This is a genomic window from Peptoniphilus rachelemmaiella, from assembly GCF_943169845.1.
In the GTDB taxonomy this organism is placed as follows: Bacteria; Bacillota; Clostridia; order Tissierellales; family Peptoniphilaceae; genus Aedoeadaptatus; species Aedoeadaptatus rachelemmaiella.
Genome location: NZ_CALPBW010000008.1, coordinates 1 through 55,970, shown reverse-complemented (window position 1 = coordinate 55,970; position 55,970 = coordinate 1). Strand labels below are relative to the sequence as shown.

Below are 55,970 nucleotides of genomic sequence, written 5' to 3'. Positions count from 1 at the left end.
ATTTAAGATTTCGGATAAAAATACCGTCGCGCACCGGGATGTTAAGAACGATAATAAGTACAACGATCCGATCCAAGTTGACAAAGTATTTTATGCGGTGACGGACGCCAAGTTTGACGAGTTGTTAGCGGATAAAGCGCTAAACATTAGCGCTACTTCCAATACTAATGCCGGAGAGATTGAGCTTTTTATTGATCAAGAAGGCATTCAGGAGGCCTTGGCACATGTTGACTTTGCAAGCAACCAGCTAGTGGGTAGCCCCGCTGATAAGTTAATGGACGCGGAAGGTCAAAAGACAGCACAGCTCGTGGAAAAGAGTAACGCAGAAGATTTCATCCAATTGCCGCCGTCTCCTAAGGGAAAAGAAACTATTGATGTCAATTCTCTGCACGGTGGCAAACTGCAATTAAAAGGAAAAGGTTTTGAACACGAGAAAAAACTGAATGACACCAAAGTTAGCTACTGGGGATCGATCCATGGTGGAATGGCCAATTCGGTAAAATTAAAAGAATTGCCAAAGGAATACTGGGAATGGGCACAAAAAGCATTCAATTGGGTGATGGGAAAAGACGTCAGCCATGAGGCTTATTCCGAGGTGGCGCTGAATGTAGCCGGCGGCACAAACATCAACAACGCGATGGACGGAGACTCAGCCCAAACGACTTTAAATGGGGAGATCTTTTATAACTATTTGGCGCAAACACTTGCCGATGTAAAAATTCAGCATTCGAGGGAAGGACTAAAATTACTTCATGCCGGTTTGGCGGAACGGCAACAAATGGACATGAAGTTGAATCTAAAGTTCAATGAAAAGGTTAATTTTACGCGCTTTCTCAGGAGTTTGGGTCAAGAAAAATCAAATGACTTTATAACGAAGAAATTAAAACAAACGAATAATTTTTCTAAGGATAAATACTTTTTAGGTTATGCTAAAATTCCCTTGTACCCCGGAGGGCAGGTGGCAATTGAGCAATCTACAAAAGGTTCTATTGGCGAAGTTAGCGATATGCTGGCATTATTGGCAGCAGTTTATATCAATGTTTACGGAGAATTAGAAGTGGAACTGATTAGTGAAAGTCAGTTAACGGACAGTTCATCTGTAAATGTCAATGTTTTCGATAAAAAGTTTGAGAACGAGACAGTCTATCTAATCCAACAGGTTCAACAAGAAAAAGATGTGCATATAAGCAATCGAGATGTCGGTAAGCGATTTAAAATGATCGCTATTACAAAAAAGGATTTAGAGGAAAAGAAGCACAAAAGATTAGAGGGTCAATTAGAAACAAATGCTGATCTCGGTGCGGAATTCTCCCTATTATTGCTAGGAACACGTCCGGTATGGCTTGATGGAGGCTTACGCCATAAAGCCATCTATCGTGGACACATCGATATAAAACAAAGCTACCAAAATGGAAAAGAAAAATTGAATGATCTTGATATGTATGGAATGATGAGCCACGGGGCTTGGGTTTACATGTATGCGGATTTCGATCTTGCAGGACTTTATCAGGGTCACCACACATTGTTGGAAGAACAAATCTATGAGCTAAAAAGAGAAACGGCGTTAACGGCCGATAAGGCAGAACAACTGGACAAGAAGATCAAGGCGATAGAAGAGTACTTGGCTAAAATCGAAGCGATTGAAGAGAGAGCGGATTTTAAACAGACACAAAAGTCTCCGTCGATCAAGCAAATCGATACGTTAAAAGCCAGAGCAAAAGACACAGTGCTTTATGCAAAAAATAAGGCAAACAGAACGCCGAGCAAATACCAAGCGACCATGAAAAAACTGGACGTTTCTCTGGATCAAGTAAAGGGTTTATACAATCAATTAACTTCAAAACTAAATGAACTTGTTCGGCTGTTAGAGCAAGCAAAGGCGCTGAGACGGACGGCCGCATACCAAAAGATTGATCAGACGGATAAGGATGCTTTAAAAGAAATAGAAACGCAGTCCCGCGTGTATGCCATAGGAAACAATTATGGGGATTGGTCAAACGACGAAAAGGCGGCAGCATCAAATAAAAAGGTCAATACATGGATTGAAAGCTTGGAAAGTATTATTCAAAAAATTCAAGACAAACAAGAAGATGAACCCACGCCGCCGAACCCACCGACACCGCCCGTACCTGATCCGGGCGAACCTAAACCGCCGAATCCGCCCGCACCTAATCCGGATGAACCTAAAGAGCCGGACGTGGTCACTGTAGGCGATTATAGATTTGATCGTTCAACGGGAACCATCGTTCAATATATAGGCGAAAAGACAAGGGTGAACATCCCGAGTCAAATAGCAGGTGTAGAGGTCAGGATCATCGGCGACAGTGCATTTTCTCCGTGGAACACGGAGAGACCTGTGTTGACATCAGTGACCATCCCTGAAACAGTTGAAGAAATACAAAAGGATGCATTTAGGCAGAATAAGTTGCAATCGATTGGATTGCCTAATGGCCTTCATACCATTGGAGAGGATGCCTTTGCAGGAAATCAATTGATACGGGTTAATATCCCCGAATCGGTTATTGAGATTGGAGACGGTGCATTCCGACAAAATAAACTGGCGCAGGCGATTCTTCCTGATTCCGTTGAAAGAGTGGGCGATAGCGCCTTCAGTTATAACCCGTTAAGAAAGGTAAAAATTTCAAATCGGATGACGGTAATTGAAAAATACACCTTTAAGGGAGATGATTATTCTGACACGACAATAGGAGAACTGACCATCCCTGATTCCGTTGAAAGAATCGAGTCGGAGGCATTCTATCAGAGCGGAATAACGAAGTTAACACTGCCTGACTACGATGCGGAGATGGAAGGGAAAGAGCTCGCGATCGGTGCCTACGCATTTGAGTTGAATGATCTAACAGAGTTGTATATTCCCAGATCAATCGTAACGATTGGGGATAGAGCCTTTGCCTTTAATAAAAGAATGAGAAGTCTGGACATTTCGGATTCAGTTACCCGTATAGGGGAATTCGCATTTTGGAAGAACAGTCTTGTCGAACTAAGATTGCCGAGCAATCTCGAAGTTATTGAGAGAGGTGCATTCAGTACTAATATATTAAGTGAATTAACCATACCGAACACGGTAACTGAGATTGGAGAAACTGCATTTTATGACAATGACCTATGGGTTTTGCGAATTCCCGATTCTGTAACAAAAATTGGGGATGGTGCCTTTAAACTAAATAAGAGATTGAAAAGCGTAGAATTACCGTCACATACTGTGATTACAGAAGGATCCGGGTATGGAAGCTTTGACGAGGATGTCATTATCACACGACGCTAGTTTTTAATGACTTGGCACAAAAATTGACATTAAATTTCACGAAATCGAAATCAGCATTTAGTGTAGTTCTTTAAAATCGAGTAAGCATTTTGCTTACTCGATTTTTCGTGCAATTAAGTATGAACAAATTGAGAAACAATGAGAGCGTTATTTCGATTTTGCAAAGTCCGGAGCCGTAGCCGCTTTTCTCTTTTCCATAGATTGACTATAATAAGAAGCAGGAGGAAGCTATGAGACTGAAAACCACCGCACAAACCGAAGCCTTCGGTTTGTATTTAGGAAAAAAATTAAAAGCCTACGACGTTTTGGCCCTCGTCGGGGATTTGGGCACGGGAAAGACCACTTTTGTCAAGGCGCTGGCCAAGGGCATGGGCCTTTCCTCGGAGGTGACCAGCGCCACCTTCGCCATTTTAAATATATACGAAGGGGAACTGCCCCTTTACCATTTCGACGTTTATCGACTGAAAGATGAAGATGAATTTTTCGACATGGGCGGCGAAGACATGCTGGATTCCGGCGCCGTCTGTGCCGTGGAATGGGCAGATATCATTGCAGACAGCCTTCCCGAGGATGTGTTACGCCTGGAATTTAGGCGCATCGACGAAGTCACGCGGGATGTGATAGCCACAGGCTTCGGCCCGCGGGGAAAGGAACTGGAAGAGGAGGTGCTGGCTTATGAAAATTCTCGCCTTTGATACGGCCACCATGGAAACCACCTGCGCCCTGGTGGAAGATGAAAAGGTCGTGGCGGAAGCGTCGGTCAATAGCAAAGCGAGCCATTCTGAAGGGCTCATTGCCATGATTCAACATATGCTCGATTCGGCGGATTGGGCCATGGAAGATGTGGATCTCATCGCCACCGGCGTAGGCCCCGGCTCCTTCACCGGACTCAGGATCTCCGTGGTTTTGGCAAAGGTCTTCGGTCACACCTTAAATGTTCCCGTCGTCGGCGTCTCCACCTTAAAGGCCCTGGCCCGGGAAGTGGCCACCGAGGGCGTGGTGATCCCCCTCTTCGATGCGCGGAGGGAGCGGGTCTATGCCGGCGTCTTCGAAAAAAAAGGCGAGGAACTGGTGCGCCTGAAAAAAGACGATGCCTATCCGGTATCATCTATTCTGGAAGAAGCGCCTGAAGGCGCCATTTTAATCGGCGACGGCTTAAAGAAGTATCGGGAGGCATTTTCTGCGCGGGAGGATTTTATCCTCTATCCCGATCACCTGTCCCGGGTGTCGGCGGCGGCCATTGCCTTTGAAGGCGCTCAGCAGTTTGAAGCAGAAGGGCCCTCCAATCCCTATGCCCTGGAGCCCAATTACCTACGGCCCACACAGGCCATGCGAGAATACAGGAGGAAACATGGAGAATCTCTCGACGCGAGAAGCGACAGTTGAGGATTTAGACGACATCATGGCCATTGAGGAGGAAAGCTTTACCGTGCCCTGGTCCCGAGACAGTTGGAAGCGGGAGCTTAACAATCCCCTCACCTATTACGAAGTGCTCCTCTACCACGACGTCATCATCGGCTATGTGGGGGCATGGCTTTTAGGGGATCAGGCCCACATCGGCAATGTGGCCATCGGCGGTGAATTTCGCGGAAACGGCTACGGCCGCTACATGATGAATCATTACCTTTTCGCCGTCTACGAAAAGGACATGACCTCCGCCACTCTGGAAGTGAGAGACGACAATGTTCCCGCCATTAAGCTCTATGAATCCTTGGGCTTTCAATTGGAAGGGGTACGAAAGAATTACTACGCCCACGTGAAGCGCGACGGGCTGATTTATTGGAAGAGGTGGTAATATGTTGACACTGGGCGTGGAATCTTCCTGCGACGAAACCTCCGTGGCCGTCGTGCGAGACGGACGAGAGATTTTGTCCAATATGATTTCATCACAAATTGAAATTCACAGGCTTTTCGGCGGCGTGGTGCCGGAGATCGCATCCAGAAAACACGTCTCCGCCATTTTGCCCATGCTGGATCTGGCCTTGGAAGAGGCGGGAATTACCATGGAGGATGTGGACCTGATCTGCGCCACTCGCGGCCCCGGGCTCATCGGCGCTCTCCTCGTCGGGCTCACGGCGGCGCGGGGGCTGGCCCTGGCGAACCACAAGCCCTTTGTGGGGGTGAACCACATTCGCGGCCACATCTGCGCCAATTACCTGACCCACAAGGATCTGGAGCCGCCCTTTGTCGGGCTCATCGTCTCCGGGGGCCACAGCTATTTGATTCACGTCACCGACTACGTGGACTTTACCCTCTACGGCAAGACGCGGGACGACGCCGCAGGCGAGGCCTTCGACAAAGTGGCCCGGGCCATGGGCATCGGCTACCCCGGCGGGCCAATTATCGACAAGCTGGCCAAAGAAGGCGAGGAGACCTACGACCTTCCAAGGGTCATGCTTGAGGCGGGCAGCTACGACTTCAGCTTCTCGGGCCTTAAGACCGCCGTGTTAAACGAATTAAATCAGGCGAAGCAAAAGGGCGAAGAAATCCGCGTGGCGGACATGGCTGCCTCCTTCCAGGCCGCCGTCATCGACGTCCTCGTGGAAAAATCCTTCCGTCTGGCAAGAAAGCTCGGGGAGAAGACCATCGTCCTCGCCGGCGGGGTCAGCGCCAATTCCGGCCTTCGCGGTGCCATGGAAAGCCGGGGCGAGAAAGAGGGCGTGGCCATTTACTACCCGGATCCTGTCCTCTGCACCGACAACGCCGCCATGATCGCCTCGGTGGGCTACTACAGCCACTTAAAAGGCGAGGCGGGCTCGGTGTTTGCCGATCCCAATTTGGGTCTGGAATAAAAAAATGACCGCAGCGAAACAGGCTGCGGTTTTGTTTTGCCCATGTAAAGTCGGGAATGAGAATAAGTAAGGAAAGCGAAAAATAGTGCATAAAGAGGCAGAATGGTGACAAATCCCACAAAATAGACAGATCTTAGAGATTATGTCCATTCCGGAAGGTGATTTCGGGAAAACGTGCATAAGCCTGTGGATAAGGTGGATAACTTTTCAAAATCCCGTGAATAAGGGCGGTGGCGTGTGGATAGATCTGTGTATACTGTGAAGGAAATGTGGATTAAAAAGGCGAAGCGTGAAAATAGCGGGATGTTGAAAATGAGAACGGGAAGAAAAAGGGAAGAAAGGGAAAGTGAATACCATTAAAATAAATTTTTTCTCTTTTCTCCTGCTCAGGGTCTGTTTTTTCGATTTAAATAAAAAAACGACACATCTGTGCCGTTTTATTCCTCTTCCGCCGAGAGGGCAAACCATTCGTCGTAAAGGGCGTCTAATTCCTCTTGGGCGCTGTCCCGCTTTTGGGAAAGCGCCAGTGCTTCCCGGTGGTCGTCGTAGGTGGCGGGATCCGCTAAGGTGGCGTCCATGGCTTCGATTTCCGCCTCCAGGGCGTGGATCTCGGCCTCCGTGTCTCGCAGGGCTTTTTTTCGCCGGCGGGCTTCTTTTTGTTCCTCCCGCGACCGCTTCTTTTCCTTTACGATTTGGGTCTTGGTAATCTCCTCTTCCTCTTCCTCCACTTTGTGGGCATCTTCCCACTTCTTCAGGAAATAGGTGTAGTCGCCGTCCACCATAAAGGTGCCCTCCTCGGAGAGGCAGACGATTTTCGTAGCCACCCGGTCCAGGAAGTAGCGGTCGTGGCTAATGGTAAGGATGGTGCCCGTGTAGTCCTTCAGCGCCGCCTCCAAGGATTCCTTGCTTTCAATGTCCAGGTGATTGGTGGGCTCGTCGAGGAGAAGGAAATTGGCGCCTGAGAGCATAATGATTAAAAGAGACAAACGCCCCTTTTCCCCGCCGGAAAGATCGCCGATGCGCTTGTCCAAATCGTCGCCGGTAAAGAGGAAGCGGGCCAGGTAGGCGTGAATTTGAAAGCGGTCCAGCTTCGGGTAGCGGTCCCAGAGCTCTTCCGCCACGGTTTTGTTTTCGTCCAGGGTCTTCATTTCCTGATCGAAATAGGCGATGGTCACGCCCTTTCCCATTTGCACCTCGCCGGATGTGGGGGCAAGTTCATTCATGATGATTTTAAAGAGGGTACTCTTTCCGATGCCGTTGGGGCCGATAAGCCCTACCCGTTCCCCTTTGTAAATGGGAAAGGTGACGTCGTCGAACAAGGGCTTTGTGGGAAAGGACTTCGAGAGATGCTCGATATGGAGCACGTCGCGGCCGCTTTCCGTGGCCGGGGCGAAGGAGAGGAGAAGATTTTTTTCGCCCTTCACATCGTCCAGACGCTCCATTTTGTCCAATTGCTTTTGCTTGCTTCTTGCGGCCCGAACACTTTTTTCCCGGTTCCAGGAGGCGTAGCGCTTGATCATTTCTTCTTGGCGCTTAATTTCCTTTTGCTGCATGACGTAGGCGTGGCGCATTTGATCTTCCTCTTCCTGTCTGCGGCGGACGAAATTGGTGTAGTCTCCCTGATAGCTTTTCAGGGCAGCGTCTTTTAAAAAGAGAATGCGATCCACAATGGCGTCTAAAAAGTAGCGGTCGTGGCTGATGACCACCACGGCGCCTTTAAAGGCCTTTAAAAACTTTTCCAACCAGGCGATGGAATCCATGTCCAGGTGGTTGGTGGGCTCGTCTAAAAGAAGGAGATCCGGCTCGTGGAGAAGGAGTTTGGCGAGAGCCAGGCGAGATTTTTGGCCCCCGGAAAGATTTTCCGCCGGCATATGCATTTCCTCTTCGGAAAAACCCAGGCCGCGCAGGGCGCCGGTGACGGCACTCTCCCGGCTGTAGCCGCCGCTTTTTTCGTAGCGATCAACCAACACCTGGTAGCGGGCGATGTGCTCTTCCAGGGCCTCGCCTTCCAGATGGGCCATTTCCACCTCCATGGCGCGGAGCTTTTCTTCAAGTTCGATTACCGCTTGAAAGGAGGCCATGCACTCGTCGTATATGCTGGCCCCTTCGGTCACGGCCACGTGTTGGGCCAAATAGCCCACCTCCAAATCCTTGGTGGTGGAAATACTTCCCCCGTCCGGCGTGAGTTCTCCAGCCAACATGGCCATGAGGGTGGTTTTTCCGCTGCCGTTGTTTCCGATGAGGCCGATTTTTTCGCCTGCTTCGATTAAAAACCCCACGTCCTTTAAAATAGGGTCGATGTAAAAAGTCTTCTCCAAACCTTGTGCCGATACGATTGCCAAGTGCCTCTCCTCCTTCATAAAAACATCATAGCAGAAAAGGACGGGGAGAAAAAGTCGGGAAAATCGTGGAATAAGGCTTTTCAAGCGATGGTTTTTTTTGTATACTAGTTCATAGAATTAGATAAATTCGTAACATTCTTAAAAATAGAAAGAGCGAAAGGTGATACTATTGGCTATGCGTAAAGGTAAGGTTTCAGAAACCGTCATAAGAAGGCTTCCGAAATATTATAGATACTTAATCGAATTAGACGATCGTGGCGAAGATCGCATCTCCTCCCAAGAATTAAGTGATTTAACGGGATTTACGGCGTCGCAAATTCGTCAAGACTTAAATAATTTCGGCGGCTTCGGTCAACAAGGCTACGGATACAAAGTGGCCGTTTTAAAGACGGAATTAGAAAACATATTGGGAATTCCAAGAATTTACAAAACCATCCTTATCGGTTCCGGTCGATTGGGCTCGGTTATCAGCAATTACAAGGGCTTTTTGAAAAGCGGCTTTGAAATCGTGGCCATGTTCGACCGAGACGAGCATGTCATCGGCACCACCGTGGGCAATCACGAAGTTCGCTCCGTCGACGAGCTGGAACAATTTATGGAAGCCCATAAAGAAGTGGAAGTCGCCATTTTAACCGTACCGAAAGAAGGCGCCCAAGCCATTGCCGATCGCCTGATCGAGGCGGGAATCCGCGGCATTTGGAATTTCGCACCGGAAGATTTGGAAGCGCCGGACACCGTGGTTGTGGAAAACATTCGTCTCACCGACAGCCTTTTAACATTAAGCTACTACCTGACCGAAAGCGAGCGTTAGGTCGACGATTTTATGAGCGGGCAAATGCCTCGCTCTTATTTTTTTGAAAGGAGGCGCCTGTGTTTGATCCGGTCATGACCATAAAAAGCGGCCAGTTCCACCACTGGGAAGAGGCCGAGGGCACGCTCTGTGCCGTCAACGGAAGTGACGCATTTTTTCTTAAAGAAGGCGAGCTGACCCGAGGCGATGAAAAGGCCTGCGGCATCTTTTTCGACGAAGGCCACGATTACGAGAGGGCCGCCCGATTGGTGCAAAGTGCCGACGATTTAAAGGACCTCGCGCCCTATTTGTCCCTTCGGATTCTAAAACAGGATCCCTGGGAAGCCATTGTGGGCTTTATCCTCTCATCCAACAACAATCTCTTTCGCATTCAAAAAAGCGTCTTGGATCTGTCGAAAAACTACGGCGAGAAACTGGCGGAGGCGGAAGGCCTCACCGCCTACAGCTTGCCTGCACCGGAAGTGATGGCAGGCCTGTCTTCGGATGAGATGCGCGCCCTCGGGGCGGGCTATCGGGACAAGTATTTAATCGAAACGGCCCGCTTGGTAGCCGCGGGAAAATTCGACTTACATCGGCCCCGCGAATTAGCGTATAATGAAGCCAAGACCTACCTGATGCAGCTTTCAGGGGTGGGGCCCAAGGTGGCGGATTGCATTTTGCTCTTTGGCTACGGAAAAAAAGACGCCTTTCCCGTGGACGTGTGGATCGCCAGAGCCATGGCGCGCTTCGGCGATTTCAAAAACGGACAAGCGGCATCGGATTATGCCACGAGCCGCTTCGGCGACGATGCCGGCTACATTCAGCAATTGTTATTTCTAAGCGAAAGAGAAAAGAGGAAGTTATGATCGGTGTCATTACCAATGCCCTGGCCATTGCCATCATGGCGATACTGGGTAAATTCATAGGCAATCGAATCCCTACCCGCGTTCAGGAGCAGGTATTATTGGTGCTTCCCTTAAGCGTCATGATTATGGGGATTCAAATGGCCCTAAAGGCCCATGAATTCATCATCGTCATGATGTCCCTTGCCATCGGCACGGGCATCGGCGCCGCCATGGATATCGACGGCGCATTTAATCGCTTCGGTGAAAAAATCGATAGCCGCCTGGCGGCGCGATCCGGCGGCGAGGTGACGGGAGAAGGGCCCATGACCGCCGCCATTCAAGCGTCGATTCTATTTTGCGTCGGCTCCATGGCCATTATCGGCGCCATAGAGGCGGGGATGAACGGAAGTACCGAAACCTTCATGATCAAGAGCGTGTTGGACGGCATGACCTCCTTGGTCTTCGGCTCCACCTTGGGCATCGGCGTCGCCCTGTCGGCCATTCCCGTCTTTTTATACGAAGGCGCCCTGGTCCTCATGTCCGGTTTTTTGGAACCCTTCATCAGCGATGTTTTGCTTGCCGATTTAACCTCCGTCGGAGGCATTATGATTCTCGCCATCGGCTTCGGCATTTTGGAAATCAAAGATCTGAAAGTGGCCAATATGCTCCCCGCCTTTGTCGTCGTCATCGTCATTCATGGCTTCGTGGGCTTTTTCATGTAAAAAATCGACAAACCTTCCTCGATTCATCGGACAGATCCGAAAGGGTCTGTTTTTTAAGGCTCTATAATATCCATTGGGGAGTAACTCCTCAATGGATAATTTTATGCAAAAAGATAGCACTTGTTTTCCCTATCGCAGCGTGTACTTCATGATGGCAACCAAAACGACAACATCACACTTTCTCAAATATCAAGATTTTCTGTGATAGCTTGTGAGCAATTGGCAACCAGTTAATAAGCTTAAGCACTGGAAATATAGCAGACATCCCTCTCGTAATATCATCATCCTTTACACTACGGAAGCCTCTTGCAATATCCTTAATATCATCAAAGGAATCCGCTCCAAATATAAATTTTGCTCCTGTTTTTTGTATGGACTTTTCAACATTTTCTTTCGCCACCCACCTTTTTGACAGACACTCCATAAGAACATAAGCATTGTCAAAATTCTCTCGAATAATTCTGAGCATTTTGGCATTGTCTTCCCTTGTCAAGTACATTGACAAGCCCTCAATGATAAACAGAATGTTCCCATCTGCTTTTATTTCTTTTGCCCACGCCGAATCCGTTACTGAAATACCGATATTTGAAACTCTGCCGGATTCTGCAAAAATCTGATTCCTTACTTCAATGGTTTCAGGCAAATCAAGGTTGTACCATGTGATTTTTCCGTTATCCATTCGATAAAATCTCGTGTCAAGTCCACAAGCAATATTTACGACTGTACAATTTGGATTTTCGTCAATAAACTCTTTTACCAGTTCATCAAATACAAGTGTTCTTGCAATCACGCCATAACTCATAAGGGAATCATTTGTGGCGGCAGTAAAATCGTAATCAATTTTTTCAACCAATTCCACCGCTTTGGCATCATAAAATTTATGTCTTTTGCTCTTGGAATATTGTGCTCTTGCATAAAAACTCTGAAGCATTGTTTCCGCAGCACCGTTCAAAACAGGTTTTATTTTTTCTTGCATTTCTATTTTTTCCAAGTATAAACACCTCCTACTAATTTGATTTTAGTTTTTAAAATAATGTGCATATCCATGCAATGACTAACGATCCGATAATCATAAATAACACTTGAATAATGTGTTCCTTTTTGTTATATCCAAAGAGTTTAGGACTAAGCTTATCTACCACTTCCGGATAATAATGTTCAAAAAAACTAAAACCTCGATTGCACAAAAGTATCCAATCAAAAAATACAATATCAAAGGCTTTCAGCAAAAGAAGCATCATTAGAAATCTATTAAAAAACTGAATGAAAGTAAAGTTGTTTTGAATACCATCCAATGCACCAATGACAATTGGACTTCCCATGAATAGTATTGCAATAATAGCTAATACCCATCCAACTAAATTTTGACCACGAAAGCGTTTTTTCTTTGGTTTAATAACATCAAACACTTCTTTCGGACACGAAGAAAAGAATTTTTTATTTTGAATAAATCCAACACCTGCCCACAGCAATAAAAACAATCCAATCATCATAATAACGGCAAGCAGTATCGTCATATACATAATTATCAATCACCACACAATATCCACTTTTCTTCTGAAAACTACCTGTAGAATATTACAAGAGAAAGCCGTCATTTCTATCTCCCCTTATTACGGCATATATATTTCTTCTTACTTCCTTTGCCTCAGGTAAAAATCCTGCCGCCGCCCAAGTATGCATCATTCTTTCTCCTATGTATGTTTTCATAACCACGCCATCCATTTTAGCTTTTTCTTTTGCTTCAGGCAGTTCTGCTATCAATACTTCATGAGAACCATAAATAATATACATGTCAGGTAGCCCTTTCCATGAATACTCAATTGGCGATTTCATATATTCCACATTATTTAAATTTATTCTTTGCATTGCTTGATCTTGTTCTTTCATGTAGCAAGCCGGAATAATGCAATCAAACTTATCAAGTCTCTCCATCTCTTTCATCTGTTCTTTAGTTGGAGGAATACGAAAGGTTGGCGAGTGCATAATCAATCTTTTTGGCATTGATAATCTCATGTCGTTTTCAAGAATATGCAAACATATATTTTGTGCAAGGCTTGCTCCGCTTGATAAGCCAAAAAATGTGATATCATCTGCATTAAACACCTTAAGTGCCTCGCTATAAACGTTTAGACCTGCGTCGATAATTTGCAAGCCGGTTGCTTTTGGAAAAAGCGGATACCATACAAGCCAAACTTCAGCCTGACTTTGATTAGCCATATCTTGAGCAAACTCAAAATCACCGGAATCTCCCGGAATGGTATATCCACCACCAAAGAAATATAATACAAGCCTATTTGCCACTTTATTTTTTGGTTTGACGACATAATACAAAGTTCCGCTTATACACTTTTCTTCAAAATCATAAGATTTATGAAGTTTTTCAAGAGGGAGTTTAGATTTCTGTTTCTTTTCTTGTTTAGCAAAATATTCATCCGGATTTTTTATTGCTTTTTTCATCATAGGTTTTACAGTATGACGAAATAAAAATTCCGTTAATTTATATTTAACACTCACAATGCATACCTCCTTAATTCCAAAAATGGCAAATTATTTTATTTCTTAACTTCCATTAAATCTCTGAATTGATTAGCCATTTTCACAGGATAAAGACTTGCCATGCTACCATGTCCCATGTTTTCAAATTTAATAAACTCAGTATTTGGAAAGTAAGTTTTCATATATTTGATATCCCATGCACGGGCTTTAGACTCTTTATCACCATACCAATATTGAATACGACCGCTATGTTCTGACACGTTCTTTGGCATAACATAGTTGTTGCAAGATTCAAATGTTCTCCATATCGTTTTATAACTAATAAAATTAAGGACTTTAGCAACATACTTCAATTCCTCTTCGCTGTATTCATCTGTAGAAAATGATTTTTCAAGAAGCTTTAGTCCTCCAATTTTACCTATAGAAATCATAAGAAAATCTCTTATGGCAATCATTCTTGTAACAATCCAAGGAAGCTGATATGGTGTTATTGCTCCATCGCAAATAATGTTCCTTATTTTAATTCCGTGATTGGAGAACATTTTTAAAGCGATAGAGCCGCCCATAGAGCAACCATACAAAAGATCAACTTTCTCAATTTTATGTTCTTTCAGCCATCCTAATAAATTATCGGCAATTTCTTCTACACTTGTAAAATTTTCGTTTGGATTTTCCTCATCATATCCGGGAAGTGCAGGAACAATAATATGATACTCTTCTTTAAGTATAGATAAAATGTATTCAAAATAGTCCCACATGACTAATGAAGGATGAATCAACACAATTATTTTATTTTTATCAGCTCCAAACTCATGTATGTTCACTAACTCTCCTCCAAAATCCCAATTTTAATATTACTTTTTATAAGCAATCATAACGCCTATGGGTGCAAGCCCTCCATGTATCAAATTCATTTCAACTACTGAAAATCCATGCTTCTCAATAAAATCTTTAAATTGTTTTTTATTCCATTCTTGATACATCTTAAATCCCGCAACGGACATTAGCCATTTCTTGAATTTACTTTGCTTTCCCTCTTTCCATAAAAAAGTAGGAGCAAACAAAATACCATTAGGTTTTAATACTCTGTATATTTCTATCATTGCCTTATCAGGATTTGGCATTATATGAAGTGCATTAGCAATGACCACACAATCAAATTCTCCATCTACAAAATTTAATGATGTTGCATCGGCTACTTCAAAGGTAAGGTTTTCGTATTCTCCACGCTTCCTTGCTTCTAAAATCATTTGTTCCGAAAAATCAGTCCCATTCCAACTTTTCGTATATTTTGAAAGGTTAAAGGATAATTGACCTGAACCGCAAGCAAGTTCAAGTACGTTCATATTTCTATTCAAGTAAGGACGAATATACTCACAAACTTTATCATAAACTCCTTTATCCTTCTTCATAAAAGGAGCGTACAGCTTGGCGAATTTATCCCAAAACTTTTTATTGCTTTTATCATTCACTGCTAACATCCCTTTCAACAACATGTTTTAATCAATCTCAGATTTTATCATTTGGCAATACTATTCTATATTCGTTGTCATCTTTGTACAATGGTTTTGCCCATCCCATATTTTTAATGTTGCGTATGGATATTCGTTAAAAGTCAGTTTCTTCGCATATTTTAAATTAATTTCTTTAAAACCATAACAGAATATGCACATCTTTTGTTCGGCTTCTGATAACTTTGGAAGATCCACAAATGCACAATCATGACAGATGTTTTTAATGCTTTGTTTATCTATTCTGATTAAAGTTTCAACCATCATTCGACCCATTGTTTCTCTGTATATGCTTATAATTTTTCTATTAGCTGAGTCATTATTTTTAATTGCTTTTTCCCGTTCATAAAGAAAAATACTTCTTATAATAAACTCTAAAACACTCGCATTTTGACATAGGCTACATCCCTCAAATAAGGCTTTAGCTATCTTTATATCCTTGTATTTTAATAATTCCAATAACACGACTCCGCCAATTGATGCGCCAAATGCAAGAGAAACTTTCTCAATATCATTTTCTTTAAAATAATTGTATAAATTGGCTCTATAACATCCATTGGGGAGTAACCTCCTCAATGGATATTTTTATGCAAAAAGATAGCACTTGTTTTCCCTATCGCCTAAAATTAAATCACCACAATAAAATAAAGGGGGCCAAACAAGTGCAAAACAATATTACCACATTACTTTTAGGAATCCAAGATGTCGAGGTGACCGGCGCTTCAGAAGAAAAGCGCCTGATTACCATTGATTGTAAGCCCGTTCATGATTTGGTTTGTCCACACTGCGGTTCGTCCCATGCCTGGGTCCATGATCACCGGGAGCAGGTGCTTCGGGATGCACCGATGCGCCGAAAGCACGTGCTTCTGCGGATTAAGAAGACACGCTATGATTGCAAGGATTGGGGGGTGCGCTTTGAAGCCCCCCTTTCCTTTGCCGCCAAGGGCAAACAGATGACGAAGCGTGTCGCCTTTGGGATGTGCAACTTTCATCATTTTCAAACCAAATTACTCTTCGTTTGTTCAAACGACCGGTGATGAATGGCTTTTAGGAAAACAAAAAGGAGCCTAGTTTTCACTAGACTCCCCAATGGTTGACATAGAACCAATTTTTTCCATAAGAAAAGAGAGGGACTTACTCGTCTCTCTCTTTTTTTATGGCTGTATGGGCTTTCAGGCTCTTGGGGATGTCCAAGATGCGTTGGTTTTCGCTGCCCCGAAAGGCGAGTTTCAAATTTTTCTTCGCCTCCACAAAGGGCCCGTCCACGAGAACGTCACAGGATTCGAGGAGCTTCACTTTTTCAGGATCGTCGAGGATCTCTTCGAAGGTGTAGCCGGAGTAAATCCACACGGAGGTCGGGATTTGTTTTTTTACATCCGCTAAAACCCGTCGTAGCCAGGTGTTTTCCATGGGTTCGCCGCCTAAAAGGGTGAGGCCCGCAACCTCCGGGCGGCTTAAATATTTGATTAATGTTTCAGTGGTCTCGTCAGTCCAAACCTCGCCGTAGGCGGGATCCTGATAGAGTTCGTTGAAACAGTTTTTGCATTTTCGACTGCAGCCGGTGACGAAGACCGACACGCGGATGCCCGGGCCGTTTGCCACATCCAGGGGCCGAATTTGTGCATAATTGCCGTAGTCCATTTAAATATGCAGGACGCGGGCGTCGATTTCTTTGGTGCGGCCTTCATTCCAGAAGTTTTCGCCTAAATAGCCGCAGGTTCTGCGAATGACGGTAAGCTTGGTGCGATCTTTGTTGCCGCATTGGGGGCACTCCCAATCGCCGTCGTCGTTCACAGTGATTTCGCCGTCGAAGCCGCATTCGTGGCAGTAGTCGGATTTCGTGTTAAATTCCGCGTAGGAAATGTGATCGTAAATGTAGCCGATCATGGTCATGACGGCGTCGATATTGTTGGTCATGTTGGGAATTTCTACATAGCTGATGCAGCCGCCGGTGGAGATTTTTTGGAATTCGCTTTCGAAATCGAATTTGTCGAAGGCGTTGATCTCTTCCCGTACGTCCACGTGGTAGCTGTTGGTGTAGTAGCCCTTGTCCGTAATGTCTTCGATGTCGCCGAAGGTGGCTTTGTCGATGGAGCAGAAGCGGTGGGTCAAAGATTCCGCCGGCGTGCCGTAGAGGGCGAAGCCAAGGCCGGATTCCGCTTTCCAGCTGTCCACGGCATCACGCATGGCGTGCATGACGCGCATGGCGAAGGCGTGGCCTTCTTTCGTGGTGTGGGAGGTGCCGACGACGCATTTGGTGGCTTCGTAAAGGCCAATGTAGCCCAAAGATAAGGTGGAGTAGCCGCCTTCCAAATAATCGGCGATTTTTTCGCCGGGCTCTAAGCGGGCGATGGCGCCGTCTTGCCAGTGAATGGGGGAGACGTCGCTGGTGACTTCCTTCAGGCGTTCGTAGCGAATCAAAAGGGCTTTTTTCACCAGCTCCAATCGCTTGTTTAACAGCTCGAAGTAAGCCTCTTCGTCGTGGCCTGCCAAGATGCCGATTTGTGCCAGGTTCACGCTCACGACGCCCATGTTAAAGCGGCCGTCGAATTTGTAATTGCCATCTTCGTCTTTCCAGGGAGAGAGGAAGGAGCGGCAGCCCATGGGGGAGAACACATTGCCTTCGTAGATTTCCTTCATTTTCTTGGCGGAAATGTAGTCGGGGTACATGCGCTTTGCCGTGCAGGTGGCGGCGAGGCGGGTAAGGTAGTAGTAGGGGCTGTCTTCGTGGATGTTGTGTTCGTCTAAGACGTAGATCAGTTTCGGGAAAGCCGGCGTGACCTTGACCCCTTGTTTGTTTTTAATGCCGTCGATTCGTTGGCGAAGGATTTCTTCCGTAATGAGGGAGGCCTCGTAGGCGTAGTCGCTTTCGGGATCGAAGTACATAAACAGGGTAACGAAAGGCGCTTGGCCGTTGGTGGTCATGAGGGTGTTGATTTGGTATTGAATGGTTTGCACACCCGATTTAATTTCCCGCTTCGTGCGGTTCCACGCCACCTTTTCCGCCATGGCCATGTCCGCTTTTTCCATGCCGTAAATGTCCAGCTGCTCGGAAATGGTAGCGCTTAAGTATTTTTCGTAGCTTCGGCGCACATAGGGCGCCAAGATGCGGTCGATGCCGTTAATGGATTGGCCGCCGAATTGGCCCGATGCCACTTGGGCGATGATTTGCGTGGTAATGGTGCAGGCCGTTTGGAAGCTCTTCGGCGATTCGATCATCTTGCCGTTGACCACCGTGCCGTTTTTCAGCATATCTTCAAGATTAATCAAGCAGCAATTGAACATGGGTTGAATGTAGTAGTCCATGTCGTGGACGTGAATGGCGCCGGAGTCGTGGGCGGTGACGATGTCTGTGGGCAGGATGCGGCGGCGGGCGATGTCTTTCGACACTTCCCCGGCGATGAGGTCCCGCTGGGTGGAGACCACCACGGCATTTTTATTGGAATTTTCGTCCATTAAATCCGCATCGGAATAAGTTAAAAGGCTTTCGATGGAGGAGTCGGTGGAGTTGTTTTCCCGTTTAAAGGATTGCACCGAACGGTAGGACTCATAGGCCTTGGCCGTGGCGATGTTGTTTTTCTCGATTAATTTTTCGAAGACACGCTTTTCCACTTGAAGCACCGTGGAAGATAAATCGTGGTGTAAAATTTCCTCTTCGATTTCCTTTGCCACCAAGTCGGCCTGATTTTCCACGAAATAGCCCGTAGGTGAGTGCATGGCCTTTTCAATGGCCACGACAATTTTCGATCCGTCGAAATCCACGGATTCGCCGTTGCGCTTAATAATCCTTAAATTGCTCATTTTTTCCTCCGAATAAGATCACTGTTGCTTTTTCGACACCCCCTTCGGGTGTTCATTTACGATTAGTGGGCGCTGTCGCCCAAGCGAGACGATTATACTACATATGGGAGATAAATGGAAGATGTTTGGCAAAATTATCTATATGTAGTGTGTACTTGAGAATGTGAAAATGGGTGCCAACCGGCCGGACGCTCGACGGTCAGGAGAAATAATCACCTGAGATGGTTTACAAGTTTTAAAATTGTGGTATCATAATAGAGAAAGCTGGCACTCGATTAGTGCAAGTGCTAATATTATTTCAGGAGGCACATCATGACCATTAAACCATTAGGTGAACGTGTTGTAATTCAAAAAATAGAGAAAGAAAACGTCACGGCAAGCGGCATCGTCTTGCCCGATACGGCAAAAGAAGAGTCCAATGTGGCCACGGTCATCGCCGTGAGCGAGGAATTAAAAAATTCCGAAGACATTCACTGCGATGTCGCCGAAGGGGACAAAGTCATCTACAGTAAATACGCAGGCAACGAAGTGGAAATGGACGGCGAAACCGTCATCGTATTAAAATACCAAGACCTGCTGGCAAAATTAAACTAAGTAATAGAAAGTAGGAGATACTATGGCAAAAGAAATTAAATTCAGCGCAGACGCCCGTGAAGGTCTCGTCGGCGGCATTAACAAATTAGCGGATACGGTAAAAGTTACCTTGGGGCCCAAGGGCAGAAACGTCGTCCTCGATAAAGAATTCGGCGCACCCCTCATTACCAACGACGGCGTAACCATCGCCCGTGAAATCGAATTGGAAGATCGCTTCGAAAACATGGGGGCACAACTGGTAAAAGAAGTGGCCACCAAGACCAACGACGTGGCCGGCGACGGCACCACCACCGCCACCCTTCTTGCCCAAGCCATTATTCGCGAAGGCTTGAAGAACCTGGCCGCCGGTGCCAACCCCATGGTCCTTCAAAAGGGCATTAAAAAGGCCGTAGACGCCATTGTGGACGAATTAAAGAAATTCTCCGTGCCCGTAGACAACTCCGATGCCATCGCAAGCGTGGCCGCTATTTCCGCTGCTGACGAACGCATCGGCGAGCTCATCGCCGAAGCCATGGAAAAAGTAGGCAAAGACGGCGTCATCACCGTGGAAGAAAGCCGCTCCATGGGCACCCAATTGGATGTCGTGGAAGGGATGCAATTCGACCGCGGCTACCTGAGCCCCTACATGGTCACCGATCCGGAAAAGCGCGTCGCCGAATTGGACGATCCCTACATTTTAATTACCGATAAGAAAATCACCAACATTCAAGACATTCTCCCCGTCTTGGAACAAGTGCTTCAAGAATCCCGCCCCGTCCTCTTAATCGCTGACGACATCGAAGGAGAAGCCTTGGCAACTTTGGTGGTCAACAAACTTCGCGGCACCTTAAATGTGGTCGGTGTCAAAGCACCGGGCTATGGCGACCGAAGAAAAGACATGCTCCAAGACATCGCCATTTTAACCGGCGGCACGGTGATCACCGAAGACTTGGGCTTGGACATTAAAGAAGCCACCGTGGATATGCTGGGCCGGGCACAAAAAGTCCGCGTGGAAAAAGACAAGACCGTCATCGTCAGCGGCGCCGGCGATCGAAGCGCCATCGACGAACGCATCGGCCAAATTCGCGCCCAAGTGGAAGAAACGGAAAGCGAATTCGATCGGGAAAAATTGCAAGAACGCCTGGCCAAACTTTCCGGCGGCGTCGCCGTCATTCAAGTCGGTGCAGCCACGGAAATCGAATTGAAAGAACGCAAGCTCCGCATCGAAGATGCCCTGGCAGCCACCCGTGCCGCCGTCGAAGAAGGCATCGTTCCCGGCGGCGGCGTGGTCCTCGTCGACTGCATCAGCTGCGTGGAAGCATTGGCCGAGGCAGGCGAAGGCGACGAAAAAACCGGCATGATGATTATTCTCCGCGCACTGGAAGAACCCCTTCGTCAAATCGCAGAAAACGCCGGTGCCGAAGGCTCCGTCATCGTCGAACACGTCAAGGGCGAAAAACCCGGCGTCGGCTACGATGCGTACAACGGCACGTACGTGAACATGATCGAAAAAGGCATCGTGGATCCCACCAAGGTTACGAGAAGCGCCCTGCAAAATGCAGCCAGCGTGGCCAGCATGCTTCTCACCACGGAAGCCGCTGTGGCCAACATTAAAGAAGATATGCCCGATTTAGGCGCAGCCGGCATGGGCGGCGGCATGGGCATGATGTAATCAGCTCAATCACAAAATCCCTTTACCACCGCGGTAAGGGGATTTTTTTATAAACCATTATAAATTTGTGAATTCCCATAAAAAGCATAGACAATGCTCCCTGCGGTGGAGATAAAGGGCGGGACGTGATAAAATAGAAAAGATAAAATGTAGAAATGGAGAAAGAACAAATGAACAAAAACTATATGGTAAACGAAATCAAAAGTGAAATGAAAACCTGCATCGACGGCATGACCGGCGAGAATCTCTTCGAGCGCCGGGGCCGCATAGAAAAGCTCTTCGACCTCATGGAGCTTCTCTACGACATCGAATCGGACACCACCTACTCGGAAGCGCCGCAAATTTCCGCAAATGACGACGACTACTACGTGGGCCGTGTTCGCCTCCGCCTCGGCGGCGGCACCTTAGGCGACGACAATGTGTTTATTCCGGAAAAAGTCTTGCGCCTGCAAAACATCGGCGAAGGCGATGAAGTTCGCGCCAAAGTAGTGAAACAGGTGTATAACAACAACCATCTGAAAAACATTTATAATTACGAACTTGTGCAAAAAGCCGAAGAAACCCCGGAAAGCGAACGGCGGGTGATTCCCTACGCACGGGTGCTCTACGATCCCGACTTCCGCGGCCTCTACATCGAAGGCGAAGGAGAAGGAGGCAGCCTGCGCATCAATTTGGAAGACGTGAGCCTGGGCAATTTAAATGTAGGCGAAGGCGACATTGTGGACTACGCTTATTGGCAACGGGATCCCCAAGGGGGCCGGGTCATTTGGATCCACAATATGGACGGCGAGAATGTGCTCACCACGGATTACGACAACGATCTGGCGCCGGTGGACGACGATGAATTTCTCGAACACCTTCAGCTCAGCGTCTTCGGCAAAGGCGATGTGGTGACGGAGCAAATCAATGCCCTGAAGGATGCGGGAAGTGACGTGGTCCATGTCGGCGAGGTATCCAAGGAAAGCATCGAAAGCAATTTAGACGGCGCGGATTTGGCGCTGGTGTATCTGAATTCCGTGCAACCTGCGGATGTGAAGCGTATTCGCGACGGCGTAAGAAAGCGCGATCTGGACGTCCTCTTTATTCAAGACGAGGACTACGATAATCTGTTGGCCGCCATTCACGACAAATTGGAAAACAGCTATTACTTCGACATTTAAGGCGAAAGAAAGGGGATAGACGTGAAATTATTTAATTCCATGACGCGACAAAAAGAGGAATTCAAGTCCCTCGAAGAAAAAAAGGTACGCATGTACAACTGCGGCCCCACGGTCTACAATTTCATTCACGTGGGCAATGCCCGCCCCTTGGTGGTTTTCGATACCTTGCGCCGCTACTTTATATATAAAGGCTACGACGTGGATTTCGTCGTCAACTTTACGGACATCGACGACAAGTTGATTAATCGGGCCAAGGACGAGAATACCACGGTCTTCGACGTGGCCGATCGCTACATCGGCGAGTTTATGCAAGATGCCAACGGGTTGAATCTCTACACCTACAAGACCATTAATCCCCGGGCCACGGAATTTATCGAGCCCATGTTGGAATTTGTCTCGGGCCTCGTGGAAAAAGGCGCGGCCTATCCCGCCGACGGCGACGTGTACTTTGACATTACCAAGGCCAAGGGCTACGGCAAGCTCTCCGGAAAAAACATCGACGAGCTGCAAAGCGGCGCCCGTATCGAAGTCAACAGCGCGAAGAAAAATCCCGGCGACTTTGTCCTGTGGAAGGGCAAAAAAGAAGGGGAACCCTTCTGGGCGAGCCCCTGGGGCGACGGCCGTCCCGGTTGGCACCTTGAATGCTCCGTCATGGCCAAGACCCTGCTGGGCGAAACCATCGATATCCACTCCGGCGGGGAAGACTTGCAATTTCCGCACCACGAAAATGAAATCGCCCAATCGGAAACATTAACGGGCAAGACCTTTGCCAATTACTGGCTCCACAACGGCATGATTACCGTCGACGGCACGAAGATGAGCAAGTCCTTGGGCAATTTCTTTACGGTGCGTGAAGTGGCCAATGTCTTCGACTTGGAAGTGCTGCGCTTCTTCCTTTTAAGCGCCCACTACCGCAGCCCCATTAACTACTCCTACGACGCCATGGAACAAACCAAGGCGGGTCTGGACCGGCTCTACGGCGTCAGGGACCACATGGAACAGCTTTTAAAGGGCGACATGGAAGCGGGGAAAGACGCCGATTTCGACGGCGTCGTCAGCCGCGAAAAAGAAGAATTTATGGCGGCCATGGAAGACGACCTGAACACGGCCCGCGCCACCGGCGCCCTCTTCACCTTGGCGAGAGAGATTAACACCTTTATCGCCAAAGGGCCGAAGAAAGACAGCTTGCAATTGGCCTACGACACCTTTATGGAACTGGCAGGGGTCTTGGGCATTTTGTATCGCCGGGAAGAAGCCGACGAAGACAGTGCAATCGAAGCCCTGTTAGAAGAAAGGAAGGCCGCCCGCGCCAACAAAGATTTCGCCCGGGCCGATGCCATTCGCGACGAACTCTTCGAAAAAGGCATTGCCATCGAAGATACGAGAGAGGGCACTTTGTGGAAGAGGATTTAAGAGGATATTTTTCCGCACCCATGTGGACGGAAGACGAGGCGAGGGGGCAAAATCCCCTCGTTCTTGCGTACATAGGGGATTGCGTTTACGAACTCTTTATCAGAAGCCGTATCCTTCACCGAAACGAAAAGGTGGCCCGCCTCCATCGGGCGAGCGCGAAGCGGGCCAAGGCGTCGGCTCAGTCCGCCCTTGCCGAAGAATTGCAGGATTTTTTCACGGAAGAAGAGGCCGCCGTCTTTCGCCGCGGGCGCAACGCCCATCCGAAGACCACGGCGAAAAATGCCTCCGTGGCCGATTACCGACGGGCCACGGGATTTGAGTGTTTAATCGGCTATTTGTACAGTTCGGGAAACACGGTGCGGCTTTTGGAATACTTTAAAGAAATTGAGAGGATATGGGAAAATGAAGGTTAAACTCATTGCATACACCCCGGACGGGGCGGCCACCATCGCCAAAGCGGCCAAACTTTGCTACTCCCCGGTGGGGGTCGACGGCATCGAAGAGAAATTAGACGAGGCGGAAATTGCTCGCTTCGTCGCCATGCTCGCCGACATGGGCCACGCCTCGCCCATGGAACACATCAGCTTCACCTTTGCCGTAGAAGGGGTGAGTCGGGTTTTGACCCATCAACTGGTGCGCCACCGCCTGGCCAGCTACTCCCAACAATCCCAGCGCTACGTGCGTCTGGATCAGTTTGAGTACATTATTCCCAAGGCCATCGAAAAAGACGAAGCCGCCAAAGCCCGCTTCATCCAAAGCATGGAAGATGCCCACAAGGCCTACGAAGCGTTAAGCGATCAGTTGAAGACGACCTATATCAAAGAGCTTGTCGCCGGGGGCATGGACGAGAAGAAAGCGGCCCGCACAGCGGAAAAGCGCGCCATCGAAGATGCCCGCTACGTGCTTCCCAATGCCTGCGAGACGAAAATCGTCGTCACCATGAATGCCAGAAGCCTGATGCACTTTTTCACCATGCGGCTGTGTATGCGGGCTCAGTGGGAAATTCGCGACATGGCCCTCGCCATGTTAAAAGAAGTCATCGCCGTGGCCCCTGAAGTGTTCAGACAAGCGGGGCCTGCCTGTGTCACGGGGCCCTGCCCGGAAGGGGCCATGACCTGCGGAAAAATCAAGGAAATCCGCGCCTTTTACAAGGAGGAACTATGGAAACGACCATGATCTACGGCCGAAACCCGGTCTTGGAAGCCCTGGATAAAATGCCCGATAAAGTTTACATTCAAAAGGGCGCCAAAGACGGCTCCATGAAAAAAATTCGCGGCCGCGCCAAGGAGCTGGGCATCTACGTTCAGGAGCGGGAAAAATCCCGCCTCGATGAAATGACGGGAGGCCAAAATCACCAAGGCGTCGTGGCCTTTATTTCCGACTTCACCTACGGCAGCGTGGAGGCTATGTTGGCCCTGGCCGAAGAAAAAAGCGAGGATCCACTGATCGTGCTCTTAGACGGCATCGAAGATCCCCACAACCTCGGCGCCATTATTCGCTCCGCCTACGCCATGGGCGCCCACGGCGTGGTGATTCCGAAACATCGGGCCGCCGCCGTAAACGCCACGGTGTATAAGACCTCCGCCGGGGCGGTGGACCACATGATCGTGGCGAAGGTCACAAACATGAACCGCACCATCGACGATTTAAAGGCGAAAAACATTTGGGTCTACGGCGCCGACGGCGGAAAGGGCCCCCTCTACGATGCGGATCTCACCGGCCCCATCGCCGTGGTCATCGGAAACGAGGGCAAGGGCCTGGCGGAGAAAACGAAGGAACACGTGGACAGCCTGCTCTCCATTCCCATGGACGGGGGCTTCGATTCCCTAAACGCCTCCGTGGCCGCCTCGATTTTCCTCTACGACATCAAGAGACAGCGACATGGCAAGGCATCGGCGCTATAGACGAGACGGCCGCTATTTATTCGTCGACGGCTACAACATCATCAACTATTGGTCCGATTTCGAAGGGCTCATCGACGAGCACCTGGAAGAGGCGCGGGCCCTTTTGGTGGATCTCTTGGAAGAATACGCCGCCACGGAGCATATTTTCATCATCCTCGTCTTCGATGCCTATCGGGTAAAGGGCAACGGAGGCAGCTTGGAAAAAAAGCCCCACATGGACATCGTCTTTACGAAAGAAACCGTCACCGCCGATCGCTACATCGAAAGCGAAATCGCCGCCATGGGCCGGGTGCGGGATGTCACCGTGGCCACCAGCGATTATGTGGAGCAACAGATCATCCTCGCCCGCGGGGGCAAGCGCATCAGCGCCCGTGAGCTGGAGCTTTTGGTGAAGCGTTCGAAAACCTTGACGCGAAAAGAAGCCAATCGCATTCGCACGAAAAAAGGCGCCTACCTCGCCATGGACGAAGAGAACAAGAAAAAACTGGAAGATTTAAAGCGGCAATTAGACAACTAAGCGAGAGGAAGCCCTCTCGTTTTTTGTTTGCGCAGACAAGCGTTTTCTGAAAAAACCTTGTCAATCCGCAAAATGAAACGTACAATGGTTGTGGTAGTATTCGAAGGAAACTATACACTTACTTTTACATGAACCATCGAAACAATGTGTATTGCACTCAAACGAGGTGATAACATGAAGCGAGTAGGCATTATCGGCGCCGGAAAAGTCGGCGTCAGCTTAGGCATCGCCCTGTTTACATCGGGGCCCCTAAAAATCAGCGGCTACTACAGCCGCAGCCTTTCAAGCGCAGCCTACGGCGCAGAAAGGACAGCGAGCGCGTGCTTTGAGACCTTAAATGAATTGGTCGAAGCCAGCGACGTCATACTAATCGCCACCCCCGACGACGTGATCGAAGGTGTGTGGCGCGACCTTTTACAATTGAATATTTCGGGAAAGATTCTCTGCCACACGGCGGGCAGTTTGTCTTCTTCCCTTTTCTTCCATCGTACTACCAAAGACGTTTCTGCCGCATCCATGCATCCCTTATTGGCCTTTGCCGACAAGGAATCGGGATACGCATCCGTCGGTCGTGCGTTTTTTACTTTAGAGGGCGATGAGAAGGCGGTGGCGGTTTTAAAAGACTGCCTCGATGCCCACAAGATCCCTTATAAAGTCATGACAAGTGCGGACAAGGCCACCTACCATTTGGCCACGGCGGTTATGAGCAATTTAGTCGTGGCCGTAAGCGCCATGGCCTTCGACCTCATGAAGGACGTAGGCTTTAGTGAAGCCGAAGCGAAGGCGGCATTAAAGCCCCTCGCCGAGAAAAATCTGGCGAAGATTTTCGATGTGGGCCCCTCCGCCGCCCTTACGGGGCCGGTGGAGCGTTGTGACATGACCACCATTCGCCGCCACTTAGACGCCTTGGCGCGAAAGGGCGACGAAAAGGAAGACGCCCTTTACCGGGCGGCCAGCTTGATTTTGGCCGACATCGCCGAGGAAAAACACGGGGATCGACCCTACGACGACTTGCGTCGATTGTTGAAAGGAGAAGAAGCATGAAAAAAGCAACGGTACGCACATTTAAAGAGGCCAAGGAGACGGGCGAAAAGCTCACCATGATTACCTGCTACGATTATTCCACGGCGAAGCTGGTGGATCAATCGGGGATCGACTCCATTTTAGTCGGCGACAGCTTGGGCATGACCATGTTGGGCTATGAAGACACCCTGTCCGTCACCCTGGAGGACATGATCCACCACTCCGCCGCCGTGGCACGAGGTGCAAAACATCCTTTGATTATTTGCGACATGCCCTTTTTAACCTACTCCACCGGCATTCGCGACAGCGTCATCAACGCCGGCCGCCTCATTTCAGAAGGCCATGCCCACGCCGTGAAGCTCGAAGGGGGCACGGAAGTGAAAGAGGTCATTAAAGCCATTGTGGATGCGAAGATCCCCGTCTGCGCCCACATCGGCCTCACGCCTCAATCGGTGAACACCTTCGGCGGCTTCCGCGTTCAAGGAAAAGACGAAGCCACCGTGGCCAAGCTCTTTGCCGATGCCAAAGCCGTGGAAGAAGCGGGGGCCTTTGCCGTAGTTATGGAATGTGTGCCCGCGGCCCTTGCGAAGAAGCTCACGGAAATGCTTTCCATACCCACCATCGGCATCGGCGCCGGCGTGGACTGCGACGGGCAGGTTTTGGTCTATCAAGACATGCTGGGCATGTTCGACGATTTCGTGCCGAAATTCGTGCATCAATTTGCCCACATCGGCGAAGCCATGGTGCAAGGATTTAAAGATTACAACGATGCGGTGAAAGAGGGCAGTTTCCCCACAAAGGAACACGAATTTACCATGGATGAACGATTACTGGAGGACAAATAAGACGATGAAGATTATTACCCGCGTAGACGAATTAAAAGCCGCCTGTGAAGCGGCAAAAGCCAAAGGTAGTGTGGGCCTCGTGCCCACCATGGGCGCCTTACACGAAGGCCACGGCTCCCTGATTAAAAAATGCCGCGAAGAAAATGACACGGTGGTGGTGTCGGTGTTTGTTAATCCCCTACAATTTGCACCGGGGGAAGATTACGAAGAATACCCCCGGGACATCGACAAAGACGGCGCCTTTTGTGAAAGCTTAGGGGCGGACATCGTCTTTCACCCGGAACCGGAAGAAATGTATCCGGAAAACTTCGGCTTCCGCGTGACGCCCCCCGAGTCCATGACCCACATTCTCTGCGGCATTACCCGCCCCATTCACTTTGCAGGCGTCGCCACGGTGCTCACCAAGCTATTCAATTTGGTAACGCCGGATAAGGCCTATTTCGGCCAAAAAGACGTGCAACAGGTGGCCATTGTGGAAGCCATGGTTCGCGATCTGAATATGGACCTTACCATCGTGCCCTGCCCCATCGTGCGGGAAGACGACGGCTTGGCGAAAAGCTCCAGAAACCGCTACTTAAATGCTAAGGAGCGAAAGGCCGCCGTGGTCCTCTCCCGCTCAATCAAAAAGGCCAAGGCCATGGTTCGGGAAGGCGAAAAAAATGTGGCCGCCCTCTTGGATGCGGTAACGAAAGAAATTCAAGGCGAGCCTCTGGTGAAAATCGACTACGTGGAAATTCTTCGCTTCCCCCATTTCGAACGGGATGCGGCCTTGGTGGAAGACAGTTTTATTGCCATGGCTGTCTACATCGGAAAAACGCGCCTCATCGACAATAGCTTTTTTAAAGAAGACTTAGCGAAATAGCACAGAAAAAGACGGCCCGCGGGCCGCCTTTTTTATTCTTCTTCTAAAATCTTTTTCCACTTGGCCAAATTTTCCTTTTCCTCCCGTGCCAATTCCGGATAGGTTGGGTTCATCTCTTTCATAAGGCGAAGCATAATCTCCGACACCGCGTAGCGGGCATACCACTTGCGGTCGGCGGGAATAATGTACCAGGGGGATTTTTCCGTGGCGGTGTGGGCGATTAAATCCTCGTAGGCCCTTTGGTAATCCTCCCAATAGGCCCGCTCGTTCACATCGGCGGCGGAAAATTTCCAGTGCTTTTCCGGGCGATTGATTCGCTCCAAAAGCCGCGCTTTCTGCTCGTCCTTGGACAGATGGAGAAAAAACTTCACCACGGCAAAGCCGTTGTCGTTTAAGTAATCTTCGAAGGCGCGGATCTCCTTAAAGCGGCGAGCCCAAATGTTTTCGTCCACCAAGTCCTTCGGCATGGGGGATTCTTTCAATAAATCGTGGACGCGAGTGACCAATACGTCTTCGTAGTGGCTGCGGTTGAAAATGGCGATTTCGCCGCGGCGAGGCAAGGCTTTCGCGATGCGCCACAGGTAATCGTGATCCAGCTCTTCGCTGTTGGGGACTTTAAAGGGCGTTACCGTTACGCCTTGGGGATTAAGGGCCGTAAAGACGTGTTTAATGAGGCCGTCTTTTCCCGCGGCGTCCATGGCCTGAAGGACCACGACGATGCCCCGGGTGTTTTCGGCGTAGAGGGCGTCTTGCAACGCGGCCATGGCACGAAGATTATCGGGCAGAAGTTTATTCTTCACTTCTTTTTTATCCAGCGGCCCGTCGTAGGTTGTGGCGTAATCTTTTAGATGGATCTTTGTTTTTTCGGGGACTTTGTATTGCTTTGTATTCATGATTCACCGCCTTTTCGGGTATAATACACATAGTGATTGAGACAGGAGGATATTATGAAAAAAGAATTGAGACGAAGCACCACCGATCGCGTTTTCGCCGGCGTATGCGGCGGCTTAGGCGAGTATTTCGGCATCGACTCCAACATTGTGCGGGTTCTATGGGTTCTCTTCGCCTTAGGCGGCGGGAGCGGCCTGTTGGTCTACATTATTTGCGCGCTGTTGATTCCCGAAGAAGCGACTTGGTAAGGACAGCGTCTTTCGCTTGCAAGAGCCGCACATTTTTCGGATCCAACGTCAGGAAGGCGTCGAGGAGTTCCTCGGCGTCTTTTTTGTTGCCCTCTTCCACGTAGCGATTGGCTCGGGCGATGGCTTCCGATTGGATGCTCTCGATCATGGCCTTGGCGTTGGCGTAATTGGTGCGGTCTTCCTTCACCACTTCCTTGTAGGCACCGTAGGCGGCCAGGCTGTCCCCTGCGCGGGAAAGGGCCAGTGCCTTTTTGTAGGACGCGTCGGAGGCCTTTAAGGTTTCAAGCTCCTGAATCTTTAAGGCCATGTCCACATTGTCCACCGTGGGCGGCAGATCGTCGTAAATGGCTTCGGCGGCGGCGTAATCGCCCATGGCGATACAGCTTTGGGCCTTGTCGTAATTGCGCTTCGTGTTCACCCCGTCGTAAATGCGAAAGGCGAAGAGGGTGAGGGCAATGGCCGCCGCGGCGGCGACGAGAAAGAGGGCGGCGCCTTTTCTCTTCGACGGCCTTTCCGCCGAGGCCAGGCCCCGCTCCAAATCGATTTCATCCAAGGGGCGAATGGGAATGGTCTCCTCATAGGCCGTGGCCCGATTGGCGAAATCTCGGTCCTTGTTGACGTAAAGCTGAAAGAGCTTTTTGTTGACCTGCCGCTCGGTCACCGCCGAGAGCACGAAGTCCTTGGAGCGGCTGCAGTGGCGACAGATGTTGTCTTCCTCGCCATTGGTAAAGCCGCAGATGCAGCGCCACATGGTGCCGTTTTTTTCGCCGTAGGTGTAAAAGTCCGGCCCGAAGAGCTTTTTCAGCTCGTCCTTTTTTTCCTTGGGCACCGTGGGCACGGTATAGGACATTTCCTTGGTGCGGTCGTAGTAATTTCTCGTGCCGTCTTGAAAATGCACTTCCGATATGCGAATGCGCACGCCCCTGGCCGTGTGGTGGCGCTCGTCTAAAATCCAGTAGGGAAGGTAAGACAGGGACTTGGGCTTTAAGGCCAGATGCTCGTAGCTGTGGTGAAAGACGGTTTCGTCGAAAATAAATTTGCCGAAGGCATTAATAAAAAGCACGTCCACCTTTAAGAGGGTGACGGTTTTGTCGGTGTTATTGATTACGTCGATGACCAGGGCGAAATCCGTGTCCGCCTGGGCCAAGTAGGCATTCACCACCTGCACACGATTGGCCGGATTCACCCGCACTTTTGTCAATAGGGTTCGCATAGAAACCTCCTCGCCCTTATTATAAAAAAAGGACGTAAAAGAAACAAGAAGCAAGAAAAAAAGCACCCTCAGGTGCTAGCGGCGGTAGATCGTCGGGGGAAAGCGGTGCGGTTTTTCAGAAAGCAGAAAGCCCAAAAAGACCCCGAGCATATTTAAGAGCCAATCGTCGATGTCGGCGCTTCTGCCGGTGAAATACTGCAAGGTTTCCACGAGGAGAAAGACTCCGGCGTAAAGCAAGAGGGTGGATCGGCGGCCCCTCATTCGCCGAAAGAGCACCGGGGTAAAAAAGCCCAGGGGCACGGCGATGAGAATGTTGCCGAAAATATTTAAAAACATGCCCGTAAAGGAGCCGTAGCGCCAAAAGGCCTTGATGGTGGCGAAGGGAATTAAATTCAGCTTCCAATCGGCGAGGGCTGTGTCGATGCCCAAGATCACGCCGCCCATTTCCAGGCGCTCGTTGCCGACGAAAAGAAAAGACAACAGCCACAAACAGTAGGTGGAAAAGGCGATGAGCAGTCGCTCCCGTTTGCGATTGCTCTTCTTTTTTTGTCTGGAAAAAAGTTGGGCGCGAATCAGTGAAAAGGAACAGAAGGAAAGGAAGACCACCACAGGGGTCATCTTCAGTACATAGTAAATCAAAAATACCTCTCCGGTTCAAAATCCAGTAAGCTGTCCAGGAGCACGTCGCTTTCTTTGACGATGGCATCCCGGTAGGGAAGGTTGTAGGTGTCTTTTACGGCCACGACGTAAAGCCCCGCTTCTTTGGCGGCGGCCAGCGCGTAGTGGGCGTCGTCCACGAGGATGATTTCATTGGGCGCCACCTCGAGGCGCTTCGCCAAGATGTGGTAGTAGGTGATGTCGCTTTTCTCTATGCCCACGCCGTCGCAGGTTTGGATGAAATCGAAGGCACGATCCAATTTAAAGCGATGCAAGGCGGGCATTAAAAGCTCTTCGTTTGTGGCCGTGGCAAGAACCACCGGGCCCAGGCGCCGCGCCTTTTCAATGGCTTCTAAGGCGCCTTCTTTTAAGGGAAGGGTTTTGCCGTAGCCGTCCAGCAAAATGGCGCCCATTTCGTTAAAAATTTCCTCCGGCGTCTCCTCAAGCTCCAGCTCCCGCTTAAAAAAGGCGCTGGATTGGTTTAAGCTCATGGTGGTAATTTGATCGTGAATGGCGTCGGTGTATTCCTTGCCCTTGGACTCCACGAAATTGCGGCCTAAATTGCGCCACATCCCCATGGAGTCGATTAAGGTTCCGTCGAAGTCGAATGCGATGGCTTTCATAGCGTTCCTTTCTGTTTGTTGCATTTATTTGCGTGCGAGCACTTCCAGCGCCATAAGGCCGTTGAGTAAATCCTTGCCCGAATCGAAACTCATGCCGATGCGGTAGCCGTCCAGGCGCACCACGCCGGGGAGCATTTCCGCCATGTCCGCCGTGAGGGTGGTGTCTGTTTCGATGGTGACATTGTAGGGGGCGGTTAAATCGCCGAGGGGCAAGGTAGAGAGATCCTTGTCCAAAACCAGGGCCACCTTTTCCGTAATTTCCGCCCGCACCTTTTGAAAATTGCGGTGGACGACGGCATTGTGCCCCAGGCTTTCTTTCGTCACCACGTATTCCACATAGGGCATATAGCCTTCGAGAATCAATTGGCTGTAAAGGCCGCTGTCGCCGATAATCAGGCCCACGGGAATGTGCTTTTCCTTGGCGTAAATTTGATTAATCATAGCTTCGGAGCATTTAATGCCGTTAATGCTCACCCGGTGAAAGGCCGTGGAATAGCAGTGGTCCATATTGGCCCGGTGCTGGCCGCAGGAGGCGTGGTAGCCGAGAAAAATCACCACGTCGTGGCGATCCAAACCGCTCATCATGTATTCGCCACGGGGGTAGCCGGAGATCAGCTCGATGCGCTCGTCCATCTCCGAAAGGGCGAGGTAATCCAGATTTTTGCCGTCTCCGTGGCTGTCGGCGACGGTAATGGTTTCGATGTCTTTATTTTTCCGGCTTTGGTGAATGCCGTCGATGACCGCCTTAAAGTGGGCGTGAATGGCCTGCGAATAGGCGGCGGTGCGTTTGAATTCGTCGCTGAAGCGGTCGATGCCGCCGATGCCTTCCATGTCGAAGGAAATATAGATATTCATTAAAGGCTCCTTTCCGTGGTAGGATAGAAGAAAGAAAGGGGAATGGGAATGGATTCGTATTACATGAACGAAGCCTTGAAAGAGGCGAAGAAGGCCTACGCTATTGGGGAAGTGCCCATCGGTTGCGTCATCGTAAGAGACGGCGTGATTATCGGCCGTAGCCACAACCGCACGGAGACCGACGAAAGCGCCACGCATCACGCAGAGATTCTGGCTCTGAAAGAGGCCGACAAAGCCACAGAAGGCTGGCGCATCGGCGGCGACCTTTACGTCACCGTGGAGCCCTGCCCCATGTGCATGGGCGCCATATTAAACAGTCGCATCGACAGGCTTATAATCGGCACGGACAATCCCCGCTTCGGTGCGGCAGGCAGCGTGGTAAACCTTGCGGCCTTTCGCGCCTTTAACCACCGAGTCAAGGTGGAAGAGGGCGTGTTAGGCGAAGCGTGCCGGGCGCTGATGCAATCTTTTTTTAAAGACCTTCGCTAGCCCGTGCCTTGGCCGCATCCAATTCTTCTTTGGTGAGGCCCCGCACGATGGAAAAGGGATCGCCCTCGGCTACGGCGCGGGAAGGCACCTTGGCGCCGTCGGGGAGGCGGGTGTTTTCGTTAAGCACGGCAAAGTCGCCTACATAGACCCCTTCGCCGACGGATGCACCGCTTTTCACGGTGGCGTAGGCGCCGATGGATGCGCCCTTAATTTCCGCACCGGCCGCGACGATGGTGTATTCGCCGATGACGGCGGGAAAATCTGCTGTGGCCGTAATTTTCGCCGCGGGATCCACTACGGCCCCTGTTTTAATGATGATGCGGTCTTTTTCCATATCTGTCATTCCAGCCTCGTTTCTTTAGTAATTATGAAAGCAAATGTCCATGACGATGACGGCGGCGAAATACACCGCCAGGGGAAGGGCGTCCTCGTAAATGGCTACGGCGTATTCTTTACCGCCGGCAATGGGGCTCGCCTTCATAGACATAAGCTTTAATTCATCTGCTTCGATGAAAAATTCCCTGTTCCTTATAAAGCCCACGATGTCGTATTTCTTTTCCCTGTAGTTAAAGCTGAGGTTGGGAAGCGAAAAGCGGGTTTTATCTTCGAAAAAGTCCACCACCTCGCCGCCGAAAGACAGGCGGAAGGCATGGGTTTGAAAGGGAGGCGGCGTTTTTCGCTCCAGGCGAAATCGCTCGTTTCCATCGGCATCAATTAGTGATAGAGTATAGGGTATCATGGGAAGTTCGCGGAGGATGTAGTCGAATTGATCGACGAGAGCATCGTCCTTGTTTTGTAAAATCATTAGGCCGTCCGCGTCGTAAAAAGCGTAGGCCATGGCAGCCGGCGGACCGGCGGTAGCTCGCATAGTGCATCGAATCATGGTGTCACATCCTTCCCGTTTATTGTACTATACCGCATCGAAAAAACAAGAATCTGTATAAGGAGGTCGCCTTGGAAAAGATGGATGAACTTTTAAAGCGTATTAATGAATTGGCGCGAGAAGCCAAAGTACGGGAGCTCACCGAAGAAGAGGTGGCGGAGAGAGATCGCTTGAGAAAAGCCTATTTAAAGCTCTTTCGCGAAGGCTTTCGACAACAGCTTTTAAATACGACCGTTTTAGATGAAGAGGGCAACGACATTACCCCGGAAAAATTAAAGCGAGCCAAAGCGGCACAAAAATCTTCCGAGGAAAAGGACGGTCAATGACATGCGCGCACTTATCGTGGGCGGCGGCAAATTAGGCATGCGCCTCGCCCGCTCTTTAGTGGAAGAAAACATCGAGATTACCGTGCTGGACAACGACCCGCGGGTGATTCAAAAGATCAACAACGAGTTGGACGTGTTGACGGTGTTGGGCAATGCCCTGGACTTTACTATTCTCAGGGAATTGGACATTCAAAACTACGATTTAATCATCGGCACGGTCACCAGCGACGAGTCCAATGTATTGGTAACGAGCATCGCCAAAAAGCTGGGCTGCAAAAAGGCCATCGCCCGCATTCGAAACCCGAAGTATCACTCCCAAATCCGCCTCATTAAAGAGGAGCTGGACATCGACTATGTCATCAATCCGGAGCGGGCGGCGGCCATGGCCATCGAAAAGTATTTGCTGAAAAAATACTCTCTCATGACCGACGAATTTGCCGGCGGCAAGGTAAAGCTCGTGGAATTTAACGTGGGTCAGGAAAAAGAGTTCGTGAACAAAAAGCTCATGGACTTAAACAATTTAGACAATCTCCTCATCGCCGCCGTCTCCCGCAGGGGCTACACCTTTATCCCCGCCGGGGACACCATGCTCAAGGAAAATGACGTGATTTTGGTCATCGGCGCGCGGAAAAACATCGACGCCTTCGACCGGGATCACTCCAAGGTGACGGCGGTGAAGCCCACGAAAAGCGTCATGATCTTAGGAGGCGGCAAGCTCGGGGACTATTTGTGCAGCCTTTTGTTAAAAGACAACATCGACGTCTTGGTCATCGAAAAAGATCACGGCAAGGCCATTTCTTTGAAAGAGCGCCATCCCGATGCCGTGGTTATTCACGGCGACGGCACGGACTTTAATGTGCTGGAAGAAGAAGTGATTCATTCCTACGACGCCTTTATCGGCGCCACGGGCATTGACGAAACCAATATTTTAATGGCCCTGTCCATGAAAGAAGAGGGCATTACAAAATCCGTGGCCAAAATTTCCCGGGTGAATTTCATCGGCGTCTTGGACCGCTTGAATCTCGATGCCACCTTTAATCCCAGCTTTATTACCGCGTCGTTGATCTTAAAATTGATTCGCGGAAAAGACGCCCTGGCCATTAATCTCATGTACGACGGCAACATGGAAGTGGCGGAAATTCAGCTGGACGAGGATTTAAAGGTGTTGGATACGCCGCTGGCCGAGCTGTCTCTGCCCAAGGGCATTTTAATTGCCGTCATCGTCCGCGGCCAAGATGTGATTATTCCAAACGGTCGCTCCTGCTTGAGAAAGGGCGACCGGATCATCGTCTTCTGCAAGCATGAAAGTGTCCACGTCATGAAAAATTACTTCTACAATGCGGAATCAGGAGGCCTATTTAATGAACTTTGGAGCGGCGTTTAATGTTTTAGGCGCCCTTTTAATGGTGGAAGGGGCGTTTCTCATGCCGCCCCTTCTCTACGGCATTTACCGGGGAGAGGGCAGCATCCAAGCCTTTCTCATCGCCATCGCCGTGGCGCTCGTCGTCGGCGCGGTGTTGTTTTTCATGCCGCGAAAACATGAACGCATTCGCGGCCGCGACGGCCTGTTTATCGTGGCCGTGGGATGGATCTGCGCCTCCCTCATCGGCGCCGTGCCCATTTACTTAGGCGGCGGCACCCCCAACTACATCGACGCCCTCTTTGAAACGGTGTCGGGCTTTACCACCACCGGAGCCTCGGTCATTCCCAATGTGGAGGCCGTCGACAAGAGCATCGTCCTGTGGCGCAGCATGACCCACTGGATCGGCGGCATGGGGATTTTGGTCTTCACCCTGGCCCTTTTGCCCAGAGTGGGAAGCAACGGCTTTCGCATCTTCAAGGCGGAGACCCCAGGTCCCGTGGCGGGGAAAGTGGAGCCCCGCATGAAAGACACGGCCAAGGCCCTGTACAAAATCTATTTACTGATTACCCTCGTGCTCTTCGTGCTTTTGGTTATTGCCGGCATGAATGTTTTTGACGCGGTGGTACATACTCTGGGCGTCGTAGGCACCGGGGGCTTTTCCTCCCATGCCAATTCCTGCGCCGCCTACATCGACAATTCCGCCATTTTAATCATCATGTCCGTTTTTATGGTGATCTGCGGCACCAACTTCAGCCTCTACTCCCGGGCCGTCGGCGGCCGCTGGCGGGAGATGTTTTTAGATGAAGAATACCGCCTCTATTTAAAAATCGTGGCCGGTGCCGTGATTTTAATCGCTTTAAATTTAATTTTGTCGAAGAAGATGACCCCGGGCCTGGGGCTGAGAGAATCCCTTTTTCAAGTGACCAGCATTATTTCCACATCGGGCTTCGCTTCTTCCGACTACGATCAATGGCCGGGCTTCAGTAAATGCATTTTGCTCGCCCTGTACTTTTTCGGTTCCTGCGCCGGCTCAACCGCCGGGGGCATGAAGGTGATTCGGATCTTGGTCCTGTGGAAAATTGTGAAGCGGGAAATCGTGAAGAGCATTCACCCCAACGCCATTATGCCCGTTCGCGTCAACGGAAAAATCGTGGAAGACCAAGTTATCTTCGGCATCGTGGCCTTCGTCTGCGTCTACATCATTCTTTTAGGCGCCTCGACGGCGGTCACGGCCCTTTCAGGCGTGGATTTTCTCACGGCCTTTTCCGGCTGTTTAACCTGCTTGTCCAATGTGGGGCCGGGCTTTTCCGGCGTCGGGCCTACCAACACCTTTGTGGAATTTGCGCCGGGGTATAAACTGCTCTTTTCGGCCCTCATGCTTTTGGGACGTTTGGAATTTTTCACCATCCTCGCCCTCTTTGCGCCGCAACGGGGCAATCGTTACATGAATTAGGAGAACACTATGCACATTACCATGATCGGAACCGGCGCCGGAGCGCGTCTCTTGGCGAATGCTTTGGTTCGGGAACATCATACGGTGGAATTTTTTATTCGCCGGGAGAAACAAGTGAAAAAAGCCCTCAGGGATTTTCACGCCCATTATTACGAAGACGAAGAGGATGTTTTGGCCATGGATTTCGACAAAACCGATGCCTTCGTCTTTTGCGACGATTCCAATCGCACCTTGGCTCTGGCGAATCTTTTATCAAAGCGAGGCGGGTCCATTCACTTCATCGCTTATGACAGCGCCCTGGGGCGTCTCTTGGAAAAAACCAAGTCCACCTTCGGCATCGACTATGTCTACGACTACGGCAGCATTTTGGCGGGACGCGTGCACCACTTCTTTTATGAAGAGGCGGGCATGCAGACGGAAATTTTCGAAAACTTCGACTCCGCCATGGTAAAAATCGACGTGGCGGACAATCCGGCCTTTGTGGGGCGGCGGGTAAAAAACATCGGTCCCTTGGAAGAATTGGTTCTGGTTACCATCCGCCGCGGCGGAAAAATCATCGTGCCCAAAGGAAGCACCGTCATTGAAGCCGACGATGTGCTGCGTATGGTAGGTAGCACCGAAGCCGTGCGTCGCTTCCGCCGGCGCTACGCCAAAGTGGATGTCTTCGAAGGCCTTGAGCGCAAGCGGCGCTTTTTGGTTTTCGGCGACGGCAAAGGCGCCCAAAGCATTGAGGCGGCACTGGCCAAAGAAGCGGACACGCTTCTGCTTTCCAGGGGCAGACACTATCCCTACGGCGTCAACTACGTCATCGACCGGCCCGTCACCGAAGCCATGGAAGACATCGACATCGCCGCCTACGACGGTGTCGTTGCCGCTTCCGACGACGATGCGGACAATTTCCTCGTGGCCACGGCGGCGCGAGATGCGGGGCAAGAGCACATCGCCCTGTGTTTGAAAGATGAACGCTACATGCGGGTGGTGGACGTGGCGCACACCGGGGGCATTTTCTCCGGCGAGCTCCTCGTGTCCCAACAGATTAAAAACAATCTCTTCGGCCCGCCGGAAATCTCCCTGCACCTGTTCCCGGGCACCTTGGAAATCTACGAAATCGTCTTAAGCGAAGATGTTTACGCCACGGGAAAAACCATCGAGTCTTTGGGACTTTCCGAAGGTTTCTTAATCGGCGGCATCGAGCGGGAGGGAAAAAGCGTCTTGGCCAAAGGGCAGACGGTCTTAAAAGAAGGGGACCATTTAATCCTCTTCCTCTTGCCGGAACGTGCCGGAGATTTACAGAAGTTTATTCGCAGGAAGGCTAAGCGCTTCCTGACGGAACTGTTTTCCATGTAGCGAAGAAAGAGGATAGAGTGACCTTTTCAAACGACTGGGACGATTTATTGAAAGAGGAAATGCAAAAGCCCTATTACAAGGACTTGCGCCGCCTCTTAATCGAAGAATACAAGACGCAAACCATATATCCCGAGGCCGAGGCGATTTTCCGCGCCATGCGCCTCACTTCCTTCGAGGACACGAAGGTGCTTCTCTTGGGCCAGGATCCCTACCATGGGCCGGGACAGGCCCAGGGCATGAGCTTTTCCGTGCCGGCGGACTTTCCCCTGCCGCCGTCCTTGGTGAATATTTACAAAGAATTAAAAGACGACCTGGGCATTACACGAGAAAGCGGCGATTTAACTTCCTGGGCGAAAGAAGGGGTGCTTCTTTTAAACACCACCCTCACCGTCAGAAAATCCCAGCCCATGAGCCACGGAAAAATCGGTTGGGAAATCTTTACGGACAAAATCGTGGAGCTTTTAGGCGCGAGGGAAAAGCCCATGGTGTTTATCTTGTGGGGCGCCCACGCCAGGAGCAAAAAGCGGCTCATAAAAAATTCCGCCCACGCCATCATCGAATCGCCCCATCCCTCGCCCCTATCCGCCTACCGGGGCTTTTTCGGTTCCAAATGTTTTTCAAGAACCAATGAGTATTTAATCGCCATGGGCGAGGCGCCTGTGGACTGGAGGTAATATGTACTTACACGTAAAAGAAGAAGCGTCCTTTGCAGGCGCCATTCCCGTCCTCTGGGTTTTGCCGGAGGCCGAAGCGAAAGATAAAGTCATCATCTACTACCACGGCTGGGGCTCCGACATCGAAAGCTCCCGCTTCCGCGCGAGCATTTGGGCGGCGGCGGATTATCCCGTCCTCGTCGTGGAAGAGGCTCTTCACGGGGCGCGGGGCAGCTGGGATTACGAAGACATTCAAAAGCTTCCGGAAGTGGTTATCGAAAACATGAAGGAATTCGACGCCATCCTCGCCTGCGTTCGCGGCCGCTTCCCGGAGAAAAAAATCGTGGTGGCGGGCCACTCCATGGGCGGCATGACCGCCATGGGGCTCTTGGCCCGCGATGAAGTGGCAGGGGGCATCGCCTTAAACGGCTTAGGCGACTGGGCACCTTTGGCCATCGGCCCTTACAAAGAAGGGGCACAGGCCTACGATCCCATGAATCACATCGAAAAGCACGAAGACAAAGGCATTTGCATGTTAAACGGCGAGTTGGACGATGTGGTAAACCCCGCCTATCAAAAAAATTACTACGAAAAAATAAAAAAACAACACCGGGGCGACGCACCCCTGGTCTTTGAAATCATTGAAGGAACCTCCCATGTGGTGACCACCAATATGATGGCCATGACCTTGGATTTTTTAGAGCAAATGTAAGGAGAATCCCTCTATGATATAATGATCTGTTGAGGAGGAAGCCATGGAAACGAAAGTCTTACACATAACGGATGAAAAGGATAGGGAGCAAATCGAAGAAGCCGCGCGCCTCTTGCGAGAAGGGGAGCTGGTGATCTTTCCCACGGAGACTGTCTACGGCTTAGGGGCCGACGGCTTAAACGAATCGGCCGTGGATAAAATTTTTCAGGCCAAAGGGCGCCCGAAAGATAATCCCCTGATCCTACACGTCGCCGATCCGGAACAGGTATTGGATCTGGTCAAGGTGATTCCGCCGAAAGGCAAGGATTGCATGGACGTTTTCTGGCCCGGACCTTTGACATTGATCTTTGAGCGATCGGAAAAAGTCTCCGACAGCGTCACCGCCGGAGCGGACACGGTGGCCATTCGCATGCCCTCGCACCCCATTGCCCACGCCCTTTTAAAGGCGGCGGCCATTCCCGTGGCGGCGCCAAGCGCCAACACCTCGGGTCGCCCGTCGCCTACTCGCCTTTCCCATGTATTGGAAGACATGGAGGGCAAGGTGCCCATGATCGTGGATTCCGGGGACACCAATGTGGGCATCGAGTCCACGGTCTTGGACGTGACCGTGGATCCCCCCATGATCTATCGCCCCGGCGGCATCACGAAAGAAGATCTGGAAGCCATTATCGGCGAGGTGGCCATTGACGAAACCACCATCGACGCGGACAACGACGCCGTGCCGAAGAGCCCGGGGCAAAAGTATCGCCACTACGCGCCGAAAGGCGACGGCACCTTGTTTGCCGGGGATTTAAAAAACATCGCCAAAGAAATCAATCGGCGCCTCGCCGACGTGGCGCCCGGCAAGAAGACGGCGGTGCTCTGCACGACGGAAACCAAAGACCTCTACGAAGGCATGGATCTTTTGGTGGACATGGGCAGTCGCGACCATTTGGAAGATGTGGCCCACAATCTCTTCGACAGCTTGAGGCGTTGCGACGAAGAAGCCGTCGACATCCTGTTTGTCGAAGGCTTCGATTTTATCGGCATCGGCGCCGGCATTATGAACCGGCTCTTAAAGGCCTGTGGCGGAAAGGTGGTATTGGGACTATGAACATACTTTACATTTGCACGGGAAACACCTGCAGAAGCCCTATGGCCAAGCTCTTGACGGAGCTTGAAGCGGACAAGCGGGGGCTGAATATGACCGTGCGCTCCCGGGGCATGGCCGCCCACGAGGGCGAAGCCATGAGCGTAGGCGCCCTGAAGGTTATGGCGGAAGAAGGCATTAACGCCACCTTCCACAAGGCGAAGACCGTGACAGAAGACGATCTTATGTGGGCGGATAAAGTCTACGGCATGACCCACACCATGACCGCCAATTTAAAGCGGGGCTACCCGGCCTTTAAGGAAAAAATTCAACCCTTTGCCGAAAAAGACATCATCGATCCCTTCGGCGGATCCTTGGAAATTTATCGGCTGAGCAAAGACCGCTTACTGGAAGAAATAAAAAACAAATGTGAGGGGGAATGGGCGTGAAAATAGCCATGGGCGCCGATCACGGCGGATACAGACGAAAAGAAATGCTGAAAGCCTATTTGGAAGAAAAGGGCCACACCATTGTGGATGTGGGCACGGATTCCACCGATTCCGTGGACTACCCCATTTACGGAAAAGCCGCGGCGAAAAAAGTGGCTGACGGCAGTTGCGAGCGGGGCATTTTAATTTGCGGCTCCGGCCTCGGCATCGGCATGGCCGCCAATAAAGTGAAGGGCATTCGCTGCGCCATGGTGTCCGAGCCCTACTCGGCCGAGCTTTCCAGACGCCACAACGACGCCAACATGATTTCCATGGGGGCGAGAACCATCGGCGGCGACATGATGAAAGAAATCGCCGACGCATTTTTAGAAACAGCTTTCGAAGGCGGACGCCATGCCCGCCGTGTAGCCATGATCGAGGAGGAAACATGGGAAAAGTAACGGTAACCGAACACCCTTTAATTCAACATAAACTCACTCTTTTAAGAGAAGCCTCTACATCAAGTAAAGACTTCAGACAACTTTTGACAGAAATCACCATGCTTATGGGCTATGAGCTGACGCGCAACCTTCCCATTCAAGACAAGCTCATCGAAACGCCTATGGGTCGTACCGTGGGCAAAGAAATGGCAGGCAAAAAGCCCGTCATCGTCCCCGTCCTGCGGGCGGGCCTCGGCATGGTCGACGGCCTGTTGAACTTAATCCCTGGCGCCCGCGTCGGCCACATCGGCCTCTACCGGGATCCTGAGACCCTGGAGCCTGTGGAATATTACTGCAAGCTGCCCAAGGAAATTGCGGATCGGGAAGTCATCGTCGTGGATCCCATGCTCGCCACCGGCGGGTCCTTGGTCGCCGCGGTAAATTTCGTCAAACAACGGGGGGCCACATCCGTACGCGCCCTGTGCCTCTTAGCGGCACCGGAAGGCCTGGAAGCTTTTCAAAAGGCCCATCCCGACGTGGATCTGTACGTCTCGTGCATCGACGAAAAACTAGACGAGCACGCCTATATTGTGCCGGGCCTCGGCGATGCGGGAGATCGAATTTTCGGAACGAAGTAGTAGGTGAAGCATGAAGACATTGTTATGGCCCTTTCTCGTCGCGGCCCTTATTAGCTTAATCGCCACGCCCGTCGTTCGAAAAGGCGCCATTCGCTACGGCTTAATGGACATCCCGAAAGACGAGCGCAGGGTCCATAAAAAAGCCATTCCCTTAAGCGGGGGCCTGGCCATTTTCCTCGCCGTCCTCGTGAGCGTGTTGATCTTTCTGCCCGTAAACGGAGAAAAAGCGGCCTTTCTCGCAGGGGCTACCCTTATCGTGGCCACGGGCCTTTACGACGACAAATTCGCCATGAGCGCCAAGGCCAAGTTTGCCATGGAAATTTTGGCGGCGATTATCTTAATCTTCGGCGGCGTAAAGATCACTTTCTTTACAAACCCCTTTTACGGCACCAATCTCCTCATCAATTTAGATTGGCTCGCCATACCCATTACCGTCTTTTGGGTCGTGGGCATTACCAACACCATTAACTTAATCGACGGCCTCGACGGGTTGGCCGGGGGCATTAGCGCCATCGCATCCATTAGCCTCATGTTTGTGGCCCACCGGCTCCATCACGACGAAATGGCCGCTTTGGCCGCCATTTTGGCAGGAAGCTGCCTGGGCTTTTTGCCCTACAACTTTAATCCGGCGAAGATTTTTATGGGAGATACCGGCGCCTTGTTTTTGGGCTTTACGCTGAGTTATTTGGCCATCGAAGGGGTTATGAAATCTGTGGCCATGATTACGATTTTAATTCCCGTCTTAATACTCGGTGTGCCGGTCTTCGACACCACCTTCGCCATGATTCGAAGAAAGCTTTCGGGAAAAAGCATTTCCGAGGCGGACAAGGGCCATTTGCATCACCGCCTCCTGCGCCACGGCTTTAATCAAAAGCAGACCGTCTTCGCTCTTTACGGCGTGAGCATCATCTTCGGCATCATCGGAAACATCGTAAGCACCATGCACGAAAAAAACGGCCTGATCACGTCAATTCTCATCATTGCCGTGGTAGGGATCATGGCCCTGTTCTTGGGTCTGTTAAATGAAAGAGAGGAAGAGAATTGAAAGTACTGTCCGTCTTCGGCACGCGGCCCGAAGCCATTAAAATGGCGCCCATCGTTCTGGCCCTTCAAGAGCGAGAAGATGTCGAAAGCTTGGTCGCCGTCACCGGCCAACATAGGGAAATGCTGGATCAGGTGCTGGACATCTTCGGCATCGTCCCGGACTACGATTTAGATATCTTCACCCCCGGTCAAAGCTTAACAGACATCGCCGTGCGCTCCTTAAGGGGATTGGAAGACATATTTAAAACCACCAAGCCTGATCTCCTTCTCGTGCAAGGCGATACGTCTACCGTCTTTGCCGCAGCCCTATCCGCCTTCTACCACGGCGTAAAAATCGGCCACGTGGAAGCGGGGCTCAGAAGCCACAACCTCTATTCCCCCTTCCCGGAAGAAGCCAATCGCAAACTTACCGGGGTCTTGGCCAATTACCACTTCGCCCCCACGGAGTCCAATCGCCAAAACCTTTTAAGAGAAGGCTACGACGACAAGACCATTTACATTACAGGCAACACCGTCATCGACGCCTTGGCCTACACGGAGCGTGAGGATTTCGTCTTCGACGAGGCGGCCTTAAATGCCATCGACTTTAAAAAGAAAAAGACCATTCTCCTGACCTGCCACCGCCGGGAAAACTTGGGCGCACCCATGAAGCGGATCTTCTCCGCCATTCGCCGCATCGCCGACGAATACGACGAGGTGGAAGTGATCTTCCCCGTCCACTTAAATCCCAAAGTGCGGGAAATCGCCGAAGCGGAACTGGGCGGTGCGAAAAACATTCACCGCATCGAGCCCATGGACTACCTGCCCTTCTCAAACATTATGGCGAGAAGCTACCTGGTGGTTACCGACAGCGGCGGCATTCAGGAAGAGGCGCCCCACTTCGGCATCCCCGTCCTCGTGGTGCGGGAAGAGACGGAGCGGGAAGAAGGCATTATCGCCGGCACGGCGAAATTAGTGGGCACGGAAGAAGCGGCGGTGTACGACAACATCCGCCTGCTCCTCGAAGATAAAAAAGCCTACGACGCCATGGCCAAGGCGCTGAATCCCTACGGCGACGGCAAGGCGGCGGAGCGCATCGTGGATATTATTCTGAACAACGAAAAAGCGGGGTGCAGTCGGTGAAAGCATTGAAGCCCATCCTCCCCGCCCTTTTGGCAATGTGTCTGCTTTTAGGTGCGGCACCGGCCCCTGCGCCTGCGGAAAACGCGCCGCAAAAGCCCGGGGAAAAAGTGGCGGAGCCGCGGGATCAAAAAGAAAAAATCCGCACGGGCCAAGGGGTGCAGCCTATGACCGCCACGGAGAAAAAAGAATTCGACGCCGCCATGGCCAAGCCCGACAACGTCCTTTTAAAAAGCTACATCATCGGCGACTACGAAACAGGCACCATCTACAAAGAATTTAACGCCGACACCCCGGTGGGCCTCGCCTCCACCACGAAGCTCATGACCATCTACTGCGTCATGGACGCCGTGGACAAGGGCGAAATCGCCATGAAAGATCCGGTGACCATCGACCACGCGGCGGCAGCCATGCACGGAAGCGTCTACAAGACAAAAGAAGGGGAAGTCTACACCGTCGAAGAGCTCATTCATGCCGGCATGATCGTCTCGGGAAACGACGCCATGCTCGCCCTGGCCGATCGCATCGCCGGAAGCGAGACCGCCTTTGTGGCCCGCATGAACGCCAAGGCGAAGGAAATGGGCTTTACCCACATGCATTTTATCAATGTTCACGGCCTGACCGATTATGTCGCCAACGACTACAACAAAGCCACGGCACGGGAAATGTTTCAGCTTTCCAGAAGCCTTTTGGCCCGCTACCCCATGATCCTCGATGCCGCCCGCCGGGCGAAAATCGACGAACCGGAGAGAGCCTACGTTAGCTACGCCACCAATCCCCTTCTCGGGATTCTCCCCGGAATCGACGGATTGAAGACAGGCTACACCGGCGCCGCCGGCAGATGCCTCATCGCCACCGGTGCCCGACCGGCGGAAGGGCCCTATCTGAACACCCGCTTCATCGGCGTCTACATGGGCGCGGAAAACGACATGGATCGCTACGCCGCCTCCTTGCGCCTGTCGAAAGAAGCCATGACGTGGCGAAACACAATCCTCGCCGACAAATCCAAAGAGCTGGATTATCTGACACTGAAATCGGTGAGCCCGAGAACAAGCCCGGTCTTTGTGGATAAAAATGTCGTTCGCTGCGTCAAAGAAGGCGCCGAGGTAAGCACGGAAATCGACTACAAAACCATCGTCGCGCCCTACTCCAAAAAAGAACCTGTAGGCGAGGCGCGCTTCATCTGTAACGGCGAAGAAATCGCTCGGGCGAAGGTCTATGTCAAAGAAGACATTAAAAAGCCCAATCCCGTTCTCTCCTACAGAGACCTTATGGCCGACGTGTTCCGCGCCATGGAGAAGGCCGCTTGACAGAAAAATACCCCCTTGATACAATAGGCGGGTATGGACCCGTAGTTCAGCTGGATAGAATGTTGCCCTCCGAAGGCAAAGATCGTTGGTTCGAATCCAATCGGGTCCGCCATAGGAAAAAGGCAGCGAAGTTGCTAAATGGCAATTTGGCTGTCTTTTTTTATTGGGAAGGAGGCATCCGATTGGGCGACGGATGTCAATTGAAAAAGCGGCACGCCGATGTTATCACGGGGAGGAACCTTTGAAATCAGTCAAAGTTTCTTGCAAAAGAATATAGAAAAGAGGAATTTCAATGAGCAAAGTAATCTGTTCGCCGGGTTCTTATATTCAAGAAAAGGGCGCCATTAAAAAGTTGGCAGACTACTGCAAGGGAATCGGAGCAAAAAATGCCTACATCATCACAGGCAATTCTGCGAACCGTAAATATAAAGCGGACATCGAAAAGTCCTTTAAGGACAATGGCATGACTTGCACCGTCGTTCTTTTCGGCGGAGAATGTTCCGATGTTGAAATTAAAAAGCACCAAGACCAATTAGGCGATGCGGATGTCATTTTCGGCATCGGCGGCGGCAAGACGTTGGATACGACCAAGGCCATTGCTTTTTACAGCAAGATTCCCATGGTCATCGTGCCCACGGCGGCATCGTCCGACGCACCTTGCTCAAGATTATCGGTGGTTTACACGGAAGATCACGAATTCGATTATTACCTGCCCCTTAACAAAAATCCGGACATGGTCATCATGGATACGGATGTTATAGCCAATGCACCGGTGAAGCTTCTCGTCGCCGGTATCGGCGATGCCCTGGCCACCTATTATGAAGCCATGGCTTGTGAAAAATCCAATGCCGTCACCATGGCAGGCGGCCATTCCACAAAGGCCTCCATTGCCCTTGCCACCCTGTGCTTGGATACGCTTTTAGAAGACGGCTTGAAGGCAAAGGCGGCAGTTGAAAACAAGGTTGTAACCAAAGCACTTGAAAACATTATTGAAGCGAACACCTATTTATCCGGTGTAGGCTTTGAATCCAGCGGTTTGGCGGCAGCCCATGCCATTCATAACGGGCTCACGGTTATCGAAGAAACCCACGATTTGCTGCACGGTGAAAAAGTAGCATTCGGCACCATCTGCCAAATGGTACTTGAAAATGACGACCTTGAAGATATTTATGAGATCATGGAATTCTGCAGGGACTTGGGTCTGCCGACGACATTCAAAGACATGGGCATGGACAATGTAAGCGACGAAAAACTTCTGGAAGCAGCCGAACTGGCGTGCGCAGAAGGCGACACCATGGTGAATATGCCCTTTGAAGTGACTCCGGGCGATGTGGTCGCTGCCATGAAAACGGCGGACAAGCTGGGCCAAGATTTATAAAAGAGCATCACCATAGTTTTGGTAAAAATGAATTTGAAACAGTCATTGGGGCGTGTGTCCTCAATGGCTGTTTTTTTTAATGGCACGGACCGTCGAGAGAGGGCGCGGAAGAAAAGGGCTTGTAAAAAAATGACAATCCCTGTATAATAGGTAAGTAAGTTGCAGCGGGGTGTGGCGCAGTTTGGTAGCGCACATGGTTTGGGACCATGGGGTCGAAGGTTCAAATCCTTTCACCCCGACCACTAATTACTTACTTTACAGCGGGGTGTAGCGCAGTTTGGTAGCGCGCATGCTTCGGGAGCATGAGGTCGAAGGTTCAAATCCTTTCACTCCGACCAGATCGAGATTCGCTTCGGCGAGTCTCTTTTTTTAGGTTTTTGTCGCGAATAATGCTTTGTCACAGGCCGGTTATGTGGTATATTTATTATGACTGTGGCCCTCTGTGGCCAAGGCAATGTACAGAATGATTTTCTAATTGAAAAGAAAGGAACAGGAATAACATGGCTTTCATTCAATATTTACACACTCGAGTCACCCATAAAGGGATTCGCATCGTCTTCCCCGAAGGTGAAGATCCCAGAGTTCTTTGGGCAGCGGTTGAGCACCAAAAAGAAGGCTTAGTCCACCCCATCGTCATCGGTTTCAGAAACGAAATTGAAGCCACGGCCAAGAGAGAAAACATCGACATTTCCGGTTTGGAAATCGTGGAAGTGGGCCAATTCGAACACATCGATGAATTGGTTGAAAAGTTCGTCGAACGCCGCAAAGGGAAAATCGACGAAACCCGTGCCCGCGCACAGCTTCACGACCCGAACTACCTGGGTACCATGATGGTATATGCGGGCTATGCCGACGGCATGGTTTCCGGTGCCGTTCACACTACGGGCCAAACTATTCTTCCCGCCCTGCAAATTATCAAGACGAAAAAAGGCGTCAGCCGCGTATCCGGTGTGTTCATTCTCTTCAGAGGCAAAGAATGCTACCTCATGGCCGACTGTGCCATTAACACGGAAATGGACGCACCGACTTTGGCGGAAGTGGCTGTCACCACCGACGAAGCCGCAAAACAATTCGGTTTCGATCCCAGAATCGCCATGCTTTCCTTCTCCACCAAGGGCTCCGCAAAGAGCGACTCGGTTAAGAAGGTGGAAGTGGCTACCTATTTGGTAAAGGAATCCCATCCGGAAATTAAGGTCGACGGCGAACTTCAATTCGACGCCGCCATCGATCCTGAAGTTGCCAAGAAAAAGGCACCGGGTTCCGAGGTAGCCGGCAATGCCAATGTCTTCATCTTCCCGAACTTGGAATGCGGAAACATCGGCTACAAGATCGCTCAACGTCTCGGTGGATTTACCGCCATCGGTCCGATTCTTCAAGGCTTGAATATGCCGGTCAACGACCTGAGTCGTGGTTGTACTAAAGAAGAAACCTATCAATTGTCTTTGATCACAGCCGTACAAGCGTGCATCGCGAGAGATGAACAAGAAAAATAAAAAATCGGCCCGCAAGGGCCTTTTTTTCTATGATGAAAAGGTGAGGAAATGGATGCCTTCAATCGATTGAAAGAAAATCTCGCCGCCTACGACAAGGTGGCGGTAGCCTATTCCGGCGGCGTGGATTCGTCCTTTTTAATGGCCGTAGCCGCGGAAGTATTGGGGCGCGAAAATGTTATTGGGATTTACGTGGTCAACGAACTCCACCCCCGACGCGAGCGCTTCGACGCCCATGTCTTGGCGGAGATGATGGGCTGGGACATTGATGTAATCAACGCCAGTATTTTAGAAGACGAAGATGTCATGGCCAATGGGGTAAATCGCTGCTATTATTGCAAGCGATCGGCTTTTCTCGCGGTGAAGGCATACGCCGCGGAACGTGGCTTTCATGTGCTTTTAGACGGCACAAATCTGGATGATCTTTCCGATCATCGGCCGGGCTTTCGGGCCCTTGAGGAATTAGGGGTCAAGAGCCCCTTGCGGGAAGCGGGCCTTACCAAGGAATTGGTGCGGTCTCTTTCGAAAAAATACTACGACCTGCCCACGTGGAACAAGCCCTCGGATTCCTGTTTGGCCACACGGATTCCCTACGGCACGCCGCTTACCATCGAGGCATTGGCCGTAGCGGAAAAAGGGGAAGCTTATCTTCACGAGTTGGGCTACATGACCTGCCGCATGCGCCTTCACGGAAGCGTGGCGCGGGTGGAAATTCCTGTGGCGGATTTTCAAAAGTTTCTCATTAATCACCGGAAAGATGTGGCGGCCTATTTCAAGGAGCTGGGCATGACCTACACGGCACTGGACGTGTTGGGCTTCCGCTCCGGCTCCGGCAACGAAGGGTTGAAAGACTAATGCGGGTGCTTTACATCGATCCCTTCAGCGGCATCAGCGGCAATATGTTTATCGGCGCCATGGTGGACGGAGGCCTGTCGCCTGAGGGCTTCATCGAGGGCCTCATGCCTCTGGGCATCGCCGCCGAGGATGTGATTTTCGAAAAGCGGGAGAAGACGGGGATCCTCGCCACTTATTTTAATTTAAAAAGCGAAGAAAGCCGCCATTGGGAGCACGAGCACGACCATCACGATCACCATCACGAGCACGAGCATGACCATGACCATAGCCATCATCATCACCGCGGCCTCAACCACATGCTGGCCCTTATCGACCAAAGCGGCTTCGATGAGGCGGTGAAGGAGCTGGCCAAGGCCATTTACTTGCCCCTGGCGAAAGCGGAAGCCGCCGTTCACGGCAAAGATCTTTACGAAGTGCATTTCCACGAAGTCGGCGAATTGGATGCCGTGGTCGACGTGTTAGGCGCGGCCTACTACACCATTTTAAGCGACGTGGAAGCCGTTTACGTGGGCAAAATCAACACCGGCGGCGGCATGGTGACCTGTGCCCACGGCACCTACCCGGTGCCCGCTCCGGCCACGGCCCATATTTTATCCACCCTGGATGTGCCCTTAGGCGGCGAGGCCGTGGAAGAAGAGCTCACCACCCCCACAGGCGCCGCCATTTTAAAGGGCATTCGCGCCGCCTACCGCCCTCGGCCCGAGGGGCGCGTTTTGAAAGTGGCTTACGGCGCCGGCACAAGGGATCACGACGTGGCCAATGTGCTCCGCCTCTTTTTCATCGAGACAGAAGAAGCCCGTGCGCCGATTTTCTACAGCTGCAATTTAGACGACATGACCGGCGAGGCCATGGGCTTTTGCATGGAGCGCCTCTTCGATGCCGGGGCGCGGGATGTGAGCTTTACGCCCATATTTATGAAGAAAAATCGCCCGGGCTATCGCCTGGACGTGCTCACCGACGCCGCCTGCGAAGGCAAGGTGCTGGATGCGCTCTTTACCCACACCACCACCTTGGGCGTTAAAAAGATTCCCTTAGAAAAAATCGAGTTGCCCCGAGGGTCGAAAGAAACCATGACCGTCCTCGGCCCTGTGGGGACGAAAACGGCCCGTTATAAAGACGTGGAAAAGATCTCTCCGGAATACGACGATCTGAAGGCCCTGGCCATGAAACACGACACCACCGTGGAAGCCGTGCGCCGGGCATGGGAGCTGAGCTTATGAAAAAGTATTACGCCGTGAAGACGGGGAAAGTGCCGGGAATCTACCGCAACTGGGACAGCTGCAAGGCCCAGGTCCATGGTTTTAAAGGGGCCATGTACAAATCCTTCAAGACAGAAGAAGAAGCCCTGGCATACATGGGGGATGTGGCGGAAGAAAAAGACGATGCCGCCTACGACGCGGTGGCCTATGTGGATGGAAGCTATCGCCACGAAGACAGATCCTACAGCTACGGCGTGTCCATGGCTTGGGAAGGCGGCAGTTGGGAAGACAGCTGCCGCTTTACAGGCGATGAAGCCGCCATGCGCAATGTGGCGGGAGAAATTTTAGGCGCCACCGTGGCCATGAAAAAAGCCCTTGCCCTGGGCTTTTCCACCATGAAGCTTTGCTACGACTACGCCGGCATCGAACATTGGGCCAAGGGCGAATGGCAATGCAATAAAAAAGGAACCATAGAATACAAAGCATTCTATGATTCCGTAAAAGATCGCCTGGCCGTTACCTTCGTGAAAATCGAAGCCCACACCGGCGTGGAGGGCAACGAGCGGGCCGATACCTTGGCGAAGGAAGCGACCTTTAGGGCAACTGACGAAGGGTAATATGATTCTTTTCGAATAGACTGACGGCGTAATCGTCCACCCGATAGGCGTTTTTGTAGACCACTTCCCGAATCCCCGCCTGGATTAGTGCTTTTGTGCAGTTTAAGCAGGGGAAATGGGTAACATAACAAATAGTGTCCTTGGTGGGGATGCCCTCCTTGGCACAGTACAAGAGCGCGTTCATTTCCGCGTGAATGGTGGCGATGCAGTGGCCGTCACGCATGGTGTGACCCACGTCGTCGCAATGGGGATTGCCTGCCACAGAGCCGTTATAGCCTGTGGAGACGATGCGGTGGTCTTTATTGACCAGGACGCAGCCCACAAAAGCGCGGTCGCAAGTGGAGCGACTGGCCACGATTTCCGTGATTTGCATAAAATAGGTGTCCCAAGATTTTCTCACAGCAAACCTCCTTCCATTTAGTATAGCACGAGAGAGGAGAGAGGCGAAAGGAGTCATTATGAAACAGACATTAAATGAATTTAAAGACTTTATTGCCAGAGGCAATGTCATGGATATGGCCGTCGGGGTTATCGTCGGCGGCGCCTTCGGAAAAATTGTCACATCCTTAGTCAACGACATGCTTATGCCTTTAATCGGGCTCTTAATCGGCGGCGTGGATCTCACGAAACTCTACGTGGCATTGGACGGAAAGACCTACGCCAATCCCGTGGAAGCGGCGGAAAGCGGCGCGCCCATTTTGGCCTATGGGGACTTCCTGCAAAATATCATCGACTTTTTAATCATCGCCTTCGTGATCTTTATGGTGATTAAACAAATCGGCAAGATGAAAGCCCGCTTTATCCACACAGAAGAGGAAGTGGCCACCACCAAAATCTGCCCCTACTGCAAGGAAGCCGTGCACATCGAAGCCACCCGCTGCCCCCACTGCACCGCTGTTTTGGAGGATCAATAATGGCTAAAGGCTTGGTCCTCGAGGGCGGTGGCGCCAAAGGCAGCTACCAATTGGGCCTCTACCGCGCCCTTCAAGAAACACATCCGGACATTCGCCTCGTCGTAGGCACGTCCATGGGCGCCTTAACGGGCGCTTTTATTGTTCAGGGAAACACCGATGTTTTGGCGGACATTTGGCAAAAATTTTCATTCGACGGAAGCAGAGAGCTTATGCTTTCCTTGGACGAAGTGAAAAAGACGCCGGACATTGTTCGCATGGCCAAAACCGCCCGAGCCGCCCTGAACATGGACATGGCGCCCTTGAAAGAATTGATTCACCGCCACATCGACGAAGAAAAAATTCGCGCCTCTGAAATAGACTACGGCCTCGTGGTCTACAGCCTAAGCGAGGGAAAGACGAAATACCTTTACCTTGACGACATTCCCAAGGGCAAACTCCATCAATACATTTTGGCCAGCTGCGCCTACCCCGTCTTTCCGCCCGTTAGAATCGACGGCAAACTTTATGTAGACGGCGGCGTGGGAGACAATCTGCCCTATAAGATGGTCTCGGAAAAAGGCCTCGAGCCCGTCATCCTTAGGACCAATCCGCCGAAAGAAGGGGAGCACCTTCCCGAGGATGCCGTTGTCTTAGGGCCTGCCCGCCCCGTCGCCGACACCATGCACTTCGATGCCGATCTCGCGCCTTACCGCATGCAGCAGGGCTACCGCCACGGTCGGCGCATCCTTATGGGCTACGACGGCCTGGATTACACCTTCTACCCCATCTCCGAAAAAGAAGCCTTCCGCCGACTAAGCGAACTCTTCTTCGCCCGCACGGAAGACTTTCGCTACCTGGCGGAAGCCAAGGGAAGCGGCGAGCGGGGCATTGTGGAAAATCTGTGGCCCACCCTGGCCTCGGCCCTGGATCTGCCCGAAGACTACAGCTACAAAGCCCTGTTTATCGGCCTCATGGAAGCGAGAGGCAGCTTGCTTCATCTGCCGAAAGATCCCTTTTACACCGTGGATGGCTTTTTAAATGCATTAGACGAAAAAAACCACGTCCATCCCCGGGTCACCACCACCCTGGATCGCGTGCTCTATTTACTATTTTGCGGAAAGAGGTTGGCCATTGAATAAAGAAAAAATCACCCGCCTTTTAGAAAACCATCGCCCCGAGCCCTTGGAGCTCGTTCATCGCTACGCCGTCATGTGCACCTTGATCGAAATCGACGGCGCCCTTCACGTGCTCTTTGAAAAGCGATCCGCCCGCCTGAAGCGCCACACCGGCGAAGTCTCCCTTCCCGGCGGCCGCATCGAAGATGGCGAAACGCCGGAAGAAGCGGCCTTTCGCGAAACCGTGGAAGAACTCCGAATCGATCCCGCATGTTTGGAAATCCTGGGCGAAAGCGACTATTTAGTCACCCGCCAGAGCATCGTCGTGCACTGCTTTATCGGCATGCTCCACGGCGTGGACGTGGCCGCCATCGATCCCGAGCCGGCGGAAGTGGCCTACGTCTTCACTGTGCCCCTGTCCCTGTTCCTGGAAACGGAGCCCGAGGTGCATCCCATCGAATTTAAAAAAGACAAAGACGATGGCTTTCCCTACGAACTTATCCCCACCACCACCGTGGCCCCCTTTAGCAACTACATCGACCGCATCTTCTTCTACAAAGGTGCCGAAAAGAAAGAACAAATCGTGTGGGGCATGACGGCAAAAATTATGTACGGCGTGGCGAAACTGTTAAAAACTCTCCTATAATTACAAAAAGATGACATCGACGGCGATTCCTTGCCACAGGATGTGTCAATTGATACAATAAAGCCTGTGAAAGTTACAAACTGTAACTAATTTCGGACTATTCGGACAAAGGAGTTGTCATCGTGATAAAAAAGACCGTCCTACTCTCGGCATTGGCCGTGAGCCTCATTCTGCCCGCACAGGCGGAGGCAAAAACCGTTACCCTCAATCGACCGGGCATTGCCCCCGTGCGCTACGAAACCGACGCCGCCACCGTCGGCGAGTTTCTCCTGGAGAAAGACATTCAGCTTGAAAAAGGCACCGTCCCCTTCCCAAGCGCCTCGGAAGCGCTGAGCGAGCAGGCGGAATTAACCATTAAGTCGGGCTACACCATTACCGTAAAAGATGGCAAACACAGCTACACCCGCTCCGCCACGTCGAACAAAGTGGCCGACATCTTAAAAGAGCTGAACATCAAGCTCGGCGAAAAAGACACGGTGACCCCGCCCATGAAAGGCAGCGTTAACGAAGGCGAAATCCTTCGGATCAATCGCTACAAAGAACGCACGGAAAAAGTTGTGCGCGACGTGGCTTACGCCACAGAGCGCCGGGAAAATCCTCAAATCGATGCGGGGACCGAGCGCGTCATTCAAAAAGGCGAGGCCGGAAAAGTGGAAGAAGTGGTGCGCATCAGCACCGTCAACGAGGAAGAAACCGCCCGCCTCGTCCTTTCCTCCCGCGTCATTCGTGAAGGCAAAAACGAAATCGTCGAAGTGGGCACAAAGCCCGTGGAAAACATGATTCACGGTAAGAAATACAAAAAGAAAATTCTTATGAAAGGCACCGCCTACGATCCCAGCGCCGGCAAATGGACCGCCTCCGGCACCCGTGCCCGCGTCGGCGCCGTGGCCGTGGATCCCCGCGTGATCCCCCTCGGCACCAAACTCTACATCGAAAGCGCCGACGGCTTCCCCACCTACGGCTTCGCCGTGGCGGAAGACACCGGCGGTGCCATCAAAGGCAATCGCATCGACCTGTTTTACAACAGCCGAAGAGAAGCCTACAACTTCGGTCGACGCAATGTCACCGTGTATGTATTGGAAGACTGAGCAAAAGGGATAATAAGAGAATGAGAGAAAGAGAAGACGCCTAAGGGCGTCTTTTTTTGTGGGGAGAATAAAAAAGGTTCTATGTCAACCATTGGGGAGTCTAGTGAAAACTAGGCTCCTTTTTGTTTTCCTACACACCCTCACTCACTTATCTTTTGAACAAACGAAAAGCAGTTTCGTGCGGAAATGATGAAAGTTACGCATTCCAAAGGCCACGCGCTTCACCGTCTTGATCTTGTTGTGTGTTCCTTCCACGTAGCCGTTACTCCACGGGTAATCAAAGCTGTTGGTGATCTCCTCGAACCAGTTGTTGTAGGCACGTAAGCAGTGGCGCCACTCCTTTAGCCCGCTTTTCTTTGCCTCTTCCATCC

The 55,970-nt window shown here is 50.9% G+C and carries 62 protein-coding genes and 3 tRNA genes (1 of these 65 running past the window's edge); 47 read left to right on the top strand and 18 right to left on the bottom strand.

The genetic code is table 11. The features are described 5' to 3' along the window. The 5 genes from KO087_RS04825 to tsaD form a co-directional block, all read left to right on the top strand. A protein-coding gene (locus KO087_RS04825) for a leucine-rich repeat protein (protein ID WP_215508170.1) crosses the window boundary here: on the top strand, positions 1-3,286 show its 3' portion. Its footprint begins 1,316 nt before the window's first position; only the last 3,286 of its 4,602 coding nucleotides appear in the window; its start codon lies beyond the left edge, outside the window; the stop codon is at positions 3,284-3,286. Positions 3,287-3,516: 230 nt separating this feature from the next. Beyond that, positions 3,517-3,981 (top strand): tRNA (adenosine(37)-N6)-threonylcarbamoyltransferase complex ATPase subunit type 1 TsaE, encoded by a 465-nt coding sequence (gene tsaE / locus KO087_RS04820; RefSeq protein WP_215508169.1) that lies wholly within the window; start codon positions 3,517-3,519, stop codon positions 3,979-3,981. Beyond that, the gene (gene tsaB, locus KO087_RS04815; RefSeq protein ID WP_215508168.1) at positions 3,962-4,672 is read left to right on the top strand and encodes a tRNA (adenosine(37)-N6)-threonylcarbamoyltransferase complex dimerization subunit type 1 TsaB; all 711 of its coding nucleotides are present in this window, start codon (positions 3,962-3,964) and stop codon (positions 4,670-4,672) included. Before tsaE ends, tsaB begins: the two co-directional genes overlap by 20 nt. Continuing rightward, a complete protein-coding gene (gene rimI / locus KO087_RS04810) occupies positions 4,638-5,081 on the top strand; it encodes a ribosomal protein S18-alanine N-acetyltransferase (protein WP_215508167.1) in 444 nt (147 codons plus the stop codon). Before tsaB ends, rimI begins: the two co-directional genes overlap by 35 nt. Before the next feature lies 1 nt (position 5,082). After that, on the top strand, positions 5,083-6,078 hold the full coding sequence (gene tsaD, locus KO087_RS04805; RefSeq protein ID WP_215508166.1) for a tRNA (adenosine(37)-N6)-threonylcarbamoyltransferase complex transferase subunit TsaD: 996 nt from the start codon (positions 5,083-5,085) through the stop codon (positions 6,076-6,078). 437 nt (positions 6,079-6,515) lie between these two features. Here tsaD and KO087_RS04800 read toward each other — a convergent pair whose 3' ends face one another. After that, a complete protein-coding gene (locus tag KO087_RS04800; RefSeq protein WP_215508165.1) occupies positions 6,516-8,420 on the bottom strand; it encodes an ABC-F family ATP-binding cassette domain-containing protein in 1,905 nt (634 codons plus the stop codon). Positions 8,421-8,595: 175 nt separating this feature from the next. Here KO087_RS04800 and KO087_RS04795 point away from each other — a divergent pair, with 175 nt between their 5' ends. Genes KO087_RS04795 through KO087_RS04785 form a run of 3 tightly spaced genes read left to right on the top strand, consistent with a single transcriptional unit; the run spans position 8,596 to position 10,777 of the window. Beyond that, positions 8,596-9,231 carry a redox-sensing transcriptional repressor Rex gene (locus tag KO087_RS04795; protein WP_215508164.1) on the top strand — a complete coding sequence of 212 codons (636 nt, stop codon included), beginning with the start codon at positions 8,596-8,598 and terminating at the stop codon, positions 9,229-9,231. A 59-nt stretch (positions 9,232-9,290) separates the two neighbouring features. Continuing rightward, on the top strand, positions 9,291-10,076 hold the full coding sequence (locus tag KO087_RS04790) for a hypothetical protein (protein ID WP_215508163.1): 786 nt from the start codon (positions 9,291-9,293) through the stop codon (positions 10,074-10,076). Further along, positions 10,073-10,777, top strand: a complete 705-nt coding sequence (locus KO087_RS04785; RefSeq protein WP_215508162.1) for a DUF554 domain-containing protein — start codon at positions 10,073-10,075, stop codon at positions 10,775-10,777. The genes KO087_RS04790 and KO087_RS04785 overlap by 4 nt, the downstream gene beginning before the upstream one ends. A 172-nt stretch (positions 10,778-10,949) precedes the next feature. Here the strand turns inward: KO087_RS04785 and KO087_RS04780 are convergent, their stop codons facing one another. The 6 genes from KO087_RS04780 to KO087_RS04755 form a co-directional block, all read right to left on the bottom strand. After that, positions 10,950-11,768, bottom strand: a complete 819-nt coding sequence (locus KO087_RS04780) for a class I SAM-dependent methyltransferase (RefSeq protein ID WP_215508161.1) — start codon at positions 11,766-11,768, stop codon at positions 10,950-10,952. Positions 11,769-11,802: 34 nt separating this feature from the next. Beyond that, entirely contained in the window at positions 11,803-12,294 is a 492-nt protein-coding gene (locus tag KO087_RS04775) for a hypothetical protein (protein ID WP_251374915.1), read from the bottom strand. A gap of 61 nt (positions 12,295-12,355) precedes the next feature. After that, positions 12,356-13,294, bottom strand: coding sequence for an alpha/beta hydrolase (locus tag KO087_RS04770; RefSeq protein WP_215508159.1), 939 nt, complete (start codon positions 13,292-13,294; stop codon positions 12,356-12,358). 38 nt (positions 13,295-13,332) lie between these two features. Beyond that, positions 13,333-14,100: an alpha/beta fold hydrolase gene (locus KO087_RS04765; protein ID WP_004804273.1), complete on the bottom strand. Its 768-nt coding sequence runs from the start codon at positions 14,098-14,100 to the stop codon at positions 13,333-13,335. A 30-nt stretch (positions 14,101-14,130) separates the two neighbouring features. Next, positions 14,131-14,757, bottom strand: coding sequence for a class I SAM-dependent methyltransferase (locus KO087_RS04760; RefSeq protein WP_251374919.1), 627 nt, complete (start codon positions 14,755-14,757; stop codon positions 14,131-14,133). A 51-nt stretch (positions 14,758-14,808) separates the two neighbouring features. Further along, on the bottom strand, positions 14,809-15,363 hold the full coding sequence (locus tag KO087_RS04755) for a hypothetical protein (RefSeq protein WP_251374914.1): 555 nt from the start codon (positions 15,361-15,363) through the stop codon (positions 14,809-14,811). A gap of 11 nt (positions 15,364-15,374) precedes the next feature. Between KO087_RS04755 and KO087_RS04750 the strand changes: the two genes are divergently transcribed. Further along, positions 15,375-15,824 (top strand): transposase family protein, encoded by a 450-nt coding sequence (locus KO087_RS04750; protein WP_215508157.1) that lies wholly within the window; start codon positions 15,375-15,377, stop codon positions 15,822-15,824. A gap of 97 nt (positions 15,825-15,921) precedes the next feature. Here the strand turns inward: KO087_RS04750 and nrdG are convergent, their stop codons facing one another. After that, positions 15,922-16,428 carry an anaerobic ribonucleoside-triphosphate reductase activating protein gene (nrdG, locus tag KO087_RS04745; RefSeq protein WP_215508156.1) on the bottom strand — a complete coding sequence of 169 codons (507 nt, stop codon included), beginning with the start codon at positions 16,426-16,428 and terminating at the stop codon, positions 15,922-15,924. Beyond that, on the bottom strand, positions 16,429-18,588 hold the full coding sequence (nrdD, locus tag KO087_RS04740; protein ID WP_215508155.1) for an anaerobic ribonucleoside-triphosphate reductase: 2,160 nt from the start codon (positions 18,586-18,588) through the stop codon (positions 16,429-16,431). It lies immediately after the preceding gene. A 312-nt stretch (positions 18,589-18,900) separates the two neighbouring features. Here nrdD and KO087_RS04735 point away from each other — a divergent pair, with 312 nt between their 5' ends. The 11 genes from KO087_RS04735 (at position 18,901) to panC (ending at position 28,557) form a co-directional block, all read left to right on the top strand. Continuing rightward, positions 18,901-19,182 carry a co-chaperone GroES gene (locus tag KO087_RS04735; RefSeq protein WP_215508154.1) on the top strand — a complete coding sequence of 94 codons (282 nt, stop codon included), beginning with the start codon at positions 18,901-18,903 and terminating at the stop codon, positions 19,180-19,182. A 22-nt stretch (positions 19,183-19,204) separates the two neighbouring features. Next, positions 19,205-20,833 (top strand): chaperonin GroEL, encoded by a 1,629-nt coding sequence (gene groL, locus KO087_RS04730; RefSeq protein ID WP_215508153.1) that lies wholly within the window; start codon positions 19,205-19,207, stop codon positions 20,831-20,833. Between the two features lie 155 nt (positions 20,834-20,988). Further along, a complete protein-coding gene (locus KO087_RS04725) occupies positions 20,989-21,993 on the top strand; it encodes a hypothetical protein (protein ID WP_215508152.1) in 1,005 nt (334 codons plus the stop codon). A 21-nt stretch (positions 21,994-22,014) separates the two neighbouring features. Beyond that, on the top strand, positions 22,015-23,406 hold the full coding sequence (cysS, locus tag KO087_RS04720) for a cysteine--tRNA ligase (RefSeq protein ID WP_215508151.1): 1,392 nt from the start codon (positions 22,015-22,017) through the stop codon (positions 23,404-23,406). Then, positions 23,391-23,819: a Mini-ribonuclease 3 gene (locus KO087_RS04715; protein ID WP_251374913.1), complete on the top strand. Its 429-nt coding sequence runs from the start codon at positions 23,391-23,393 to the stop codon at positions 23,817-23,819. The genes cysS and KO087_RS04715 overlap by 16 nt, the downstream gene beginning before the upstream one ends. Continuing rightward, positions 23,809-24,582, top strand: a complete 774-nt coding sequence (gene thyX / locus KO087_RS04710; RefSeq protein WP_215508150.1) for an FAD-dependent thymidylate synthase — start codon at positions 23,809-23,811, stop codon at positions 24,580-24,582. Before KO087_RS04715 ends, thyX begins: the two co-directional genes overlap by 11 nt. Beyond that, positions 24,567-25,310, top strand: coding sequence for a 23S rRNA (guanosine(2251)-2'-O)-methyltransferase RlmB (gene rlmB, locus KO087_RS04705; protein ID WP_215508149.1), 744 nt, complete (start codon positions 24,567-24,569; stop codon positions 25,308-25,310). The genes thyX and rlmB overlap by 16 nt, the downstream gene beginning before the upstream one ends. After that, the gene (locus tag KO087_RS04700) at positions 25,288-25,827 is read left to right on the top strand and encodes an NYN domain-containing protein (protein ID WP_215508148.1); all 540 of its coding nucleotides are present in this window, start codon (positions 25,288-25,290) and stop codon (positions 25,825-25,827) included. Before rlmB ends, KO087_RS04700 begins: the two co-directional genes overlap by 23 nt. Before the next feature lie 174 nt (positions 25,828-26,001). Next, a complete protein-coding gene (locus tag KO087_RS04695; protein ID WP_215508147.1) occupies positions 26,002-26,871 on the top strand; it encodes a Rossmann-like and DUF2520 domain-containing protein in 870 nt (289 codons plus the stop codon). Beyond that, positions 26,868-27,695: a 3-methyl-2-oxobutanoate hydroxymethyltransferase gene (gene panB, locus KO087_RS04690; protein WP_215508146.1), complete on the top strand. Its 828-nt coding sequence runs from the start codon at positions 26,868-26,870 to the stop codon at positions 27,693-27,695. The genes KO087_RS04695 and panB overlap by 4 nt, the downstream gene beginning before the upstream one ends. Positions 27,696-27,699: 4 nt before the next feature. Further along, positions 27,700-28,557: a pantoate--beta-alanine ligase gene (panC, locus tag KO087_RS04685; protein ID WP_215508145.1), complete on the top strand. Its 858-nt coding sequence runs from the start codon at positions 27,700-27,702 to the stop codon at positions 28,555-28,557. Positions 28,558-28,589: 32 nt separating this feature from the next. Here the strand turns inward: panC and KO087_RS04680 are convergent, their stop codons facing one another. Continuing rightward, a complete protein-coding gene (locus KO087_RS04680; RefSeq protein WP_215508144.1) occupies positions 28,590-29,450 on the bottom strand; it encodes a polyphosphate kinase 2 family protein in 861 nt (286 codons plus the stop codon). 54 nt (positions 29,451-29,504) lie between these two features. Here KO087_RS04680 and KO087_RS04675 point away from each other — a divergent pair, with 54 nt between their 5' ends. Then, positions 29,505-29,696: a PspC domain-containing protein gene (locus KO087_RS04675; RefSeq protein WP_215508143.1), complete on the top strand. Its 192-nt coding sequence runs from the start codon at positions 29,505-29,507 to the stop codon at positions 29,694-29,696. Here KO087_RS04675 and KO087_RS04670 read toward each other — a convergent pair. From KO087_RS04670 to KO087_RS04655, 4 genes are all read right to left on the bottom strand, one after another. Beyond that, positions 29,656-30,909 (bottom strand): tetratricopeptide repeat protein, encoded by a 1,254-nt coding sequence (locus KO087_RS04670; protein WP_215508142.1) that lies wholly within the window; start codon positions 30,907-30,909, stop codon positions 29,656-29,658. The genes KO087_RS04675 and KO087_RS04670 overlap by 41 nt on opposite strands. Positions 30,910-30,984: 75 nt before the next feature. Continuing rightward, positions 30,985-31,548 carry a VanZ family protein gene (locus KO087_RS04665; RefSeq protein ID WP_215508141.1) on the bottom strand — a complete coding sequence of 188 codons (564 nt, stop codon included), beginning with the start codon at positions 31,546-31,548 and terminating at the stop codon, positions 30,985-30,987. After that, complete coding sequence (locus KO087_RS04660; protein ID WP_215508140.1) at positions 31,545-32,189, bottom strand: HAD family hydrolase; 645 nt, start codon at positions 32,187-32,189, stop codon at positions 31,545-31,547. Before KO087_RS04660 ends, KO087_RS04665 begins: the two co-directional genes overlap by 4 nt. A gap of 24 nt (positions 32,190-32,213) precedes the next feature. Next, entirely contained in the window at positions 32,214-33,044 is an 831-nt protein-coding gene (locus KO087_RS04655; RefSeq protein WP_215508139.1) for a M55 family metallopeptidase, read from the bottom strand. A 48-nt stretch (positions 33,045-33,092) separates the two neighbouring features. On the opposite strand from KO087_RS04655, the gene KO087_RS04650 reads away from it, so the two are divergent. Then, entirely contained in the window at positions 33,093-33,533 is a 441-nt protein-coding gene (locus KO087_RS04650) for a nucleoside deaminase (protein WP_215508138.1), read from the top strand. Here KO087_RS04650 and KO087_RS04645 read toward each other — a convergent pair. After that, positions 33,517-33,876, bottom strand: a complete 360-nt coding sequence (locus tag KO087_RS04645) for an LbetaH domain-containing protein (protein ID WP_215508137.1) — start codon at positions 33,874-33,876, stop codon at positions 33,517-33,519. The two genes, KO087_RS04650 and KO087_RS04645, sit on opposite strands and share 17 nt — an antisense overlap. A 15-nt stretch (positions 33,877-33,891) precedes the next feature. Further along, a complete protein-coding gene (locus KO087_RS04640) occupies positions 33,892-34,416 on the bottom strand; it encodes an LURP-one-related/scramblase family protein (RefSeq protein ID WP_215508136.1) in 525 nt (174 codons plus the stop codon). A gap of 80 nt (positions 34,417-34,496) precedes the next feature. Here KO087_RS04640 and KO087_RS04635 point away from each other — a divergent pair, with 80 nt between their 5' ends. From KO087_RS04635 to KO087_RS04535, 21 genes are all read left to right on the top strand, one after another. Beyond that, the gene (locus tag KO087_RS04635) at positions 34,497-34,742 is read left to right on the top strand and encodes a DUF896 domain-containing protein (protein WP_215508189.1); all 246 of its coding nucleotides are present in this window, start codon (positions 34,497-34,499) and stop codon (positions 34,740-34,742) included. Position 34,743: 1 nt separating this feature from the next. Then, positions 34,744-36,126, top strand: a complete 1,383-nt coding sequence (gene trkA / locus KO087_RS04630) for a Trk system potassium transporter TrkA (RefSeq protein WP_215508135.1) — start codon at positions 34,744-34,746, stop codon at positions 36,124-36,126. After that, positions 36,104-37,558 (top strand): TrkH family potassium uptake protein, encoded by a 1,455-nt coding sequence (locus KO087_RS04625; RefSeq protein WP_215508134.1) that lies wholly within the window; start codon positions 36,104-36,106, stop codon positions 37,556-37,558. The genes trkA and KO087_RS04625 overlap by 23 nt, the downstream gene beginning before the upstream one ends. 9 nt (positions 37,559-37,567) lie before the next feature. Further along, on the top strand, positions 37,568-38,905 hold the full coding sequence (locus tag KO087_RS04620) for a TrkA C-terminal domain-containing protein (RefSeq protein WP_215508133.1): 1,338 nt from the start codon (positions 37,568-37,570) through the stop codon (positions 38,903-38,905). Positions 38,906-38,922: 17 nt separating this feature from the next. Then, positions 38,923-39,579 (top strand): uracil-DNA glycosylase, encoded by a 657-nt coding sequence (locus KO087_RS04615; protein WP_215508132.1) that lies wholly within the window; start codon positions 38,923-38,925, stop codon positions 39,577-39,579. Between the two features lies 1 nt (position 39,580). Beyond that, positions 39,581-40,270, top strand: a complete 690-nt coding sequence (locus KO087_RS04610; RefSeq protein ID WP_215508131.1) for an alpha/beta hydrolase family protein — start codon at positions 39,581-39,583, stop codon at positions 40,268-40,270. Between the two features lie 43 nt (positions 40,271-40,313). Next, the gene (locus KO087_RS04605; RefSeq protein WP_215508130.1) at positions 40,314-41,363 is read left to right on the top strand and encodes an L-threonylcarbamoyladenylate synthase; all 1,050 of its coding nucleotides are present in this window, start codon (positions 40,314-40,316) and stop codon (positions 41,361-41,363) included. Next, the gene (locus KO087_RS04600) at positions 41,360-41,788 is read left to right on the top strand and encodes an arsenate reductase/protein-tyrosine-phosphatase family protein (RefSeq protein ID WP_215508129.1); all 429 of its coding nucleotides are present in this window, start codon (positions 41,360-41,362) and stop codon (positions 41,786-41,788) included. Before KO087_RS04605 ends, KO087_RS04600 begins: the two co-directional genes overlap by 4 nt. Continuing rightward, on the top strand, positions 41,785-42,228 hold the full coding sequence (gene rpiB, locus KO087_RS04595) for a ribose 5-phosphate isomerase B (RefSeq protein ID WP_251374912.1): 444 nt from the start codon (positions 41,785-41,787) through the stop codon (positions 42,226-42,228). The genes KO087_RS04600 and rpiB overlap by 4 nt, the downstream gene beginning before the upstream one ends. Continuing rightward, positions 42,216-42,845 (top strand): uracil phosphoribosyltransferase, encoded by a 630-nt coding sequence (upp, locus tag KO087_RS04590; RefSeq protein ID WP_215508127.1) that lies wholly within the window; start codon positions 42,216-42,218, stop codon positions 42,843-42,845. Before rpiB ends, upp begins: the two co-directional genes overlap by 13 nt. A 10-nt stretch (positions 42,846-42,855) precedes the next feature. After that, entirely contained in the window at positions 42,856-43,890 is a 1,035-nt protein-coding gene (locus KO087_RS04585; protein WP_215508126.1) for an MraY family glycosyltransferase, read from the top strand. Further along, positions 43,887-45,011: a non-hydrolyzing UDP-N-acetylglucosamine 2-epimerase gene (gene wecB / locus KO087_RS04580; protein ID WP_215508125.1), complete on the top strand. Its 1,125-nt coding sequence runs from the start codon at positions 43,887-43,889 to the stop codon at positions 45,009-45,011. The genes KO087_RS04585 and wecB overlap by 4 nt, the downstream gene beginning before the upstream one ends. Continuing rightward, positions 45,008-46,318 carry a D-alanyl-D-alanine carboxypeptidase family protein gene (locus tag KO087_RS04575; protein WP_215508124.1) on the top strand — a complete coding sequence of 437 codons (1,311 nt, stop codon included), beginning with the start codon at positions 45,008-45,010 and terminating at the stop codon, positions 46,316-46,318. The genes wecB and KO087_RS04575 overlap by 4 nt, the downstream gene beginning before the upstream one ends. A gap of 35 nt (positions 46,319-46,353) precedes the next feature. Beyond that, positions 46,354-46,430, top strand: a tRNA-Arg gene (locus tag KO087_RS04570). A gap of 180 nt (positions 46,431-46,610) precedes the next feature. Further along, on the top strand, positions 46,611-47,696 hold the full coding sequence (locus KO087_RS04565; protein ID WP_215508123.1) for a glycerol dehydrogenase: 1,086 nt from the start codon (positions 46,611-46,613) through the stop codon (positions 47,694-47,696). Between the two features lie 165 nt (positions 47,697-47,861). Beyond that, positions 47,862-47,938, top strand: a tRNA-Pro gene (locus KO087_RS04560). A gap of 19 nt (positions 47,939-47,957) precedes the next feature. Beyond that, positions 47,958-48,034: transfer RNA gene (locus KO087_RS04555), tRNA-Pro, on the top strand. Between the two features lie 162 nt (positions 48,035-48,196). Then, positions 48,197-49,189, top strand: coding sequence for a phosphate acetyltransferase (gene pta, locus KO087_RS04550; protein WP_215508122.1), 993 nt, complete (start codon positions 48,197-48,199; stop codon positions 49,187-49,189). Positions 49,190-49,237: 48 nt separating this feature from the next. Then, positions 49,238-50,041, top strand: coding sequence for an ATP-dependent sacrificial sulfur transferase LarE (gene larE / locus KO087_RS04545; protein WP_215508121.1), 804 nt, complete (start codon positions 49,238-49,240; stop codon positions 50,039-50,041). After that, positions 50,041-51,261, top strand: coding sequence for a nickel pincer cofactor biosynthesis protein LarC (gene larC / locus KO087_RS04540; RefSeq protein ID WP_215508120.1), 1,221 nt, complete (start codon positions 50,041-50,043; stop codon positions 51,259-51,261). The genes larE and larC overlap by 1 nt, the downstream gene beginning before the upstream one ends. Then, the gene (locus tag KO087_RS04535) at positions 51,258-51,857 is read left to right on the top strand and encodes a ribonuclease H1 domain-containing protein (RefSeq protein ID WP_215508119.1); all 600 of its coding nucleotides are present in this window, start codon (positions 51,258-51,260) and stop codon (positions 51,855-51,857) included. Before larC ends, KO087_RS04535 begins: the two co-directional genes overlap by 4 nt. Here KO087_RS04535 and KO087_RS04530 read toward each other — a convergent pair. Next, positions 51,835-52,257 carry a deoxycytidylate deaminase gene (locus KO087_RS04530; RefSeq protein WP_215508118.1) on the bottom strand — a complete coding sequence of 141 codons (423 nt, stop codon included), beginning with the start codon at positions 52,255-52,257 and terminating at the stop codon, positions 51,835-51,837. The two genes, KO087_RS04535 and KO087_RS04530, sit on opposite strands and share 23 nt — an antisense overlap. 58 nt (positions 52,258-52,315) lie before the next feature. On the opposite strand from KO087_RS04530, the gene mscL reads away from it, so the two are divergent. From mscL to KO087_RS04510, 4 genes are all read left to right on the top strand, one after another. Continuing rightward, complete coding sequence (mscL, locus tag KO087_RS04525) at positions 52,316-52,771, top strand: large conductance mechanosensitive channel protein MscL (protein WP_215508117.1); 456 nt, start codon at positions 52,316-52,318, stop codon at positions 52,769-52,771. Next, positions 52,771-53,889, top strand: coding sequence for a patatin-like phospholipase family protein (locus tag KO087_RS04520; RefSeq protein ID WP_215508116.1), 1,119 nt, complete (start codon positions 52,771-52,773; stop codon positions 53,887-53,889). Before mscL ends, KO087_RS04520 begins: the two co-directional genes overlap by 1 nt. Further along, entirely contained in the window at positions 53,882-54,511 is a 630-nt protein-coding gene (locus tag KO087_RS04515; protein WP_215508115.1) for an NUDIX hydrolase, read from the top strand. The genes KO087_RS04520 and KO087_RS04515 overlap by 8 nt, the downstream gene beginning before the upstream one ends. 122 nt (positions 54,512-54,633) lie before the next feature. Next, on the top strand, positions 54,634-55,599 hold the full coding sequence (locus KO087_RS04510) for a resuscitation-promoting factor (protein ID WP_215508114.1): 966 nt from the start codon (positions 54,634-54,636) through the stop codon (positions 55,597-55,599). A gap of 144 nt (positions 55,600-55,743) precedes the next feature. Here KO087_RS04510 and KO087_RS04505 read toward each other — a convergent pair. Then, on the bottom strand, positions 55,744-55,970 hold a 227-nt coding region (locus KO087_RS04505; RefSeq protein WP_215507030.1), incomplete at its 5' end, for a transposase.

Excerpts from the sequence above, each read along its gene's own strand:
- tsaE (WP_215508169.1), top strand. The coding sequence starts at position 3,517 with ATGAGACTGAAAACCACCGCACAAACCGAAGCCTTCGGTTTGTATTTA.
- tsaB (WP_215508168.1), top strand. The coding sequence starts at position 3,962 with ATGAAAATTCTCGCCTTTGATACGGCCACCATGGAAACCACCTGCGCC.
- rimI (WP_215508167.1), top strand. The coding sequence starts at position 4,638 with ATGGAGAATCTCTCGACGCGAGAAGCGACAGTTGAGGATTTAGACGAC.
- tsaD (WP_215508166.1), top strand. The coding sequence starts at position 5,083 with ATGTTGACACTGGGCGTGGAATCTTCCTGCGACGAAACCTCCGTGGCC.
- KO087_RS04795 (WP_215508164.1), top strand. The coding sequence starts at position 8,596 with ATGCGTAAAGGTAAGGTTTCAGAAACCGTCATAAGAAGGCTTCCGAAA.
- KO087_RS04785 (WP_215508162.1), top strand. The coding sequence starts at position 10,073 with ATGATCGGTGTCATTACCAATGCCCTGGCCATTGCCATCATGGCGATA.
- KO087_RS04775 (WP_251374915.1), bottom strand. The coding sequence starts at position 12,294 with ATGACGATACTGCTTGCCGTTATTATGATGATTGGATTGTTTTTATTG.
- KO087_RS04760 (WP_251374919.1), bottom strand. The coding sequence starts at position 14,757 with ATGTTAGCAGTGAATGATAAAAGCAATAAAAAGTTTTGGGATAAATTC.
- KO087_RS04750 (WP_215508157.1), top strand. The coding sequence starts at position 15,375 with ATGCAAAAAGATAGCACTTGTTTTCCCTATCGCCTAAAATTAAATCAC.
- nrdG (WP_215508156.1), bottom strand. The coding sequence starts at position 16,428 with ATGGACTACGGCAATTATGCACAAATTCGGCCCCTGGATGTGGCAAAC.
- nrdD (WP_215508155.1), bottom strand. The coding sequence starts at position 18,588 with ATGAGCAATTTAAGGATTATTAAGCGCAACGGCGAATCCGTGGATTTC.
- KO087_RS04735 (WP_215508154.1), top strand. The coding sequence starts at position 18,901 with ATGACCATTAAACCATTAGGTGAACGTGTTGTAATTCAAAAAATAGAG.
- groL (WP_215508153.1), top strand. The coding sequence starts at position 19,205 with ATGGCAAAAGAAATTAAATTCAGCGCAGACGCCCGTGAAGGTCTCGTC.
- KO087_RS04725 (WP_215508152.1), top strand. The coding sequence starts at position 20,989 with ATGGAGAAAGAACAAATGAACAAAAACTATATGGTAAACGAAATCAAA.
- thyX (WP_215508150.1), top strand. The coding sequence starts at position 23,809 with ATGAAGGTTAAACTCATTGCATACACCCCGGACGGGGCGGCCACCATC.
- rlmB (WP_215508149.1), top strand. The coding sequence starts at position 24,567 with ATGGAAACGACCATGATCTACGGCCGAAACCCGGTCTTGGAAGCCCTG.
- KO087_RS04700 (WP_215508148.1), top strand. The coding sequence starts at position 25,288 with ATGGCAAGGCATCGGCGCTATAGACGAGACGGCCGCTATTTATTCGTC.
- KO087_RS04695 (WP_215508147.1), top strand. The coding sequence starts at position 26,002 with ATGAAGCGAGTAGGCATTATCGGCGCCGGAAAAGTCGGCGTCAGCTTA.
- panB (WP_215508146.1), top strand. The coding sequence starts at position 26,868 with ATGAAAAAAGCAACGGTACGCACATTTAAAGAGGCCAAGGAGACGGGC.
- panC (WP_215508145.1), top strand. The coding sequence starts at position 27,700 with ATGAAGATTATTACCCGCGTAGACGAATTAAAAGCCGCCTGTGAAGCG.
- KO087_RS04680 (WP_215508144.1), bottom strand. The coding sequence starts at position 29,450 with ATGAATACAAAGCAATACAAAGTCCCCGAAAAAACAAAGATCCATCTA.
- KO087_RS04675 (WP_215508143.1), top strand. The coding sequence starts at position 29,505 with ATGAAAAAAGAATTGAGACGAAGCACCACCGATCGCGTTTTCGCCGGC.
- KO087_RS04670 (WP_215508142.1), bottom strand. The coding sequence starts at position 30,909 with ATGCGAACCCTATTGACAAAAGTGCGGGTGAATCCGGCCAATCGTGTG.
- KO087_RS04660 (WP_215508140.1), bottom strand. The coding sequence starts at position 32,189 with ATGAAAGCCATCGCATTCGACTTCGACGGAACCTTAATCGACTCCATG.
- KO087_RS04655 (WP_215508139.1), bottom strand. The coding sequence starts at position 33,044 with ATGAATATCTATATTTCCTTCGACATGGAAGGCATCGGCGGCATCGAC.
- KO087_RS04650 (WP_215508138.1), top strand. The coding sequence starts at position 33,093 with ATGGATTCGTATTACATGAACGAAGCCTTGAAAGAGGCGAAGAAGGCC.
- KO087_RS04645 (WP_215508137.1), bottom strand. The coding sequence starts at position 33,876 with ATGACAGATATGGAAAAAGACCGCATCATCATTAAAACAGGGGCCGTA.
- KO087_RS04640 (WP_215508136.1), bottom strand. The coding sequence starts at position 34,416 with ATGATTCGATGCACTATGCGAGCTACCGCCGGTCCGCCGGCTGCCATG.
- KO087_RS04635 (WP_215508189.1), top strand. The coding sequence starts at position 34,497 with ATGGATGAACTTTTAAAGCGTATTAATGAATTGGCGCGAGAAGCCAAA.
- trkA (WP_215508135.1), top strand. The coding sequence starts at position 34,744 with ATGCGCGCACTTATCGTGGGCGGCGGCAAATTAGGCATGCGCCTCGCC.
- KO087_RS04625 (WP_215508134.1), top strand. The coding sequence starts at position 36,104 with ATGAACTTTGGAGCGGCGTTTAATGTTTTAGGCGCCCTTTTAATGGTG.
- KO087_RS04620 (WP_215508133.1), top strand. The coding sequence starts at position 37,568 with ATGCACATTACCATGATCGGAACCGGCGCCGGAGCGCGTCTCTTGGCG.
- KO087_RS04610 (WP_215508131.1), top strand. The coding sequence starts at position 39,581 with ATGTACTTACACGTAAAAGAAGAAGCGTCCTTTGCAGGCGCCATTCCC.
- KO087_RS04605 (WP_215508130.1), top strand. The coding sequence starts at position 40,314 with ATGGAAACGAAAGTCTTACACATAACGGATGAAAAGGATAGGGAGCAA.
- KO087_RS04600 (WP_215508129.1), top strand. The coding sequence starts at position 41,360 with ATGAACATACTTTACATTTGCACGGGAAACACCTGCAGAAGCCCTATG.
- upp (WP_215508127.1), top strand. The coding sequence starts at position 42,216 with ATGGGAAAAGTAACGGTAACCGAACACCCTTTAATTCAACATAAACTC.
- KO087_RS04585 (WP_215508126.1), top strand. The coding sequence starts at position 42,856 with ATGAAGACATTGTTATGGCCCTTTCTCGTCGCGGCCCTTATTAGCTTA.
- KO087_RS04565 (WP_215508123.1), top strand. The coding sequence starts at position 46,611 with ATGAGCAAAGTAATCTGTTCGCCGGGTTCTTATATTCAAGAAAAGGGC.
- pta (WP_215508122.1), top strand. The coding sequence starts at position 48,197 with ATGGCTTTCATTCAATATTTACACACTCGAGTCACCCATAAAGGGATT.
- larE (WP_215508121.1), top strand. The coding sequence starts at position 49,238 with ATGGATGCCTTCAATCGATTGAAAGAAAATCTCGCCGCCTACGACAAG.
- larC (WP_215508120.1), top strand. The coding sequence starts at position 50,041 with ATGCGGGTGCTTTACATCGATCCCTTCAGCGGCATCAGCGGCAATATG.
- KO087_RS04535 (WP_215508119.1), top strand. The coding sequence starts at position 51,258 with ATGAAAAAGTATTACGCCGTGAAGACGGGGAAAGTGCCGGGAATCTAC.
- mscL (WP_215508117.1), top strand. The coding sequence starts at position 52,316 with ATGAAACAGACATTAAATGAATTTAAAGACTTTATTGCCAGAGGCAAT.
- KO087_RS04520 (WP_215508116.1), top strand. The coding sequence starts at position 52,771 with ATGGCTAAAGGCTTGGTCCTCGAGGGCGGTGGCGCCAAAGGCAGCTAC.